At 39.5% G+C, this 57,671-nt stretch carries 44 protein-coding genes and 3 pseudogenes (1 of these 47 running past the window's edge); 35 read left to right on the top strand and 12 right to left on the bottom strand.

The window, feature by feature from the left end; all coding sequences use genetic code 11:
* The 3 genes and pseudogenes from EAL04_RS05450 to EAL04_RS05460 all read right to left on the bottom strand — a co-directional run.
* Positions 1-386 (bottom strand): annotated as a pseudogene (locus EAL04_RS05450) (glycosyltransferase family 10 domain-containing protein); the annotation flags it as partial.
* A 43-nt stretch (positions 387-429) separates the two neighbouring features.
* Positions 430-1,053 carry a phosphoserine phosphatase SerB gene (serB, locus tag EAL04_RS05455; protein WP_120973820.1) on the bottom strand — a complete coding sequence of 208 codons (624 nt, stop codon included), beginning with the start codon at positions 1,051-1,053 and terminating at the stop codon, positions 430-432.
* A 14-nt stretch (positions 1,054-1,067) separates the two neighbouring features.
* Complete coding sequence (locus EAL04_RS05460; protein WP_045005255.1) at positions 1,068-1,571, bottom strand: ferritin; 504 nt, start codon at positions 1,569-1,571, stop codon at positions 1,068-1,070.
* Positions 1,572-1,877: 306 nt separating this feature from the next.
* On the opposite strand from EAL04_RS05460, the gene mqnE reads away from it, so the two are divergent.
* The 19 genes and pseudogenes from mqnE to xerH all read left to right on the top strand — a co-directional run bounded on the left by mqnE (position 1,878) and on the right by xerH (position 29,105).
* Positions 1,878-2,960, top strand: coding sequence for an aminofutalosine synthase MqnE (mqnE, locus tag EAL04_RS05465; protein WP_120934364.1), 1,083 nt, complete (start codon positions 1,878-1,880; stop codon positions 2,958-2,960).
* Between the two features lie 37 nt (positions 2,961-2,997).
* Positions 2,998-5,793, top strand: coding sequence for an outer membrane protein assembly factor BamA (bamA, locus tag EAL04_RS05470; RefSeq protein ID WP_162982499.1), 2,796 nt, complete (start codon positions 2,998-3,000; stop codon positions 5,791-5,793).
* A 1-nt stretch (position 5,794) separates the two neighbouring features.
* The gene (locus EAL04_RS05475; RefSeq protein WP_001873862.1) at positions 5,795-6,856 is read left to right on the top strand and encodes a dehypoxanthine futalosine cyclase; all 1,062 of its coding nucleotides are present in this window, start codon (positions 5,795-5,797) and stop codon (positions 6,854-6,856) included.
* A gap of 5 nt (positions 6,857-6,861) precedes the next feature.
* Complete coding sequence (locus tag EAL04_RS05480) at positions 6,862-8,163, top strand: M16 family metallopeptidase (protein ID WP_120973822.1); 1,302 nt, start codon at positions 6,862-6,864, stop codon at positions 8,161-8,163.
* Entirely contained in the window at positions 8,163-9,587 is a 1,425-nt protein-coding gene (gatB, locus tag EAL04_RS05485; protein WP_162982500.1) for an Asp-tRNA(Asn)/Glu-tRNA(Gln) amidotransferase subunit GatB, read from the top strand. The genes EAL04_RS05480 and gatB overlap by 1 nt, the downstream gene beginning before the upstream one ends.
* Positions 9,587-10,843 carry a SurA N-terminal domain-containing protein gene (locus tag EAL04_RS05490; protein WP_120973827.1) on the top strand — a complete coding sequence of 419 codons (1,257 nt, stop codon included), beginning with the start codon at positions 9,587-9,589 and terminating at the stop codon, positions 10,841-10,843. Before gatB ends, EAL04_RS05490 begins: the two co-directional genes overlap by 1 nt.
* A gap of 10 nt (positions 10,844-10,853) precedes the next feature.
* Positions 10,854-11,864: a tetratricopeptide repeat protein gene (locus tag EAL04_RS05495; RefSeq protein ID WP_120973829.1), complete on the top strand. Its 1,011-nt coding sequence runs from the start codon at positions 10,854-10,856 to the stop codon at positions 11,862-11,864.
* A 1-nt stretch (position 11,865) separates the two neighbouring features.
* A complete protein-coding gene (rnhA, locus tag EAL04_RS05500; protein ID WP_120973831.1) occupies positions 11,866-12,297 on the top strand; it encodes a ribonuclease HI in 432 nt (143 codons plus the stop codon).
* Between the two features lie 10 nt (positions 12,298-12,307).
* Positions 12,308-13,027: a ribonuclease III gene (gene rnc / locus EAL04_RS05505; RefSeq protein ID WP_120973833.1), complete on the top strand. Its 720-nt coding sequence runs from the start codon at positions 12,308-12,310 to the stop codon at positions 13,025-13,027.
* Positions 13,024-14,121, top strand: a complete 1,098-nt coding sequence (aroC, locus tag EAL04_RS05510; RefSeq protein ID WP_120973835.1) for a chorismate synthase — start codon at positions 13,024-13,026, stop codon at positions 14,119-14,121. The genes rnc and aroC overlap by 4 nt, the downstream gene beginning before the upstream one ends.
* A gap of 36 nt (positions 14,122-14,157) precedes the next feature.
* Positions 14,158-14,673 carry a DUF2603 domain-containing protein gene (locus EAL04_RS05515; protein ID WP_120973837.1) on the top strand — a complete coding sequence of 172 codons (516 nt, stop codon included), beginning with the start codon at positions 14,158-14,160 and terminating at the stop codon, positions 14,671-14,673.
* Positions 14,673-16,046 carry an oxygen-independent coproporphyrinogen III oxidase gene (hemN, locus tag EAL04_RS05520; RefSeq protein ID WP_120973839.1) on the top strand — a complete coding sequence of 458 codons (1,374 nt, stop codon included), beginning with the start codon at positions 14,673-14,675 and terminating at the stop codon, positions 16,044-16,046. Before EAL04_RS05515 ends, hemN begins: the two co-directional genes overlap by 1 nt.
* The gene (locus EAL04_RS05525) at positions 16,043-17,344 is read left to right on the top strand and encodes a (Fe-S)-binding protein (RefSeq protein ID WP_120973841.1); all 1,302 of its coding nucleotides are present in this window, start codon (positions 16,043-16,045) and stop codon (positions 17,342-17,344) included. Before hemN ends, EAL04_RS05525 begins: the two co-directional genes overlap by 4 nt.
* Positions 17,345-17,594: 250 nt before the next feature.
* Positions 17,595-22,428, top strand: a pseudogene (locus tag EAL04_RS05530) (type ISP restriction/modification enzyme).
* A complete protein-coding gene (locus tag EAL04_RS05535; RefSeq protein ID WP_120973843.1) occupies positions 22,425-23,888 on the top strand; it encodes a P-loop NTPase family protein in 1,464 nt (487 codons plus the stop codon). The pseudogene EAL04_RS05530 and the gene EAL04_RS05535 overlap by 4 nt, the downstream one beginning before the upstream one ends.
* Before the next feature lie 221 nt (positions 23,889-24,109).
* The gene (locus EAL04_RS05540) at positions 24,110-24,922 is read left to right on the top strand and encodes an outer membrane protein (RefSeq protein ID WP_108348130.1); all 813 of its coding nucleotides are present in this window, start codon (positions 24,110-24,112) and stop codon (positions 24,920-24,922) included.
* A 158-nt stretch (positions 24,923-25,080) separates the two neighbouring features.
* Positions 25,081-26,253, top strand: coding sequence for a pyridoxal phosphate-dependent aminotransferase (locus EAL04_RS05545; RefSeq protein WP_120973846.1), 1,173 nt, complete (start codon positions 25,081-25,083; stop codon positions 26,251-26,253).
* A gap of 145 nt (positions 26,254-26,398) precedes the next feature.
* Positions 26,399-28,006: a hypothetical protein gene (locus EAL04_RS07930; protein ID WP_162982501.1), complete on the top strand. Its 1,608-nt coding sequence runs from the start codon at positions 26,399-26,401 to the stop codon at positions 28,004-28,006.
* A gap of 7 nt (positions 28,007-28,013) precedes the next feature.
* A complete protein-coding gene (gene xerH / locus EAL04_RS05560; protein WP_120973848.1) occupies positions 28,014-29,105 on the top strand; it encodes a tyrosine recombinase XerH in 1,092 nt (363 codons plus the stop codon).
* Between the two features lie 60 nt (positions 29,106-29,165).
* Here xerH and EAL04_RS05565 read toward each other — a convergent pair whose 3' ends face one another.
* From EAL04_RS05565 to glmU, 7 genes are all read right to left on the bottom strand, one after another.
* Entirely contained in the window at positions 29,166-29,672 is a 507-nt protein-coding gene (locus EAL04_RS05565; protein WP_120973906.1) for a methylated-DNA--[protein]-cysteine S-methyltransferase, read from the bottom strand.
* A gap of 3 nt (positions 29,673-29,675) precedes the next feature.
* Positions 29,676-30,443 carry a sulfite exporter TauE/SafE family protein gene (locus EAL04_RS05570; RefSeq protein WP_120973851.1) on the bottom strand — a complete coding sequence of 256 codons (768 nt, stop codon included), beginning with the start codon at positions 30,441-30,443 and terminating at the stop codon, positions 29,676-29,678.
* Positions 30,444-30,557: 114 nt separating this feature from the next.
* The gene (locus tag EAL04_RS05575) at positions 30,558-31,505 is read right to left on the bottom strand and encodes a Gfo/Idh/MocA family protein (protein ID WP_120973853.1); all 948 of its coding nucleotides are present in this window, start codon (positions 31,503-31,505) and stop codon (positions 30,558-30,560) included.
* Positions 31,506-31,566: 61 nt separating this feature from the next.
* Positions 31,567-33,933, bottom strand: coding sequence for a ribonucleoside-diphosphate reductase subunit alpha (locus tag EAL04_RS05580; protein ID WP_120973855.1), 2,367 nt, complete (start codon positions 33,931-33,933; stop codon positions 31,567-31,569).
* Positions 33,934-34,108: 175 nt separating this feature from the next.
* Positions 34,109-34,612 carry a hypothetical protein gene (locus tag EAL04_RS05585; protein WP_120973858.1) on the bottom strand — a complete coding sequence of 168 codons (504 nt, stop codon included), beginning with the start codon at positions 34,610-34,612 and terminating at the stop codon, positions 34,109-34,111.
* Positions 34,613-34,651: 39 nt separating this feature from the next.
* Entirely contained in the window at positions 34,652-34,972 is a 321-nt protein-coding gene (locus tag EAL04_RS05590; protein ID WP_162982502.1) for a pantothenate kinase, read from the bottom strand.
* 201 nt (positions 34,973-35,173) lie between these two features.
* Positions 35,174-36,475 carry a bifunctional UDP-N-acetylglucosamine diphosphorylase/glucosamine-1-phosphate N-acetyltransferase GlmU gene (gene glmU, locus EAL04_RS05595; protein ID WP_120973862.1) on the bottom strand — a complete coding sequence of 434 codons (1,302 nt, stop codon included), beginning with the start codon at positions 36,473-36,475 and terminating at the stop codon, positions 35,174-35,176.
* On the opposite strand from glmU, the pseudogene EAL04_RS08250 reads away from it, so the two are divergent.
* Together EAL04_RS08250 and fliP are read left to right on the top strand one after the other, a co-directional pair.
* Positions 36,432-36,527 (top strand): annotated as a pseudogene (locus EAL04_RS08250) (flagellar biosynthesis protein flip); the annotation flags it as partial. The gene glmU and the pseudogene EAL04_RS08250 sit on opposite strands and share 44 nt — an antisense overlap.
* A gap of 35 nt (positions 36,528-36,562) precedes the next feature.
* Positions 36,563-37,309 carry a flagellar type III secretion system pore protein FliP gene (gene fliP, locus EAL04_RS05605; protein WP_120973908.1) on the top strand — a complete coding sequence of 249 codons (747 nt, stop codon included), beginning with the start codon at positions 36,563-36,565 and terminating at the stop codon, positions 37,307-37,309.
* Positions 37,310-37,352: 43 nt separating this feature from the next.
* Here the strand turns inward: fliP and EAL04_RS05610 are convergent, their stop codons facing one another.
* Both EAL04_RS05610 and feoB read right to left on the bottom strand, forming a co-directional pair.
* Positions 37,353-39,656, bottom strand: coding sequence for a TonB-dependent receptor family protein (locus EAL04_RS05610; RefSeq protein WP_120973866.1), 2,304 nt, complete (start codon positions 39,654-39,656; stop codon positions 37,353-37,355).
* Between the two features lie 253 nt (positions 39,657-39,909).
* Positions 39,910-41,838 (bottom strand): ferrous iron transport protein B, encoded by a 1,929-nt coding sequence (gene feoB / locus EAL04_RS05615; protein ID WP_120973868.1) that lies wholly within the window; start codon positions 41,836-41,838, stop codon positions 39,910-39,912.
* A 142-nt stretch (positions 41,839-41,980) separates the two neighbouring features.
* On the opposite strand from feoB, the gene EAL04_RS05620 reads away from it, so the two are divergent.
* The 14 genes from EAL04_RS05620 to EAL04_RS05685 form a co-directional block, all read left to right on the top strand.
* A complete protein-coding gene (locus tag EAL04_RS05620; protein WP_120973870.1) occupies positions 41,981-42,793 on the top strand; it encodes a 3'-5' exonuclease in 813 nt (270 codons plus the stop codon).
* 283 nt (positions 42,794-43,076) lie between these two features.
* Entirely contained in the window at positions 43,077-44,252 is a 1,176-nt protein-coding gene (locus tag EAL04_RS05625; RefSeq protein ID WP_120973872.1) for an acetyl-CoA C-acetyltransferase, read from the top strand.
* A gap of 10 nt (positions 44,253-44,262) precedes the next feature.
* Positions 44,263-44,961, top strand: a complete 699-nt coding sequence (locus tag EAL04_RS05630; protein ID WP_097557330.1) for a CoA transferase subunit A — start codon at positions 44,263-44,265, stop codon at positions 44,959-44,961.
* Positions 44,958-45,581: a 3-oxoacid CoA-transferase subunit B gene (locus tag EAL04_RS05635; RefSeq protein ID WP_001206235.1), complete on the top strand. Its 624-nt coding sequence runs from the start codon at positions 44,958-44,960 to the stop codon at positions 45,579-45,581. The genes EAL04_RS05630 and EAL04_RS05635 overlap by 4 nt, the downstream gene beginning before the upstream one ends.
* A gap of 19 nt (positions 45,582-45,600) precedes the next feature.
* On the top strand, positions 45,601-46,965 hold the full coding sequence (locus tag EAL04_RS05640; RefSeq protein WP_120973874.1) for a TIGR00366 family protein: 1,365 nt from the start codon (positions 45,601-45,603) through the stop codon (positions 46,963-46,965).
* 125 nt (positions 46,966-47,090) lie between these two features.
* Positions 47,091-48,092: a lipid A deacylase LpxR family protein gene (locus EAL04_RS05645; RefSeq protein ID WP_000465187.1), complete on the top strand. Its 1,002-nt coding sequence runs from the start codon at positions 47,091-47,093 to the stop codon at positions 48,090-48,092.
* A 232-nt stretch (positions 48,093-48,324) separates the two neighbouring features.
* Positions 48,325-50,466, top strand: coding sequence for a hydantoinase/oxoprolinase family protein (locus EAL04_RS05650; protein WP_120973877.1), 2,142 nt, complete (start codon positions 48,325-48,327; stop codon positions 50,464-50,466).
* A gap of 11 nt (positions 50,467-50,477) precedes the next feature.
* Positions 50,478-52,775, top strand: coding sequence for a hydantoinase B/oxoprolinase family protein (locus tag EAL04_RS05655; RefSeq protein WP_001285085.1), 2,298 nt, complete (start codon positions 50,478-50,480; stop codon positions 52,773-52,775).
* A 16-nt stretch (positions 52,776-52,791) separates the two neighbouring features.
* Positions 52,792-53,292 (top strand): acetone carboxylase subunit gamma, encoded by a 501-nt coding sequence (locus EAL04_RS05660; RefSeq protein WP_162982503.1) that lies wholly within the window; start codon positions 52,792-52,794, stop codon positions 53,290-53,292.
* Positions 53,293-53,495: 203 nt separating this feature from the next.
* Complete coding sequence (locus EAL04_RS05665) at positions 53,496-53,687, top strand: DUF262 domain-containing protein (protein WP_120973881.1); 192 nt, start codon at positions 53,496-53,498, stop codon at positions 53,685-53,687.
* Between the two features lie 9 nt (positions 53,688-53,696).
* The gene (locus EAL04_RS05670) at positions 53,697-54,725 is read left to right on the top strand and encodes a hypothetical protein (protein WP_120973883.1); all 1,029 of its coding nucleotides are present in this window, start codon (positions 53,697-53,699) and stop codon (positions 54,723-54,725) included.
* On the top strand, positions 54,718-55,104 hold the full coding sequence (locus tag EAL04_RS05675; protein ID WP_120973885.1) for a diacylglycerol kinase: 387 nt from the start codon (positions 54,718-54,720) through the stop codon (positions 55,102-55,104). The genes EAL04_RS05670 and EAL04_RS05675 overlap by 8 nt, the downstream gene beginning before the upstream one ends.
* Positions 55,105-55,119: 15 nt before the next feature.
* Positions 55,120-57,603 carry a DNA topoisomerase (ATP-hydrolyzing) subunit A gene (gene gyrA, locus EAL04_RS05680; protein ID WP_120973887.1) on the top strand — a complete coding sequence of 828 codons (2,484 nt, stop codon included), beginning with the start codon at positions 55,120-55,122 and terminating at the stop codon, positions 57,601-57,603.
* Positions 57,603-57,671: the 5' end (the start) of a hypothetical protein gene (locus EAL04_RS05685; protein ID WP_162982504.1), read on the top strand. The gene runs 405 nt beyond the window's last position; the window shows 69 of its 474 coding nt (coding positions 1-69); its start codon is at positions 57,603-57,605; its stop codon lies beyond the right edge, outside the window. Before gyrA ends, EAL04_RS05685 begins: the two co-directional genes overlap by 1 nt.

A 57,671-nucleotide genomic window follows, 5' to 3' on the forward strand; every position in this document is an offset into this window, starting at 1 on the left:
AGCCTATCATAATACAAAGGCATTCTCAAATAACGATCTCTAAAGTCCAATTCATCAAAGCCTATGGCGTAATCAAAGAGGTTGAAATTAGGGACTTCGTTTTCACCGGTGTAAAACACTCTTTTAGCGTTTTGATAGGATAAGATTTTTCTAGCTGATCCAAGAGGATTGCTAAAAACTAGATCTGAGGGCTTGTTGGGGTTTTGGTGGAGGGTGATTTTGTAGCGTTGGCTTAGGATAAAATAAAGAATGTTCTTTTTAAATTCTTTAATTTCTTCATCTCCCCACCAATTCGCCACAGCGATTTTTAGGGGGGGGGGAGATTTAGAGGCCATTTTTTCAATGGAAGCACTTTCTACATAAGCGTCTAATAGGGGTTGGAACATGGTTATCCTTATGATTTAAAGGAGTATTTTACAAAAAAATTTTTTAAATCAAAGGCTTGATTAGGGCTAAATCAGGCTCATTGATGCAATGCGTGGCGTGCTGTTTTAAAACCTCTTTAGCGTTGAAAGCGATTTTGATATGGGCATGTTTGAACATGCTCAAGTCATTCGCTCCATCGCCCACGACTAGAGTGCGATCTTTACTGATATTTAATAAGCGTTGCAAGGCGAGAAGCATTTCACCTTTAGAATGCGAAAACATCATATGCCCCGTAACCAAGCCGTTTAGAGCGTTATTTTCCACGATCAGCGTGTTACTGAAAGCCGCATCTAAATGCAATAAATCCCTATAATGATTCGTCGCTAGATCAAAGCCCCCACTGAAGCAAACCACCTTGTAATTTTTCTCTTTTAAGGCGCTAACAAGCTCAAGCGCTCCTTCAAACAAAGGCAGACTTTCACAAACTTCTTTGGCTAGTTTTAAGGGCATGTTTTTGAGTTTAGACACCCTTAAAATAAGACTTTTATGAAAATCTGTCTCGCCATTCATAGCTTTCAAAGTGATCTCTCTCACTTCATCAAACACCCCCCACGCCCTCGCTAGAGACTCAATCGTCTCAGCATTGACTAGCGTGGAGTCAAAATCAAAAACGGCTAGTTTTTGCACCCAATACCCTAAAATTAAGATTTCCTGCTTTTAGCGATCCCTTTGACATACTGATCAGCCAAATACAAGCCATGGTTTTCATTACCAATCAACTCAATTTTATCCAAAATATCCTTGAAAAGCACTTCTTCTTCATGCTGTTCAGCCACATACCATTGCAAGAAATTGAAAGTCGCATGATCTTTGCTTTTTATGGCGTGATCGACGATATTATTAATAGACTCGCTGATGTGTTGCTCATGTTCATAGGCTTTTTGGAAAATTTGAGTCAAACTTTCAAACTTATGCTCAGGCGCGCTGATGCTGGTCAATTGCACAGGCACATTGTTTTCATTCAAGAAAACGATAAGCTTTTTAGCATGCTCGTATTCTTCAGCCGCATGGTCAAACAAGAAAAGCCCCGAGCCATCTAAGCTATGGGTATAGCACCAAGAACTCATGCTCATATACAAGTTGGAAGAGTTCATTTCCTTATTCACTTGTTCGTTTAGCAACTTAATGATGTCTTTTGATAACATAGTATCTCCTTTGTGTTGGTTTAAGTTGTCCCATAATTATAGCATAAATGATAATGAAAAAGTAAACAAGAGTATGAAAATTTTTAAAAATTTATAAAAATGAGAAAGAACACCAGCCAATGGCTTGATAAAGCTTAGATTTTATCATAAAAATGCTTTTAATGAGAATTAGGTCAAAAAAAGGGGTTGGTATTCAATAGGGGGGTTAAGGGGTTAAAAGGGAATATTTTTATACAATTAATAAAAAGCATTCTTCAATCTAAAAATGCTACAATGTTTATCTTTAAAATGAAAGGCGATTTAACCATGGACTTTTTAGAAAAAGTATTAGACAATCAAGTTACTGAAAGTAAAGAATTAGTGAAGCTTTATGATTATGATTTATACACGCTAGGGGAAGCAGCGGATCACATGCGCCAAAACATGCACCAAAAAATCGTGTATTTTAATGTCAATAGGCATTTAAACCCTAGCAATATTTGCGCGGACGCTTGCAAATTTTGTGCTTTTTCAGCCCACAGAAAAAACCCTAACCCTTATGAAATGAGCTTAGAAGAAATCCTAGAAAAGGTTAAAAACTCCTACAACAAGGGGATTAAAGAAGTCCATATCGTGAGCGCGCATAACCCTAATTACTCCTATGAATGGTATTTAAAGGTGTTTGAAACCATCAAACAAGAAATGCCTAATTTACACTTAAAAGCCATGACCGCCGCAGAAGTGCATTTTTTAAGCACCAAATTCAACAAACCTTTTGAATTGGTGTTAGAAGACATGCTCAAAGCCGGGGTGGATTCCATGCCGGGTGGGGGGGCAGAGATTTTTGATGAAGAAGTTAGGCGTAAAATCTGTAGTGGTAAGGTGGGTTCTTCTCGGTGGTTAGAAATCCATGCTTATTGGCACAAATTAGGCAAAATGAGTAACGCTACCATGCTTTTTGGGCATATTGAAGATAAAATCCATCGCATCGATCATATGCTGAGAATCAAAAAAATCCAAAGCCCTAAAAATAAAGTGGAAAATAAAGAAGGGGGCTTTAACGCTTTTATCCCTTTATTGTATCAAAAAGAAAACAATTATTTGAAAGTGGAAAAATCCCCTAGCGCGATAGAAATCTTAAAAACCATCGCTATATCTCGCATTCTTTTAAACAATATCCCCCACATTAAAGCCTATTGGGCGACTTTGGGCTTGAATTTGGCTTTAGTGGCTCAAGAATTTGGCGCTAACGATTTAGACGGCACGATAGAAATAGAGAGCATTCAAAGTGCGGCTGGCGCGAAGAGCCGGCATGGTTTAGAAAAAGAAGATTTGGTATTTAAAATCAAGGACGCTGGTTTTGTTGCGGTAGAAAGGGATAGTTTGTATAATTTTATACAAAAATTTTAATAATTTTTAGCGTTTTTAAGAATGATTAGTTATAATAATGCTACTAACAACACTCAAGCTAAAATCTATTAAGGAAATCAGTATTAAAAAATTTATTCTATCTTCTCTTGTTTTCGCATGTATCAATACCAGCGTTGAAGCTTTAGAAAATGGCGGCTCTAAACCAAACGATTTGACTTCTCCAAAAGAAGCCTCTCAAGAATCTCCAAAAAATGAGGCTCCAAAAAATGAGGCTCCAAAAAATGAAGCTCAAAACGAAACTTCTCAATCCAATCAAACGCCTAAAGAAATGAAAGTCAAGTCCATTTCGTATATCGGGCTTTCTTACATGTCTGACATGCTCGCTAATGAGATTGTAAAGATTCGTGTGGGCGATATTGTGGATTCTAAAAAAATAGACACCGCTGTTTTGGCTTTGTTCAATCAAGGGTATTTTAAAGACGTTTATGCCACTTTTGAAGGCGGTATATTAGAGTTTCATTTTGATGAAAAAGCCAGAATTGCCGGGGTAGAAATCAAGGGTTATGGGACTGAAAAGGAAAAAGACGGCTTAAAATCCCAAATGGGGATCAAAAAGGGCGACACCTTTGATGAGCAAAAATTAGAGCATGCTAAAACGGCTTTAAAAACGGCTTTAGAGGGTCAGGGCTATTATGGGAGCGTGGTAGAGGTGCGCACAGAAAAGGTCAGTGAGGGCGCGTTATTGATCGTGTTTGATGTGAATAGGGGGGATAGCATTTATATCAAACAATCCATTTATGAGGGAAGCGATAAATTAAAACGCCGTGTGATTGAATCTTTGAGCGCGAACAAGCAGCGCGATTTCATGGGCTGGATGTGGGGCTTGAATGATGGGAAATTGCGCTTAGATCAATTAGAATACGATTCTTTGCGTATCCAAGATGTGTATATGCGTAGGGGTTATTTGGACGCTCATATTTCTTCACCTTTTTTGAAAACGGATTTTTCTACCCATGACGCTAAGCTTCATTATAAAGTCAAAGAGGGGATCCAATACAGGATTTCAGACATTTTAATAGAGATTGACAACCCGGTAGTCCCCTTAAAAACCTTAGAAAAAGCCCTTAAAGTTAAAAGAAAGGATGTCTTTAATATTGAGCATTTAAGAGCGGATGCGCAAATTTTAAAAACCGAAATCGCTGATAAGGGCTATGCGTTTGCGGTGGTGAAGCCAGACTTGGATAAAGATGAAAAAAACGGGCTTGTGAAAGTCATTTATCGTATTGAAGTGGGCGATATGGTGTATATCAATGATGTCATCATTTCAGGGAACCAACGCACAAGCGATAGGATCATTAGGAGGGAATTGTTACTAGGGCCTAAGGATAAATACAACTTGACCAAACTGAGAAATTCCGAAAATTCTTTAAGGCGTTTAGGATTCTTCTCTAAAGTCAAAATTGAAGAAAAAAGGGTCAATAGCTCGCTTATGGATTTGTTAGTGAGCGTAGAAGAGGGACGCACCGGGCAGTTGCAATTTGGGTTAGGCTATGGCTCTTATGGAGGGCTTATGCTTAATGGGAGCGTGAGCGAAAGGAATCTTTTTGGGACCGGGCAAAGCATGAGCTTGTATGCTAACATCGCTACAGGGGGGGGCAGATCTTATCCGGGCATGCCAAGAGGGGCGGGGCGTATGTTTGCCGGGAATTTGAGCTTGACTAATCCAAGGATTTTTGACAGCTGGTATAGCTCTACGATCAATCTTTATGCGGATTACAGGATAAGCTACCAATACATCCAACAAGGCGGAGGCTTTGGGGTGAATGTCGGGCGCATGCTAGGTAACAGAACCCATGTGAGCTTGGGGTATAACTTGAATGTTACCAAACTCCTTGGTTTCAGCAGCCCTTTATACAACCGCTATTATTCCTCTGTTAATGAAGTGGTTTCTCCAAGACAATGTTCTACCCCCGCATCGGTGATTATCAACCGCTTATCAGGCGGTAGAACCCCCTTACAACCTGAAAGCTGTTCTAGTCCTGGAGCGATCACCACTTCACCAGAAATAAAAGGTATTTGGGATAGGGATTATCATACGCCTATCACCAGCTCTTTCACTCTTGATGTGAGCTATGACAACACCGACGATTATTATTTCCCTAGAAATGGGGTTATCTTTAGCTCCTATGCGACGATGTCTGGTTTGCCAAGCTCTGGCACGCTCAATTCTTGGAACGGGTTAGGTGGGAATGTCCGTAACACCAAAGTCTATGGTAAATTCGCCGCTTACCACCATTTGCAAAAATATTTATTGATAGATTTGATCGCTCGCTTTAAAACGCAAGGAGGCTATATCTTTAGGTATAACACCGATGATTACTTGCCCTTAAACTCCACTTTCTACATGGGGGGCGTAACCACGGTGAGAGGCTTTAGGAACGGATCGGTTACGCCTAAAGATGAGTTTGGCTTGTGGCTTGGAGGCGATGGGATTTTCACCGCTTCTACTGAATTGAGCTATGGGGTGTTAAAAGCGGCTAAAATGCGTTTAGCGTGGTTTTTTGACTTTGGTTTCTTAACCTTTAAAACCCCAACTAGGGGGAGTTTCTTCTATAACGCTCCCGTCACGACGGCGAATTTTAAAGATTATGGCGTTATAGGGGCTGGGTTTGAAAGAGCGACTTGGAGGGCTTCTACAGGCTTACAGATTGAATGGATTTCGCCCATGGGGCCTTTGGTGTTGATTTTCCCTATAGCGTTTTTCAACCAATGGGGCGATGGCAATGGCAAGAAATGTAAAGGGCTATGCTTTAACCCTAACATGGACGATTACACGCAACATTTTGAATTTTCTATGGGAACAAGGTTTTAAAATGCGCATCAACAGAGAAGAAATTTTGGATTTAATGAAAAACGCACCCTTGAAAGAATTAGGGCAAAGGGCTTTGAGGGTGAAGCAACGCTTGCACCCTGAAAACTTGACGACTTTTATTGTGGATAGGAATATCAATTACACCAATATTTGTTTTGTGGATTGCAAGTTTTGTGCATTCAAACGCACCTTAAAAGAAAAAGACGCCTATGTGTTGAGCTATGAAGAAATTGATCAAAAGATTGAAGAATTGCTCGCTATTGGCGGCACGCAGATCCTTTTTCAAGGGGGGGTGCACCCGCAGCTAAAGATTGATTATTATGAGAACCTAGTCAGCCATATCGCTCAAAAATTCCCCACCATCACCATTCATGGTTTTAGCGCGGTTGAAATTGATTACATTTCTAAAATCTCTAAATTGTCTTTAAAAGAAGTTTTAGAAAGGTTGAAAAACGCCGGGTTAAGCTCCATTCCAGGAGCGGGAGCAGAAATATTAAGCGATAGAGTGCGCGATGTCATTGCTCCTAAAAAATTGAGCAGTGATCGGTGGATTGAAGTGCATAGAATGGCACACCTTTGCGGGATTAAAAGCACGGCTACCATGATGTTTGGGAGCGTGGATAATGAAGAAGATGTAATAGAGCATCTACAAAGGGTGCGCGATTTGCAAGATGAAACCGGCGGCTTTAGGGCTTTTATTTTATGGAGCTTTCAGCCCAACAACACCCCCTTAAAAGAAGAAATCCCTAGCATTAAAAAAGCGAGTTCCAATCGGTATTTACGCTATTTGGCATGCAGTAGGATTTTTTTGGATAACATTCAAAACATACAAAGCTCATGGGTTACTCAAGGCTCTATGATAGGGCAGTTAGCCTTATTGTTTGGAGCGAATGATTTAGGGAGTGTGATGATGGAAGAAAATGTAGTGAAAGCGGCTGGGACGAGTTTTTGCATGAATGAAGCGGAAATGATAGAGCTTATTGAAGACATTGGGAGCGTGGCGGCTAAACGAAACACCGCTTATGAAATCTTAAAGCGTTATCCGGCTAAAGCAAAGGTATAAACAGCATGAAAAAAATTTTAATCACTTTATTATTAGGAGTTTTTATGGGGTTACAAGCGAGCGCTTTGACACACCAAGAAATCAATCAAGCTAAAGTCCCTGTGATTTATGAAGAAAACCATTTGTTGCCTATGGGGTTTATCCATTTAGCTTTTAGGGGGGGTGGGAGCTTAAGCGATAAAAACCAGTTGGGTTTAGCAAAACTATTCGCACAAGTTTTAAACGAAGGCACTAAAGAGCTTGGAGCGGTGGGGTTTGCGCAAGCTTTAGAGCAAAAAGCGATCAGTTTGAATGTGGATACCAGCACAGAAGATTTGCAAATCACTTTAGAATTTTTAAAAGAATACGAAGATGAAGCCATAACGCGCTTAAAAGAGCTTTTAAAATCCCCTAACTTCACGCAAAACGCTTTAGAAAAAGTCAAAACTAGAATGTTAGCCGCGCTTTTACAAAAAGAAAGCGATTTTGACTATTTGGCTAAATTGACTTTAAAGCAAGAACTTTTTGCTAACACCCCTTTAGCTAACGCAGCCTTAGGCACTAAAGAGAGCCTCCAAAAAATCAAGCTAGAGGATTTGAAACAGCAATTTTCTAAGGTCTTTGAACTCAATAAGCTCGTGGTGGTGCTTGGGGGCGATTTGAAAATCGATCAAACCCTTAAGCGTTTAGATAACGCTCTTAATTTCTTGCCGCAAGGTAAAGCGTATGAAGAGCCTTATTTTGAAGCGAGCGATCAAAAGAGCGAAAAAATCCTCTATAAAGACACTGAACAGGCTTTCGTGTATTTTGGCGCACCCTTTAAAATCAAGGATTTAAAACAGGATTTAGCGAAATCTAAAGTCATGATGTTTGTGCTTGGGGGAGGGTTTGGCTCTCGTTTGATGGAAAAAATCAGGGTTCAAGAGGGCTTAGCTTATAGCGTGTATATCCGCTCCAATTTTTCTAAGGTGGCGCATTTTGCTAGCGGGTATTTGCAAACCAAGCTCAGCACTCAAGCTAAAAGCGTTGCATTAGTTAAAAAAATAGTCAAAGAATTTATAGAAAAAGGCATGACGCAACAAGAATTAGACGACGCTAAAAAATTTTTACTAGGCTCTGAGCCTTTAAGGAATGAAACGATCTCTAGCCGCTTGAACACCACTTACAATTATTTTTATTTAGGTTTGCCTTTAAATTTCAACCAAACGCTACTCAATCAAATCCAAAAAATGAGTTTGAAAGAAATCAATGATTTCATTAAAGCACACACCGAAATCAACGACTTAACTTTTGCCATTGTGAGCAATAAAAAGAGTAAGGACAAATAATGCCATTTGAAGCTGTAATCGGGCTAGAAGTCCATGTCCAACTCAACACCAAAACCAAAATCTTTTGCTCTTGCTCTACAAGCTTTGGAGAAACCCCCAATTCTAACACATGCCCTGTGTGTTTGGGCTTGCCGGGAGCTTTACCGGTGTTGAATAAAGAAGTGGTTAAAAAAGCCATCCAATTAGGCACAGCCATTGAAGCCCATATCAACCAAAACTCCATTTTTGCGAGGAAAAATTATTTTTACCCTGATTTGCCTAAGGCTTATCAAATTTCGCAGTTTGAAGTCCCTATTGTGAGCGATGGGAAGTTAGAGATTGACACCAAAGAGGGCGCAAAAATCGTGCGTATTGAAAGAGCCCACATGGAAGAAGACGCCGGTAAAAATATCCATGAGGGCAGTTATTCTTTGGTGGATTTGAACCGCGCTTGCACCCCTTTATTAGAAATTGTCAGCAAGCCGGACATGAAAAATAGTGAAGAAGCCATAGCGTATTTGAAAAAGCTCCATGCTATCGTGCGTTTTATAGGGATTTCTGATGCGAACATGCAAGAGGGGAATTTCAGGTGCGATGCGAATGTGTCCATTAGGCCCAAAGGCGATGAAAGGCTTTACACGAGGGTGGAAATCAAAAACTTGAATAGCTTTAGATTCATCGCTAAAGCGATTGAATACGAAATAGAGCGCCAAAGCACGGCGTGGGAGAACGGGCGCTATAATGAAGAGGTGGTTCAAGAAACGCGCCTTTTTGACACTAATAAAGGGATCACCCTTTCTATGCGCAATAAAGAAGAATCAGCGGATTACCGCTATTTTAAAGATCCGGATTTGTATCCTGTTTTTATTGATGAAAAACTTTTAAAAGAAGCTCAAAAGATCAATGAATTGCCTAGCGCGAAAAAAACCCGCTACATGAAAGATTTTAACCTTAAAGAAGACGATGCGAATTTATTGGTGAGCGATCCTTTATTGGCGGAGTATTTTGAAAGCATGCTTAATCTTGGGGTTAAGGCTAAAACGAGCGTAACATGGCTTTGCGTGGAATTATTAGGGCGCTTGAAAGCTGAAGTTACTTTAGAAAATTGCGGAGTTAGCGCTCATGCGTTAGGCGCTTTAGCCAAACGCATTGATGAGGGCAAGATTTCAGGTAAGAGCGCTAAAGATGTGTTAGACAAGCTTTTAGAAGAGCAAGGGGGCGATGTGGATGCGCTCATTGAACAAATGGGCTTGTCTCAAGTCAATGACACGGAAGCGATTGTTAAAGTTATAGAAGAGGTGCTTAAAAACAACGCTGATAAGGTGCTTGAATACAAAAGCGGTAAGGACAAGCTTTTTGGGTTTTTTGTAGGCCAAGCGATGAAAAATTTAAAAGGCGCTAATCCTAGCGTGGTGAATGCTATTTTGAAAGAGAAATTGGGTTGATGAGGAAAATTTTTTCTTATGTTTTGAAGGCTTTGTTGTTTATTGGGATCGTTTATGCAGAGCCTGAATCTAAAGTAGAAGCCTTAGAAGGGAGGAAGCAAGAGTCTTCTTTGGATAAAAAAATCCGCCAAGAATTAAAGAATAAGGAATTGAAGAATAAGGATTTGAAAAATAAAGAATTGAAAAATAAAGAAGAAAAGAAAGAAACAAAAGCCAAAAGAAAGCCCAGAGCAGAAGTCCATCATGGGGATGCCAAAAATCCCACTCAAAAAATAACGCCTCCTAAAATCAAAGAGAGCGCTAAAGGGGTTCAAAATCAAGGCACGCAAAATCAAGGCGTTCAAAATAATACGCCAAAACTTGAAGAAAAAGAGGCAACCTCTCAAACTCTTGAAAAAAATAAAGGAGCAAGCCCTAGCTCTCAATTCAATTCTATTTTTGGTAATCCTAATGGCGCTGCCAACAACACCCTTGAAGATAAGGTTGTAGGGGGTATTTCTTTGCTTGTTAATGGCTCGCCTATCACGCTGTATCAAATCCAAGAAGAACAAGAAAAATCTAAAGTGAGTAAGGCTCAAGCCAGGGATCGTTTGATTGCGGAGCGCATTAAAAACCAAGAAATTGAGCGTTTAAAAATCCATGTAGATGATGACAAGCTAGACCAAGAAATGGCGATGATGGCGCAACAACAAGGCATGGATTTAGACCATTTCAAACAAATGCTTATGGCTGAGGGGCATTATAAACTCTATAGAGATCAGCTTAAAGAGCATTTAGAAATGCAAGAATTGTTGCGTAATATCTTACTCACCAATGTGGATACCAGCTCTGAAACCAAAATGCGCGAATATTACAACAAACACAAGGAGCAATTCAGTATCCCCACAGAAATAGAAACCGTGCGCTACACTTCCACCAATCAAGAAGATTTAGAAAGGGCTATGGCAGATCCTAATTTAGAAATTCCAGGGGTGAGTAAGGCCAATGAAAAAATAGAGATGAAAACCTTAAACCCTCAAATCGCCCAAGTCTTTATTTCGCATGAGCAAGGCTCTTTCACGCCCGTTATGAATGGAGGTGGGGGGCAGTTCATCACCTTTTATATCAAGGAAAAAAAGGGTAAAAATGAAGTGAGCTTCAGTCAAGCCAAGCAATTCATCGCCCAAAAATTAGTGGAAGAATCTAAAGATAAGATTTTAGAAGAGCATTTTGAAAAATTGCGCGTTAAGTCTAGGATTGTGATGATTAGAGAGTGATTTTTAGATTGTGCAACATTTCAATTTCCTCTATAAAGATTCTTTATTTTCTATCGCTTTATTCACTTTCATTATCGCTCTTGTGATTCTATTAGAACAGGCTAGAGCGTATTTCACCCGAAAGAGAAACAAAAAATTTTTACAAAAATTCGCCCAAAATCAAAACGCCTATGCGAGCAGTGAGAATTTAGACGAGCTTTTAAAGCATGCTAAAATTTCTAGTTTGATGTTTTTAGCCAGAGCGTATTCTAAAATCGCTGACATAGAAATGAGTATTGAAATCTTAAAAGGGCTTTTGAATCGCCCCCTAAAAGATGAAGAAAAAATCGCTGTTTTAGATTTATTAGCTGAAAATTATTTTAGTGTGGGGTATTTGCAAAAAACAAAAGACACCGTGAAAGAAATTTTGCGCTTTTCCCCAAGGAATGTGGAAGCGTTGTTAAAACTTTTGCATGCGTATGAATTAGAAAAAGATTATTCAAAGGCTTTAGAAACTTTGGAATGTTTGGAAGAATTAGAGGCTCCTGAAATTGAAACGATTAAAAATTACCTTTATCTCATGCATTTAATAGAGAATAAGGAAGATGCGGCTAAAATCTTGCATGTTTCAAAAGCGTCGTTAGATTTGAAAAAAATCGCTTTAAATTATTTAAAATCGCATGATGAAAAGCTTTTTTGGCAAGAAATTGATACAACCGAACGGCTAGAAAATGTGATCGATCTTTTATGGGATATGAATATCCCTGCTTTCATTTTAGAAAAACACGCCCTTTTGCAAGACATCGCGCGATCTCAAGGGTTGCTTTTGGATCACAAACCTTGCCAAGTTTTTGAATTAGAGGTTTTACGCGCTCTATTGCATAGCCCTATGAAAGCGCGTCTGACTTTTGAATACCGCTGCAAGCATTGCAAACAAATCTTTCCTTTTGAAAGCCATAGGTGTCCTGTGTGTTACCAGTTAGCGTTTATGGATATGGTGCTTAAAATTTCTAAAGAAACGCATGCTATGGGAGTGGATTAAGATGCAAGAAATTGAAATTTTTTGCGATGGCTCTTCTTTGGGTAATCCCGGGCCAGGCGGCTATGCGGCGATTTTACACTATAAAGATAAAGAAAAAATCATCAGTGGGGGCGAAAATTTCACCACGAATAACCGCATGGAATTAAGAGCGCTCAATGAAGCGTTAAAAATTTTGAAACGCCCATGCCATATCACGCTTTATAGCGATTCGCAATACGTGTGCCAAGCGATCAATGTGTGGCTGATTAACTGGCAAAAAAAGAATTTTTCTAAAGTTAAAAATGTGGATTTATGGAAAGAATTTTTAAAAGTCTCTAAAGGGCATTTGATTGTGGCTGTTTGGATCGAGGGGCATAACGGGCATGCCGAAAATGAACGATGCGATAGTCTCGCTAAATTAGAGGCGCAAAAACGGGTCAAAACGACCACTTAAAGGGAAAAAGATGAAAAACAAACGCTCTCAAAACAGCCCTTATGTAACGCCTAATAACCCTTATACAACGCTAGAAAAAGCTTTAGGGTATTCTTTTAAAGACAAGCGTTTATTGGAACAAGCCCTAACGCATAAATCATGCAAGCTCGCTTTAAACAACGAGCGCTTGGAATTTTTGGGCGATGCGGTGTTGGGCTTGGTGATAGGGGAGCTATTATACCATAAATTCTATCAATACGACGAGGGCAAACTCTCTAAATTAAGGGCTTCTATCGTGAGCGCACATGGTTTTACGAAATTAGCGAAAGCGATTGCTTTGCAAGATTATTTGCGCGTTTCTTCTTCTGAAGAAATTTCTAAGGGGAGGGAAAAACCCTCTATTCTGTCAAGCGCTTTTGAGGCTTTAATGGCTGGGGTGTATTTAGAAGCAGGGTTAGCTAAAGTGCGTAAAATCATACAAAATTTACTCAATCGCGCTTACAAGCGTTTGGATCTGGAGCATTTGTTTATGGACTATAAAACCGCTTTACAGGAATTGACCCAAGCACAATTTTGCGTGATCCCTTCGTACCAATTACTCCAAGAAAAAGGTCCCGATCACCATAAAGAATTTGAAATGGCTCTATACATTCAAGATAAAATGTATGCGACCGCTAAAGGCAAGAGTAAAAAAGAAGCTGAACAGCAATGCGCTTATCAAGCGCTTCAAAAACTTAAGGAAGCCAAATGAACACTTTGGGGCGTTTTTTAAGGCTAACGACCTTTGGGGAATCGCATGGGGATATGATAGGGGGGGTATTAGACGGCATGCCTAGCGGGATTAAAATAGACTATGACTTATTAGAAAAGGAAATGAAGCGCCGCCAAGGGGGGAGGAATGTTTTCATTACGCCACGAAAAGAAGACGATAAGGTGGAAATAACAAGCGGGGTTTTTGAAGGTTTTAGCACAGGGACGCCCATAGGGTTTTTAATCCACAACCAAAGGGCTAGGAGCAAGGATTACGATAGCATTAAAAACCTTTTTAGGCCTAGCCATGCGGATTTCACTTATTTTCATAAATACGGCATTAGGGATTTTAGAGGTGGAGGGAGGAGTTCGGCCAGAGAGAGCGCTATAAGAGTGGCTGCTGGGGCGTTTGCTAAAATGCTTTTAAGAGAAATTGGTATTGTTTGTGAAAGCGGGATTATTAAAATTGGGGGTATTGAAGCCAAAAATTACGATTTTAATCACGCCTTAAAAAGCGAGATTTTTGCCCTAGACAAAGAACAAGAAGAAGTGCAAAAAACAGCCATTCAAAACGCTATCAAAGACCATGACAGCATCGGGGGCGTGGCTTTGATTAGAGCGAGGAGCGTGAAAAGAAATCAAAAGCTCCCCATTGGTTTAGGTCAAGGGCTATACGCTAAATTAGACGCTAAAATCGCTGAAGCAATGATGGGGCTTAATGGGGTGAAAGCGGTTGAAATAGGCAAGGGGGTAGAAAGCTCTTTACTAAAAGGCTCAGAGTATAACGATTTAATGAATCAAAAAGGGTTTTTAAGCAATCATAGCGGAGGGGTTTTAGGGGGCATGAGCAATGGGGAAGAAATCATTGTTAGAGTGCATTTCAAACCCACGCCAAGCATTTTCCAACCTCAACAAACCATAGACATTAAGGGCAATGAATGCGAATGCTTGTTAAAGGGTAGGCATGATCCTTGCATTGCGATTAGAGGGAGTGTGGTGTGCGAGAGTTTGCTTTCATTGGTGTTAGCCGATATGGTATTACTCAATTTGACTTCAAAAATAGAGTATTTAAAAACGATTTATAATGAGAATTAAACGAAATTGGATACAATCAGCTTAAAAAGGATATAAATGGAAAAATTACCTAAAAAACGAGTTTCTAAAACCAAATCACAAAAACTTATCCATAGCCTAACCACCCAAAAAAACAGAGCCTTTCTCAAAAAAATCAGTGCTAATGAAATGCTTTTAGAGTTAGAAAAAGGGGCGTTTAAAAAAAATGAAGCCTATTTTATTTCTGATGAAGAAGATAAAAATTATGTTTTAGTGCCGGACAATGTGATTTCTCTTTTGGCAGAAAACGCCAGAAAGGCTTTTGAAGCCAGGCTTAGGGCGGAATTAGAAAGGGATATTATCACCCAAGCGCCGATTGATTTTGAAGACGTGCGCGAAGTTTCTCTGCAATTGTTAGAAAATTTACGCCAAAAAGACGGGGATTTGCCCAATATCAACACCTTAAATTTTGTCAAACAAATCAAAAAAGAACACCCTAATTTATTCTTTAATTTTGACAACATGTTCAAACAACCCCCTTTTAATGAGAATAATTTTGAAAATTTTGACAATAGCGATGAGGAAAATTTTTAATGCAAACCATTGATTTTGAAAAATTTTCACAATATTCAAAGCCTGGCCCACGATACACCAGCTACCCCACAGCGGTGGAGTTTAAAGAAAATTTTAATGAAGAGAGCTTGAAAACGGCGTTTTTTAACCATGACAACCTCAAAAACCCCATGCCTTTATCGCTTTATACGCATTTGCCCTTTTGCAGGAGCGCGTGTTATTTTTGCGCTTGTTCAGTCATTTACACCAGTTTAGAAGAGAAAAAAACCCGCTATATCAGCTACCTTAAAAAAGAACTCGCCCTTTTAAAAAACGCCATGAATACCAACAGAGAAGTGGCGCAATTCCACTATGGAGGCGGCACGCCGACCTTTTTTTCGCCCATTCAATTAGATGAAATCACCCAAAGCATTCAAGAAATTTTCCCTAATTTCAGCAAAGATATTGAAATGAGTTGTGAGATTGATCCTAGGCATTTCACTAAAGAACACATGCAAACCTTGTTTGATAGGGGGTTTAACCGCTTGAGTTTTGGGGTGCAGGATTTTGATTTGGAAGTCCAAAAAGCCATTCATAGGATCCAGCCTTTTGAAATGGTTCAAGAATCCGTGAAGCTCGCCAGAGATTACGGCATCAAATCCATTAATTTTGATTTGATTTATGGCTTGCCCAACCAGACTAAAGAGAGTTTTTTAAAAACTTTGGAATGGGTTTTGAAATTAGATCCGGACCGATTAGCGGTGTTCAATTACGCGCATGTGCCTTGGGTGAAAAAAACGATGCGTAAAATTGATGAAACCTTATTGCCAAGCCCTAGAGACAAGCTAGAGATTTTAGAAGCTCTTATCAGTTTTTTAGAAAAAGCCAACTACCAAATGATAGGCATGGATCATTTCGCTAAAAGCGATAATGAATTGTATTTGGCCCTTCAAAAGGCGGAATTGCGCCGTAACTTTCAAGGCTATACCACGAAAAAATTCACTCAAACCATTGGCATTGGCGTTACAAGCATTGGCGAAGGGAGCGATTATTACACGCAAAATTATAAGGATTTGCACCAGTATGAAAAAGCCCTTGATTTGGGGAATTTACCGGTAGAAAGGGGTGTAGCACTCAGTCAAGAAGATGTGTTGAGAAAGGAAGTTATCATGCACATGATGAGCAATTTAAAATTGGATTACTCTAAGATTGAAGAAAAATTTGCTATTGATTTTAAAGCGCATTTTAAAAAAGAATTAGAAAAATTAAAGCCTTATGAAGAAGCGGGCTTGCTTTCATTCAATTCTAAAGGCTTTGAGATGACAAGAACAGGGGGCATGCTCGTAAGAAACATGGCCATGGAGTTTGACGCGTATTTGCGTGGGGGCGAAAAACATTTCAGTAAAACGCTATGAATGAGAATGTTAATGGAAATATTTTTGAAGAAGTAGGGGACGCTTGCGTTAAATGCGCTAAGTGCGTGCCAGGTTGCACGATATACCGCATCCATAAAGACGAGGCGACTTCGCCTAGGGGCTTTTTAGATTTGATGCGCTTAAACGCTCAAAACAAGCTCCAATTAGACACGAATTTAAAACACCTTTTAGAAACTTGTTTTTTATGCACCGCTTGCGTAGAAACCTGCCCCTTTCATTTGCCCATAGACACTTTAATAGAAAAAGCCAGAGAAAAAATCGCTCAAAAGCATGGCATCGCTTGGTATAAAAAATCCTATTTTTCCCTTTTAAAAAACCGCAAAAAAATGGATAGGGTGTTTTCAACTGCGCATTTTTTAGCCCCTTGCGTTTTCAAGCAAGTAGGGGATAATTTAGAGCCTAGGGCGGTGTTTAAAGGCTTGTTCAAACGCTTCAAAAAAAGTGCTCTGCCTCCCTTAAATCAAAAAAGTTTTTTACAAAAGCATGCAGAGGTTAAGCCTTTAGAAAACCCCATTCAAAAAGTGGCGATTTTTATAGGGTGCTTGAGCAATTACCATTACCAGCAAGTGGGGGAAAGCTTGTTGTATATTTTAGAAAAGCTCAACGTTCAAGCGATCATCCCTAAGCAAGAATGCTGCTCAGCCCCTGCGTATTTTACCGGCGATAAAGACACCACGCTTTTTTTAGTGAAAAAAAACATAGAATGGTTTGAAAGCTATTTAGATGAAGTGGATGCAATCATCGTGCCTGAAGCCACATGCGCTAGTATGCTTATTAATGATTATTACAAGGTGTTTTTAGGCGAAACAGATAGGGATTTGTATGTGAAGCGCTTGGAAAAAATCACGCCCAAAATCTATCTGGCGAGCGTGTTTTTAGAGAAACACACCCCTTTAAAAAGTCTTTTAGAAAAAATCCCTAAGGGGAAAAAAGAGGCTATCACTTATCATAACCCTTGCCATGCCAAAAAAACCCTAAACGCTCACAAAGAAGTGCGAAACTTGCTCAATTCGCATTATGAAATTAAAGAAATGCCGGACAATTGCTGCGGTTTTGGGGGGATTACCATGCAAACCGAAAAGGCGGAGTTTTCTCTAAAAGTGGGGCTTCTTAGGGCTAAAGAAATCATAGACACTAAAGCTAGAATTTTGAGTGCAGAATGTGGGGCATGCCACATGCAATTAAACAACGCTTTAAAGTCTTTAGATGACCCCAACACCCCCTCTTTTTCACACCCTTTAGAACTCATCGCTAAAGCTTTAAAAAGCGCTGAATAGAGGTTAAAAAGCGCTTAAAGGCATTTTTAACAATTAAAATATCAAAGAGCTTGCGAAAAGCAAGCGATAGCTTATTGAAAAAAGCGGTCTTCTTGGGTTAGGGGGTTGTAGGGGGGGAATTATTTCAAAATACCCTCCTATCCCCTTAAGAGTTTTACAATAAAATAAAATCTAAAACGATAAAGCAAGTTAATTAAAATCCTATTTTTTTATATAATACAGAACTTTAACCCACTATAAGGAATGAAAAATGCAAGAAATCAGCGCCTACGAACTCATCAAAGAAAAATTGCACGCCATACCCAACCAACGCCATAAAGGGAGCTGGTTTGAAAAAATTTCTAAGCAATTTTTACAAGAGCATGACAGCGCTAACGAATACGAGTCTATTGATCTTTGGTATGATTGGGAATTAAGGGGGAAGGAGCGCGATAAGGGGATTGATATAGTCATTACGACCTCAAACAAAGAATACATCGCCGTGCAATGCAAATTCCATCAAAATAGCATCTCGTATAACGACATTTCACCTTTTTTAACCCAATTGCTAAGCGGGGTGGGGGAGGTCAGGTTTAAAAAAGGGATCATCATCTCCACTTCTAATTTAACCTCTGAAGCCCTTAAAGCAATCGAACAAATCAGAAGCGCAGGAAAGGATATTGATATTGACATTATCAGTGAAGAGGATTTTATTTATTCTCGCATTGATTGGGAAAAGTTTGATCCCACAAAAACCGAAGACGAAATCCCCTTATGCGATAAGAAAAAGCCGCGCACCCACCAACAAGAAGCCATAAACGCCACTAAAGAGTATTTTCTGACCCGAAAAACGCTAGAGGCAAGCTCATTATGGCATGCGGAACCGGCAAAACCTACACTTCTTTAAAGATTATGGAAGCTTTAGATCCCAAGATCACGCTTTTTCTAGCGCCAAGCATCGCTTTGCTTTCTCAAACTTTTAGAGAATACGCGCAAGAAAAAAGCGATCCCTTTTACGCTTCTATCGTGTGCAGCGATGATAAAGTCGGGAAAAGTAAGAACGAAGACAATGACGATATTAAATTTTCTGAGCTCCCTATAAAGGCCTCCACTCGCCTTGAAGACATTTTAAGCGTTTATGAAAAAGCGCAAAAAGAAAACAAGCGCTTCATTATCTTTTCAACTTATCAAAGCGCGTTGCGTATCAAAGAAGCACAAGAAGCGGGTTTAGGCGAAATCGATCTCATTATTTGCGATGAAGCGCACAGAACGGTAGGGGCTATGTATTCTACCAATGAAAGGGACGATAAAAACACTTTCACGCTTTGCCACAGCGATGGAAATATCAAAGCTAAAAAACGCCTGTATATGACCGCCACGCCTAAAGTGTATAGCGAAAGTTCTAAAGCTAAAGCCAAAGAGAGCGATAATATTATCTATTCTATGGATGATGCACAGACTTTTGGCGAAGAAATCTATACGCTCAATTTTGAAAGAGCGATCGCTTTAGATCTCTTAACCGATTACAAAGTCATCATTTTAGCGGTGCGTTCAGAAAATTTAAGCGGCGTTACTAACAGCGTGAATAAGAAGATCAGCCAGCTTGAAGCCAAAGGCACTAAATTGGATAAAAAGCTCATCAATAACGAATTTGTGTGCAAGATCGTTGGCACGCATAAAGGGTTAGCCAAGCAGGATGTGATCGCTTTAGACGATGAAAACAAAGAAGACAACGACTTGAAAAACAAAGCAGACACCTTTGTTTCTCAAAGAGCCATAAGCTTTTGTAAAAGCATACAAACGAGTAAAAATATCAAAGACTCCTTTGAAACAATCATGGAATGCTATGATGAAGAGCTGAAGAAAAAGAGTTTTAAAAACCTACAAATCGAAATCGATCATGTTGATGGCACCATGAATTGTAAGGAGAGGCTTGAAAAATTAGAAGAATTAAATAAATTCGAGCCTAACACTTGTAAGGTTTTGAGTAACGCCAGGTGTTTGAGCGAGGGGGTGGATGTCCCGGCGCTTGATAGCGTTATCTTTTTTGATGGTAGAAGCGCGATGGTGGATATTATCCAAGCGGTGGGTAGGGTGATGCGCAAAGCCAAACGCAAGAAAAGAGGCTATATCATTTTGCCTATCGCTTTAGAAGAGAGTGAAATTAAAAACCTGGATGAAGCCGTCAAAAACACCAATTTCCAAAACATTTGGAAAGTGCTAAAAGCCTTAAGAAGCCATGATTCAAGCCTCGTTGATGAAGCCACTTTCAAAGAAAAAATCAAAATCTTTGGAAGCAATGATGAAAGCAATCCAGACGATGAGGAAGAGTTACAAAAAGATAAAACCCAACATCAAAACGATCCCAAACAAGCCCAAAAAACCCTTTTTGACGCTATCTTGCTGCAAGATCTAGCGAACGCCGTGTATAACATCATGCCCACTAAATTAGGGGACAGGAATTATTGGGAAAATTTCGCCAAAAAAACGGGAAATATCGCAAGGACCTTGAATAACCGCTTGAAAGAGCTTTTTGGCAAAAACCCTGAAATTTTTGACAACTTTTTAACTTCGTTAAGAGGCAATATCCATCAAAGCATTAAAGAAGAGGAAGCCTTGGACATGATCACTTCCCACATCATCACTAAGCCCATTTTTGATGCGCTTTTTGGGGACAATATCCAAAACCCTATCGCTAAAGCCTTGGATAAAATGGTTCAAAAACTCGCCACTCTGGGCTTAGAAGGGGAAACTAAAGATCTTAAAAACCTCTATGAAAGCGTGAAAACCGAAGCAACACACGCCAAAAGCCAAAAAAGCCAGCAAGAACTCATTAAAAACCTCTACAACACTTTCTTTAAAGAAGCCTTCAGGAAGCAAAGCGAAAAACTAGGGATCGTTTATACGCCTATAGAGGTGGTGGATTTCATTTTAAGAGCCACTAACGGCATTTTGAAAAAGCATTTCAACACGGATTTTAACGATCAAAGCATTACGATTTTTGACCCATTCACGGGCACCGGGAGTTTTATCGCTCGTTTGCTTTCAAAAGAAAACGAACTCATTAGCGACGAAGCCTTGAAAGAGAAATTTCAAAAAAATTTGTTCGCTTTTGACATCGTGCTTTTATCTTATTATATCGCTTTAATCAATATCACCCAAGCCGCGCAAAATAGGGACAGCTCGTTAAAAAATTTCAAAAACATCGCGCTCACGGACAGCTTGGATTATTTAGAAGAAAAAAACGATAAGGGGGTATTCTCGCTCTTTTATGATTTGAAAGAAAACAAAGACATCAAAGACACTCTAGCCGGCCAAAACATCAGAGTCATCATCGGCAACCCTCCTTATTCAAGCGGCGCCAAAAGCGAAAACGATAACAACCAAAACCTTTCACACCCTAAGCTTGAAAAATGGGTTACTGAAACTTACGGCAAAAATTCCACCGCCAAAGTGGGAAAACCACACGAGACACGCTCATTCAGTCAATACGCATGGCGAGCGATCTTTTAAAAGATAAGGGGGTGGTAGGCTTTGTGGTGAACGGGAGTTTCATTGACTCTAAAAGCGCGGACGGGTTCAGAAAATGCGTGGCACAAGAATTTGCGCATCTTTATGTGCTGAATTTGAGGGGGAACGCTAGGACTTCAGGGGAAACTTTTAAAAAAGAGGGAGGGAAAATCTTTGATAGCGGATCCAGGGCGACGATAGCGGTTATCTTTTTTGTGAAAGATAAGGACGCCCCCAATCATACGATTTTTTACTATGAAGTGGAGGATTATTTGAAAAGAGAAGCCAAACTCAACCTGCTCGCGGGTTTTGAAAATTTGGAATCTGTGCCTTTTAAGGAAATCACCCCGAACGACAAAGGCGATTGGATCAACCAAAGGAATGACGATTTTGAAAAACTCATCCCTTTAAAAAGAGACAAAAAACTCCAAAACGACAGCATTTTTGACATCAATTCTAATGGGGTGACGAGCGGTCGTGATCCTTGGGTGTATAACTTTTCTCAAAAAACTTTAAAGCAATCGGTGCAAAACTGCATTGACGCTTATAACGCTGATTTGAAGCGCTTCAATGAGCGTTATAGGGAAGCCTTCAAACAACGCACGGCTAAAGATAAAGGTATCAAGCCAGCCGATCGCTACAAGCACCTTAATTCTCAAGAAATCACCACCGATAAAACGAAAATCGCTTGGACTCGTAGTTTGAAACAAGGATTTATTAAAAATGAAAATCTGCCGGAAAGCGGCATGGAGCGCGTAAGGTTAGCCCTGTACCGCCCTTTTAACAAACAATGGCTTTATTGGGATAAGGATTTAATACACAGACAAGGACGATTTTCAAAAATTTTCCCGGACAAAAGCGTGCGCAATGTGGTGATTAATACAAGTTCAATGGCTTCAAAAAATTTTTCCTGCTTGATTGCAAACGAGATTACTGATTTCCAAACAATGGCAAACAATCAAGCTTACCCCTTGTATTATTACGACGATCTGGGGAACCGCTATAACGCTATCAGCGGCTATGCGCTCAACCTCTTTAGGAGGCATTATAAAGATAATGCTATCGTTGAAGAAGAGATTTTTTACTACATTTATGCGGTTTTCCACCATAAAGGCTATTTGGAAAAATACAAAAATTCCCTCGCCAAAGAAGCGCTGCGAATCGCTTTGAGCGAAGATTTTAAAGAACTCTCTATTCTTGGCAAGGAATTGGCCGAATTGCACCTGAACTATGAGAGCGGGGAAATGCACACAAGCGTTAAACATAACTTATTAGAGAGCGCCGAAATAGAGGGCTATTATGATGTGGTTCAAATGAAAAAGGATAAAAAGGGGGATCGCATCCAATACAATCACCATATCACCATCACTCAAATCCCTACAAAAGCCTTTGACTATGTGGTGAATGGCAAGAGCGCGATTGACTGGGTGATCGAACGCTATCAAAAGACTATGGATAAAGAAAGCTTGATTGAAAACAACCCGAATCATTACGCCGGCGGCAAATACGTTTTTGAACTCCTTTGTAGGGTCATCAAACTCTCTGAAAAAAGCGTGGATTTGATAGAAAAAATTAGCGAGAAGAGGTTTGAGTGAGCGAAAATAGTATCATAGAAATTAAAGAGCGAGAGATCTTAAAAGAAAAGATTATTGAGCCTCTAAAAAAGAGCAAGGATCAAAATAAGCCTGTCGCTATTGCCATTAATGGGGAGTGGGGGATAGGAAAAACCTATTTATGGAAAAATGAATTAGCTCCACTCATTAGAGAAGAACTTAAAAAAAATCCCATTTACACCTCTGTTTTTGGAAAAAAAGATGAGCAAGCGATCATTGAAGATCTAGTCGCTCAATTTTTAAGCGCTGAAAAACAAAAAACTAATTCAATAAGAAACATCATTAATGGGATACTTTCATTTCTTAGTGTGCATTTTGGAGTAAAAATAAATGTTAATGTTGATTTTTTATTCAAAATGCTTAAAAAAGAGCATATGGAAAATACCATTGTGTGTATTGATGAGTTTGAAAGACTATCTGATAAGATCCCAGTGCAAGATATTTTGGGGTTGATTTCTGAACTCAAGGAACATAAGGGGTGTTGTGTTATTGTGATTTGCAATTACTTTTACTTTAAGCTCTTTACTGATGAGACACAGAAAATATTTAATGTTTATTGTGAAAAAGTTTTTGACAGAATGTTTAACTTTTCTCCTTGTGCAAAAGAACAAATTGAAGTAATGGGTGGTCATCCAATTGAAACTGATTTTGAAGCTTATCCCTATATGAAAGATACTTTCAATATTGATGATAACACAACCAATCTTAGAACATTTCAAAAATTAAATAATATATATGATGAATTGCAACTAAAAAAGTATCCAAATGATGATGAGTTTAAAAAAATATACAAATACTTACTATATTCAATAGTTTATGCATGTTATTTTGATTTATATGATAAATATTATACTTCATTTAATTCATTTCCCATAAAACTTCCTATAGAATTAAAAGGAAATACAATAGATCTTCTCTCTCCAAACTCTACAATCTTTAAAGAAGTGATGGAGCAACAAGCACCAACAATAAAAAATGGTATAGAGAGTATAAAAACAAACGCTTCTTATAATCCAAAAGAACTCCAAAATTGCCTTAAAAACATGACAAATAAAATCATTCAAGATACAAAATACCACAATGATTTTTTAAAAAAGTGTCAAACAAGCAAAGACTTTGAAGAGACATCAATTGAGTTTTTTCTTGAAAATAAAGACAATCTCAAAGCTTTCCCTTATATTTTTGGTTTTAGAATTCTTAATTATAACTCTCATTTTTTATTAAGGGCAGTTATGGAAAATCATAGAGATGAATGTTTGGAATTAATAGAAAAATGGTATAAAAGCGCATCCCAATACCGCAATGAAAATCAGCAAGATTTGGGGGAATATTTTTGGATCAACGATTACACTTTTAGTTTGCCACTCAAAGAAACACTTAAATTATTAAACATCAATCTTTCAAAAGATTTTCTTTTGTATTCATACAACCACCCACTTTAATTGATTTTCTCAAATTAAAAAACGCATTTTTCCAACTATCCTAAACGACTTATCCCAAAATCCCCCAAAAACAGAAAAAATCGCAGAGCCAAACCGCTAAAACCCCCTAGAAAATTTAAAATTTTAAGTTTTAGGGGTGTTTTTCTTAAGAATTTAGGTTTTTTATAGATTATTATGTTATTATTATACGAAATGTAGACTTTTAGAAGGAAAAATGTTGTATGAAAAAGTTTGTAGTGTTTAAAACGCTCTGTTTATCGGTAGTGTTAGGTCATAGTCTTGTGGCAGCAGAAGGTAGCACAGAAGTGCAAAAACAATTGGAAAAGCCAAAAGAGTATAAAGTAGTGAAAGGCGAGAAAAACGCTTGGTATTTGGGGATTAGCTATCAAGTCGGTCAGGCTTCACAAAGCGTTAAAAACCCCCCAAAGAGCAGCGAATTTAACTACCCTAAGTTTCCTGTGGGTAAAACCGACTATCTAGCCGTTATGCAAGGTTTAGGGCTTACTGTGGGTTATAAGCAGTTTTTCGGGGAGAAGAGATGGTTTGGTGTCCGTTATTACGGCTTTATGGATTATGGGCATGCCGTGTTTGGAGCGAACGCCTTGACATCAGATAATGGTGGGGTGTGCAAACTCAATGAGCCATGCGCGACCAAAGTAGGGACAATGGGCAATCTGTCTGACATGTTCACTTATGGTGTGGGTATTGACACTTTATACAATGTCATCAATAAAGAAGATGCGAGTTTTGGATTCTTTTTTGGGGCTCAAATTGCGGGTAACTCTTGGGGTAATACGACAGGGGCTTTTTTGGAAACTAAAAGCCCTTATAAGCACACTTCCTATAGCCTTGATCCGGCGATTTTCCAGTTCCTTTTTAATTTAGGGATCCGCACCCATATTGGCCGGCATCAAGAATTTGACTTTGGCGTGAAGATTCCCACTATCAATGTTTATTACTTTAACCATGGGAATTTGAGCTTCACTTACCGCCGTCAATACAGTCTTTATGTGGGGTATCGTTACAATTTCTGATTTAAAACGCTTGTTTTTCTCTGATTGGATTTTCAATTAGAGTTTTCTTGCATAAACCACCGCTTTCTTTTGAAACATTTTTAAAAGTTTTTTGAAAATTAGAATTAAAATCTTTTTGATCATGTTATGATAATCCAAAAATTTAATAAGGATTAAGCATGCTCTATTCTTCTAAAATCCAATCCCTTTCAGAATCCGCAACGATCGCTATCAGCACGCTCGCTAAAGAATTGAAATCGCAAGGAAAAGATATTTTAAGTTTTTCAGCGGGCGAGCCTGATTTTGACACCCCGCAAGCGATCAAAGAGGCGGCTATAAAAGCCCTAAATGACGGCTTTACAAAATACACTCCAGTGGCTGGTATCCCTGAATTGTTAAAAGCGATCGCTTTTAAATTGAAAAAAGAAAACAACTTGGATTATGAACCGAGTGAAATTCTGGTGAGTAATGGCGCTAAGCAAAGCCTGTTCAATGCGATTCAAGCCTTAATAGGGGAGGGCGATGAGGTGGTTATCCCTGTGCCTTTTTGGGTAACTTACCCTGAGCTTGTGAAATACAGCGGAGGGGTGAGTCAATTCATTCAAACCGATGAAAAAAGCCACTTTAAAATCACTCCCAAGCAGCTTAAAGACGCCTTAAGCCCCAAAACAAAAATGCTCATTCTCACCACCCCATCAAACCCTACCGGCATGCTTTATAGCAAGGCGGAATTAGAGGCTTTAAGCGAAGTTTTAAAAGACACCAAAGTTTGGGTGCTTAGCGATGAAATTTATGAAAAGCTTGTCTATAATGGGGAGTTTGTTTCTTGTGCGGCGGTGAGTGAAGAGATGAAAAAACGCACCATTACCATTAATGGCTTGAGCAAGTCAGTGGCGATGACAGGCTGGCGTATGGGCTATGCGGCGAGCAAGGATAAAAAATTAGTCAAATTGATGAATAACTTACAAGGCCAATGCACTTCCAATATCAATTCTATCACGCAAATGGCTTCTATTGTGGCGCTTGAGGGGTTGGTGGATAAAGAAATTGAAACGATGCGTCAGGCTTTTGAGAAGCGCTGTAATTTAGCCCACGCAAAAATCAATGCGATTGAAGGGCTGAACGCTTTAAAACCTGATGGGGCGTTTTATCTGTTTATTAATATTGGTAGCCTTTGTGGGGGGGATTCGATGCGATTTTGCCATGAGCTGTTAGAAAAAGAAGGCGTGGCGTTAGTGCCTGGAAAGGCTTTTGGATTGGAAGGCTATGTTCGTTTGTCTTTTGCATGTTCAGAAGAACAGATTGAAAAGGGGATTGAACGCATCGCTCGCTTTGTCAAATCAAAGGGATAAAAAAATTGGTATTTAAAAAAGGGGGGACTTTTAATCTTGTTTGGAATTTGATATTGTGGTTAGTGGCATAGCGTGGTATAATGGTTTGATTTAAAAGTTTGAAAAGTGCAGTTTTCATAACTAAAAGAGATTTTAAGGAATAATTATGGCAATAAGATTTGGAGTTATCTTTATCGTTGATTTTCTTAGAGCTATTTCTGTTGATGATAAAAACAAACAATTAAGATCAATTTTAGAGTGCAAGAAAAAGTGTAATTCTATAAAGTTTTATGAATTATATAGTAGCATTACTGAAATTACCGCATTTGTGGTATTTACAGACGAATCAGATGCAATATTCAATTTAAAAAACTACTTGCTAGTGTTATCCAAAAATTTCAATAATAGTAGAAATATTTGGTATTGTGAAAACTTTGTCCGCAATAAAGAGGGCACTTATAATATAGAAATAGAATTGGTGAGCAATGGAAATGATTTTGGAGAAGTGTTAGATATAGTCAAAGATACTTCCAATAAAGATGTTTTCAATCATAATGATTTACCGCATGATTTACCGCAATTTCTTACAAATTTAATGAATAAGCAAATTGAATCTTATTTCCATAAGAGAATTAATAACAACGGATTGCCTTTTGGGATTATATTCATCGCTAGCAACTCTGACGACCCTATTGATATTGATGATAAAACCAAAAAGTTAGAATCATGTTTTTGTAGTGATAAGAATAGTGATTTTTCTTACTTCCCAATTATAACTGAGGACTATTTAATTTTAGATAATCTAAAAAGCTGTTTTGTATTCCAATGCAAGCCAAACAAGAACGACAGACCATTCAATTTAAAGCAATACTTGTTAGGATTGAAAGCAAACTTAGGGTTTGAGCCAACGGGTATTTTCTATTGCGAAAACGCAAACACACATAAAATTGAATTGATTGGCAATAATTCTGATTTTAAAGGGGTATTGCTTGAATTTTTAGAGAATATACCACAAGCCCCCAATGAACTACCACAATTTCTTACAAACTTTAAAAATTCAAAAAGCCCCAATGAAAAAATTTCATTTAATTTTACAAGCAATAAGAATTCATCAATTTCTCCATATGCAGCATTTAACAGAAAAGTAAGAGATACCTTTGATTGCTATTGCTGGCATGGTTATTCTAAAATTCCACAAGAGAAAAGGATAGCCAAAATACAAGAGCAAGTGAATGAAGAAATTAAACTAGATCCTTCTTTTTGTAATCATAGAGTAAGCTCTGAACAAAACCGCAAAGTCAATAAAATTGCTGAGGATTTGAAAAGTGGTAAGATAGTTGGTGAAAAGATTATTGATAATGTATTTGATATTAATGCTAGGTATTGTTTTATCACTCCTGAAGATTTAAAGAATTTAAAGGAACGATTGTTTATACAGCAAGATATTGATATTACCCATGTTATTAATCAAAAAAAGGGAAAAGCGTTCGATCATATCTTAATAAATGACATTAAGTATAATTTGCTTGATAACACATTCCATTTTATCTTTGATGTGGATAATCCTTTATTAAAAGAGTCAAGTCAGTTAATTATTGAAGTGCCTAGAGAAGCGTTGGATCTAGAGAATATTGATCGGCTTATTAAAAATACGCTATCGTCCCATCGTGTTTGTTTTTGTAGCGAAATTCATAGTGTTTGTAGCGAAAATTCTTTAATATGTCATCTTAATCAAGGTTCCTATATCATTGATTTGCACTTGATAGGTGACTAAACCCTAAATGAAACACCCCCTAGAAGAATTAAAAAACCCTATAGAAAATCTTTTGCTATGGATTGGGCGCTTTTTGCGTTACAAATGCACAAGCCTGTCTAATTCCCAAGTGAAAGACCAAAACAAGGTTTTTGAATGCTTGAACGAATTCAATCAAGCGTTCATCAGCTCAAGCCAATTGGAAAAAGTTTGTAAAAAAGCCCGTAATGTTGGATTACTAGGTATCAATACCTACGCGCTGCCCCTACTCAAATTTCATGAATATTTTAGCAAAGCCAGACTGATAACCGAAAGGCTTGCTTTTAATTCGCTCAAAAATATAGACGAAGTCATGTTGGCTGAATTTTTGAGCGTTTATACCGGAGGTTTGAGTTTAGCCACTAAGAAAAATTACCGGATCGCCCTGCTAGGGCTTTTTAGCTATATAGACAAGCAAAATCAAGATGAAAATGAAAAATCTTATATCTATAATATCACGCTCAAAAACATCAGCGGAACCAATCAAAACGCGGGCAACAAGCTCCCTACTCATTTAAACAATGAAGAATTAGAAAAATTTTTAGAGAGCATTGATAAAATAGAAATGTCCTCTAAAGTGCGCGCACGAAACCGCCTGCTCATTAAAATCATCGTCTTTACAGGCATGCGTTCTAATGAAGCTTTGCAGCTTAAAATAAAGGATTTTACTTTAGAAAATGGCTGTTATACGATTTTGATTAAAGGCAAGGGCGATAAATACAGAGCGGTGATGCTCAAAGCTTTCCACATTGAGAGCCTTTTAAAAGAATGGCTCATAGAAAGGGAATTATATCCTGTTAAAAACGATTTATTGTTTTGCAACCAAAAAGGCAGTGCTTTAACGCAAGCGTATTTGTATAAGCAAGTGGAGCGCATCATCAATTTTGCAGGACTCAGGCGAGAGAAAAATGGGGCGCACATGTTAAGGCATTCTTTTGCGACCTTGCTTTATCAAAAACGCCATGATTTGATTTTAGTTCAAGAAGCTTTGGGGCATGCGAGCTTGAACACGAGCAGGATTTACACGCATTTTGACAAAGAGCGTTTAAAAGAAGCGGCGAGCATTTGGGAAGAAAATTAAAAAACACCCCCTACCCCTTAAAAAATGATTTTTACAATAAAACAACTAAAACCCCATTTTTTAAGAAATTAAAAAATTTTTAGCTCGCTCATTTAAAATTTTGCTTTCAAATTCTAACAGCCACTTTTTGACTTCTATGCCCCCATTATACCCCCCTAAAGCGCCATTTTTACGCACCACTCTATGACAAGGCACGATCAAAGAAATAGGGTTATTGCAATTAGCGTTGCCAATAGCTCTGCAAGATTTAGGGTTATTAATAAGCTTTGCGATTTCATCGTAACTTTTTGTCTTGCCATAAGGGATAGTCATTAACGCAGACCAAACTTGTTTTTGAAAAAAAGTCCCTATCAAATCCAAAGGCGCATCAAATTCAAAAAGTTGCCCCAAGAAATAACGCTCTAAGGCTTGAACGCTGAGTTTTAATGGGGTATTCATAGGGGTGTTATGAGAAAAATTGGTCGCATCAAAATCCAATCTCAATAAATGGCTCTCATTAGCGCACAAATGCAAATACTCTAAAGGGAAACTCTTAGGGGTCTTAAAATAGTAGTGGTATAAAACCATCAATTAAAAAAAGAGTTTGTATAAAATAATCAATAACGACAAACCATACACCCCTAAAATCAAAGCTTTATGCATTTTTTCATTCAAAAGCCCCATGATCCATTTAATCCCAATGCTCACGCCCATAACTGAGCCTAAGCCCACAATCGCCCCTGCTAAAAGCACTTCTTTATTGATGATGTGGTGATACATTAAAGAAAAAGCTCCTGAAATGGAAGAAAACAGAATAAAAAATAACCCCAACGCCACGCATTTTTTAGAATCATACCCTAAAAAATAATGCATCAAAGGCACCATGAGCATCCCCCCACCAATCCCCAAAGTGATGGCAAAAAACCCTGTGAACGCGCCAATTAAAAATAATTTTAAACCTTGCAAATGATAGCGTCTAGTATCCGCTATAAAATCTTTTTTTTTGGGTTTCAAAACAAATTGGATCATAGAATACACGACTAAAAGCGCGAAAATAACCATTAAAATTTTACTGGAAACGATTTTTAAAACAAATCCGCTAAAACTCGCCCCTATCAGCCCCCCTGCCCCTATCAACAAGCCTAAAGAAAAATCAAGCGATTTTTTTTTGAAATTCAAAACAGATCCCACAAACGATGAAAGCGCCATTTGCAAAATGGAAATCCCAATGGATTCTTCAAAAGAATGCCCGGTTGCGAGCATGATAGGGACAATGATCAACCCCCCACCAATGCCAAAAATCCCTGATAGAATGCCAGTAAAAAGCCCTATCGCTATGTATAACGCATAAATATCCATAAAAACCCTTAAAAAAGTAAAAACCCCCTCTTAAAAGAAAATTAAAAACAACCCTATTCTAATCAAACACCAATAACCAAACCCTCCTAAACAACGCTTTTAAAAGTGATGCCTTTACTGGTCTGTTTTGTTTTTGCAACACAAAACATGCGAATCTTCATTGGGTTCGCTGACTGAAAGGTTTCTTAATTCATAAGCCAGTTTGACAGACGCCATAGCGTCATCCAAGCCAAACCCCCCTTGAGCTAAAATCTGTTTGTAGCTTTCTATATACAGGTTATCAAAGCTCTGCGTGAGATTGACTTCTTCGCCCTCTAGGATCATTTTATGATAAACCTTTTCTTTAGCCACCCCCATGTGTTCTGGATTGATGGAAAAAAACCATCTTATTTTGGCATGCTCTAAAAAAAGTATCCCGCACACGCAATCAGGCTCTTCTCTGTTGATAACCTTGTCTTTAACGCCTCCAAACAAATACAATAAAGTGTCAAAAATATTCACTCCCATTTGAGTGGCTAACCCCCCACTCCTATTCACATCCGCTCGCCATGAAGAAAAATACCATTTCCCTTGAACGCTGATATAAGTGAGCGTGATGTCAAACACCTTTTCAGGGTTTTTGTCTAATTCGCTCTTAATTTTTTCTTTCAAAGCCAGCGTGTCGCAATGCAAGCACAAGGGCAAAAGACTGAACACCCTTTTTTGGTGTTTCACCTCTAAATCTTTCAATTCTTGTATTTCGCCAGGGTCTAAAACTAAGGGTTTTTCACAAATCACATGCATGCCGTTTCTTAACCCGAAACGAATATGATCAAAATGCGTGTGCGTGGGCGTGCAAACGCTCAAATAATTGATTTCTTTACCCATAGCCTTAGACTGCTCTAAATGCTTTTCAAAATCTTCAATATTGGTAAAAAACTCTGATTGCGGGAAATACTCATCTAAAACCCCCACGCTATCATGAACATCAAAAGAGCAATCCAAAAAATGCCCCGTATCTCTAATCGCTTGCAAGTGCTTGGGAGCGATAAACCCCCCTGAACCAATCATAGCAAAAAGCATTCAACTTCCTTAAATAATTTTAAATCTTATGTTAGCAAAGATTAGCTTATTTAAGCTTATATTATTGGCAATTAAAACACTCCACCGAGCGATCCAACACGCTTTTTTCATCTATGCTAGGGCTTTCGCTGCGCAAATAATAAGTGGATTTGAGTCCTAATTTCCAAGCGAGCGTGTAGATTTCATGCAAGGTTTTACCGCTAGCGTTTTCTATGCGTAAAAACACATTAAGGCTTTGGCCTTGATCGATCCATTTTTGGCGCACGGCCGCTGCTTTAATCAAATCTTTAGCGTCAATATCATAGGCTGATGTGTAAAAATTCCAGGTTTCTACGCTCAAATTAGGCACTACCACAGGAATTAGCCCGCTCAAATTTTCTTCAAACCATTTTTTCTTATAAATGGGTTCAATCGTTTGGGTTGTGCCTACTAAAATAGAAATGGAGCTTGTGGGAGCGATCGCCATTAAATAGCCATTACGCATGCCGTTGGCTTTGACTTTTTCCCTCAAACCTTGCCAATCGCAAGCGTGGTTGAAAAGCCCTTTTTCGGTGAGCTTTAAGGCTTCATTATTGGCTTTATCAATAGGGAAAATCCCCTTACTCCATTCTGAATTTTCAAAATCCTTATAAACCCCTTTTTCTTTCGCTAAATTCGCGCTCGTGTCAATCGCATGGTAGCTGATTTGCTCCATTAAAGCGTCAATTTTTTCTAAATGCTCTTTAGACCCCCAGGCGATTTTGTGTTCTGCGAGCATTTGCGCTTCACCCATAACCCCTAACCCTATGGCTCTATTTTGTAAATTGGTGGCTTTGACTTTGCGGTTAGGGTAGAAATTCAAATCAATCACATTATCCAAAAGCCTGACCATGATCGGCACAACCCTTTTAATGTCTTCTTCAGTGTTGATCTTGCTTAAATTGATGCTCGCTAGATTACATACCGCCGTTTGCCCGTCTTTAGCGACCTTAGTAGCGATATAGATTTTTTTGCCTTTAAGAATATCTGTGCTAGTGAGCTTGTTAGCGCATTTAGTGATATTACTATCTGTCGTTACCAACTCTTTTTCTTCAAAAAATTCTATGGTGCCATCGGTGTATTCTATTTGCATGTAGTAGTGGTTAGGCGCGGTATTTTGAAAAATCTCCGTGCATAAATTAGACGATCGAATGATTCCTGCATGAGCGTTTGGATTGCACCGATTGGCGTTATCTTTAAAGGCCAAGAAAGGCAAGCCGGCTTCAAAATAATTCATTAAGATTTTTTTCCATAAATCTTTAGCGTTAATGTATTCTTTAATGATTTTAGGATCTTTTTCATACTCTAAATAGCGTTTTTCAAAATCCTGCCCATAAAGCTCAGTCAAATCCTTACACTCATAAGGGTCAAACAAAGTCCACATCGCATCTTCTAAAACCCTTTTCATAAACAGATCACACACCCAAAGAGCCGGGAACAAATCATGCGCTCTTCGCCTTTCATCGCCGCTATTTTTCCTTAAATCAATGAACTCCATCACATCAATGTGCCAGATTTCCAAATACACCGCAATCGCGCCCTTTCGTGTGCCTAATTGATCAACCGCAATCGCCACATCATTAGCGATTTTTAAAAACGGGATCGTGCCAGCGCTCGCATTTTTATGCCCATCAATATAGCTCCCAATAGAGCGCACCAAAGAAAAATCCCAGCCAATCCCTCCGCCGTATTTGGACAATAGCGCCATTTCCTTATAGCTGTCAAAAATCCCCTCAATATTATCCGGCGTGCTGCCAATATAGCATGAGCTGAGCTGGTGTTTGGTGGTGCGCGCGTTCGCTAGAGTGGGGGTCGCGCACATCGCTTCAAACTTGCTTAAAACTTCATAAAATTCTAAAGCGATTTTGTTAGGTTCTTGTTCGTTTTGCGCTAAAAACATCGCAATGCTCATAAACATGTGTTGGGGCAATTCAATAGGGTGATTGTTAGCGTCTTTTAACAAATAGCGATCATACAAGGTTTTAATCCCCAAATAATTGAATTGGAAATCCCTTTCAGGTTTGATCTGGCTATTTAAAAACTCTAGATCAAATTTTTCCTTAAAGCCCTTAAGGATGCGGCCCTTTTCTTCAGCGTTTTCAAAATACTCTTTCAAATGCCTATACCCTGTAAAACCACTCACTTTATGGTATAAATCATACAAAAAAAGCCTTGAGGCGACAAAGCTCCAATTAGGCGTGTCAATATCTATCTTATCCACAGCGGTTTTAATCAAAGTTTGTTGGATTTCTTCAGTAGTGATCTTGTCTCTAAATTGCAATCTCGCATCCACTTCCAGCTCACTTTGGCTCACGCCCTCTAAATTGTCCGTAGCGTCCTTAGTGTATTTTTGGATTTTGGTAATGTCCAAAGGCTCAATGCGCCCGTTTCGTTTAACCACCGTAATCAAAATTTTTCCTTTAAATCAAATCATTTTCTTTTAAATTTGGCATTGTATCAATAAAAAACTTAAGAGTTAAGAAAGAGAAAAGTTCAAGTTGGATTTGTTCTACTAATGAGCATGGGTTTTAAAGTTTCTTTAATGTTTTTATTCCCCCCTCCCATTTAATGCTGTTTGAGTTAAATCACCACCCTAATTTAGCGCAAAGCTTAAGAAAACCTTGAAACCCCAAAATGACCAAACCCTCTACAAGAAAGTTGCTAGGATGCCCACAATACGCCGAAATTTCATGCATAGCGATACCAAAAGGTATCGTTAAAAGCACCATATAGAAATCCCTTAGTCTTGCTCCTAACACAGCGTCATAAAACGCGCCAAAAAACCTAGCCTTAAAAATGGCTTTAAAAAACTTGGGGAATCCTTGCCAAGTTTCAATAATGAAATAACCTACCGACCTGCCTTTCGGGTTGAACAAGAGGTTAGACAACAAAGCCGCTATTAGAGTCGTTAGCCACACATAGTAACTATCTTTAGGGTTGAAAATCGGATCACCAACATCTGAGCGATAAAGAGCTGTTCTAAAAACTATGGAGTAACAAATTATAATAACCAAAACCGTTGCCACACTGTATTCAGTATGATTCAAACGCTCTTTTGAGCCATTCAAATTCTCTTTTGTAGTATCCATGCTATTTCCTTCCCCCCCATCACCTTGGCTCATTTAAGATCACCAAGCATGCCCAAAACTATAGCCGTAATCATAAAAATCACGGATAGGTTCTCTTGGGGTTTGCGGTTCTTTAGTTTGCGGTTCTCTATCAACGCCACGGATATAATCTTCTACCCTATCGCCTACTTCAGACCCAATATATCCTCCTATTGCACTACCAACAAATCCGCCCATTTTATCACCAACAAAACCCCCAACACCACCCCCTATAAATTTGCCTAATTCACCCCTTGCCTCTATTTTAGGACTAGCTATAGCCACATTAGCCATTGCACCGCATAAAACCACTACACAACTAAATGTTCTTAATCCACTCATAACAAATCCTTTCATAAATTGAGATTCAAGGCATGTTTGGCACACCTTGATAAGAATATTTATACCATAACCCTATTTAAAATCATTGTTACAGATTAGCAAAATATCACAAAAACCTCAATAAGCGTTTTGTTTATTCACAAATTACAGGATTAAAGTAAATGATTATAATATTTTAGGATTTTTCATTATTCAAACAAATTAAGGCTTCTTAAAAAACTTAAAATACCCGTTTTCAATGTTAGTTTGAGGGGCGCGTGAAAGGCTTAACGAACCGCTAGGAATGTCTTTAGTGATGGTGGTGCCGCTGCCGATTAAGACATTAGAGCCGATAGTTATGGGGGCGACTAGCTGGCTATCGCTCCCTATAAAAACATTTTCACCGATGATCGTTTGGTGTTTCTTTTTGCCATCGTAATTGCAAGTGATCACGCCAGCCCCTACATTTGTGTTTTTCCCTATCTCACAATCCCCTAAATAGCTCAAATGCCCTGCTTTAGCGCCTTGAAGTTTGGCGTTTTTCGTCTCTACAAAATTCCCCACATGGCTATCACAGATCACGCTTTTAGGGCGCGCATGGGCAAACGGCCCCACACTGCTATTAATAATTTGACTCTCTTCTATCACGCTATAAGCCTTAATGCGTGCGTTTTCTATCAAGCAATTCCCACTCAAACGCACCCCTTGCTCTAAAACACACTCCCCCTTAAAACTCACGCCTTTTTCTAAATAAATACTACTAGGTAATTGCATCACTACTCCTAAGTCCATGGCGTTTTTTCGCAGTCTTTCTAGCATGATTTCTTCAGCCTTCGCCCTTTCTGTTTGGCTATTCACCCCTAAAAAACACTCTTCTTCTAAAAAAATAGCGTCAATTTTTTCATTTTCATTGATCCCTAGAGCGATCAAATCCGTGAGGTAGTATTCTTTTTGGGCATTTTGGTCATGGAGCTTGGGCAAGTATTTTTCTAAAAACTTTCTTTCAAAAAAATACACGCCAGCATTCACGCTTTTAATGGTTTTTTCTTCATCATTAGCGTCCTTTTCTTCTACAATCTTTTTAACCTGATGGTTTTCTAAAACAACGCGCCCATAACCTTTAGGGTCAGCTAAATGCAGTAAGCCTATGGCGTTATTCTGGCTTTCTAATAAGGGAGTGAGAGCGTCTTTAGTGATTAAGGGCATGTCCGCATTCAAAATCAAAACCCGCTCATGTTGAGTGAGGATAGGCGTTTTATTTTCTTGCATGATAGCCCCACCTGTCCCTGAATATTTTTCCACGATTTGAGTGTGAAAAATCACACCCTTAAAACGCTCCAACACCGCTTCTTTAATGCGTTCTTGCTGGTGGTGTAAGACAAGATGCACATCATTACTGATTGAAAAAGCCGCTTCTAAAATGTAAAACAGCATAGGCTCCCCGCAAAGGGTGTGCAAAGTTTTAGGCAGACTAGAATGCATGCGAGTGCCTTTACCAGCGGCTAGTATGATTACAGAAAGCATTGAAATCCTTAAACTTATTTTAGGGAATTTTAACATGCCTTATCTTATAATTTGACTTTGTTTCATCAAAGATTTAAGGCTAGAATTGTGCGTTTTTTCATTTTTTTCATTCTCGTTTGCCCTTTAATATGCCCTTTAATGAGTGCGGATAGCGCACTGCCTAGCGTTAATCTCTCTTTAAACGCTCCTAATGATCCCAAACAGCTTGTAACCACCCTTAATGTCATCGCCCTGCTCACGCTTTTAGTTTTAGCCCCATCGTTGATTTTAGTGATGACGAGTTTCACCCGTTTGATCGTGGTGTTTTCTTTTTTAAGGACCGCTTTAGGCACGCAACAAACCCCCCCCACTCAAATTTTAGTCTCGCTCTCTTTGATATTGACTTTTTTCATCATGGAACCTAGTTTGAAAAAGGCTTATGATACAGGAATTAAACCTTATATGGATAAAAAGATTTCTTACACCGAAGCGTTTGAAAAAAGCGCTCTGCCTTTTAAGGAATTCATGCTTAAAAACACACGAGAAAAGGATCTAGCGCTTTTTTTTAGGATTAGGAATTTGCCTAACCCTAAAACCCCTGATGATGTGAGCTTGAGCGTTTTAATCCCGGCGTTTATGATAAGCGAGTTGAAAACAGCGTTTCAAATTGGCTTTTTACTCTACTTGCCTTTTTTGGTAATTGATATGGTTATCAGCTCTATTTTAATGGCGATGGGTATGATGATGCTCCCGCCTGTAATGATTTCTCTGCCTTTTAAAATTTTAGTGTTTATTCTGGTGGATGGGTTTAATTTATTGACCGAAAATTTAGTAGCGAGTTTCAAAATGGTTTGATATTAAAAACATTCAAGCTATAAAAGGATAGCTTGAAATTAATTTAAAACTCATAATTCAAATACGCTGTAATGGAGCGTCCTGGCGCGGGCTCTCTCCCTGTAGGGCTTGTGCCAATCCCCCTAAAATAATACTTCATGTTAAAAAGGTTATTGATTTGCAAACTCCCGGTGATTTTATGCCTACCGCTTTGCCATAAAACTGAGCTTACTTGGACATTCAACACAAAATACAAGGGCAATAACCCCACTGAATTACAACCATACTCTAACCCCCCTGTGTATTCTGGGTTTAAGGGCAGGCACACGGTTTGATCTTTGGCTTGATTGAGCATGGAACTATAAGCGCGGCTATAAAAATAACTGCTGATTCCAAAAGTCGTGTGCTTGTAAGTATACATCATGTCAAATATGAATTGGTTAGGACTCACATAGGGCAAGCGCTTCCCTTTAATGTCAAAGGGTTTATTGACAATGCCTGTAAAATAATAAGCAATATCATCAGCGTTAGAAGTGATGCGCGCATCAATATAAGTGTAAGCCACATGGAATTGCAAACCCCTAATCGGCGCGTAATACAATTCTAATTCCACCCCTTGACTTCTGGCATCCACAGGCTGTGGGCTATAGCCTCCCGCATAGTAACGCTTGGCAAAAATCACAAAATAATTGGTATTAAAGCTCAATAGATTTTTATAACTATAGCGTTGCCCCACTTCAATTTCATTAAAAATTTGGTTGTAATTAGTCCTAGTAATGCCTACCATTGTGTGTTGTGGGGGGATAAAACTGCGGCGGTAGTTCGCATACCATATCCAATTTTCCATAGGTTTATAGCCAATATTAAGGGCAGGACTCCATTCGTTTTGACGCTGTTTTTTACTGGTCCATACGGAAAAATCATGCTTTTCTGGCTCTTTGTTGTTGTAGTTCAAAAAGGTGTATCTAATCCCTGGAGTTATCACCAATTTAGAATCAAAAAGCTCTATTTTATCGCTCAACCATACCGCTGTATAGTTATTAAACATTTCTTGATTATTGTTAGGCGTTTTAGAAAGGACATAAGGAGACATGTGGCACACCCCATTGATAATATCTGTTTTTTCGCATGTGCTTTGATCGGATCTAATGAACATGTCCATCGTCATAAAACGCATGCCCACATTAAAAGTTTGCTTAACTTTATTGGTATTGACAACTAAGTTCAAATTAGGCTCAAAAGCGTTCATCACATAACGCCTTAAATGATCAAAAATAAAAAATCCTAGATAATTTTGATTGGTATAAACAGGGCCTAATTTAGGATTGGTATTGACATTTAAATAGTTAGAATCAAATTTAAAATCCCTTGACATGTCATGCCCATAGTAACTGAAAGTGAAATCCCCACCGACTCTATCCGTGTCCCCAAAAAAGTTTTGATACACAGCTCCCCATCGCTTCGCTCTCCCGCTTTTATCATTGTTAGGGCGGTTATTTTGAAAACGATTTTGATTGTAAGCGGCTATACCTAAAGACCCAGGGTCTGTTAAAAAATAGCTGTAATATTGAAAAAAAGCAGTGATCTTATTGCTATCATTGATTTGATACAACGAATCTAGCAAGTAGTTTTGAATGTTGGTAGGGCTGTTGTATCTAAACCCTTGCCCTTTGAGCCAATTGACTTGAGCTTGGATTCCAAAATGCTTATTCATCATACCCCCCGTTCTTAAATAGGTGTTAAAAAGCATGTTATTAACTAAGCTTTTATCAATGTTTTTAGAATTTTGATTGAAAAAGCCCCCATTTTCAGACTTGCCCCAAAAAGTGGTCCTCTCGCTCACCTGACTTTCCCACTTGGTAGGAATGCCTTTGGTGATAATGTTGATCACACCGCCAAAAGCGTTAGGGCCATAACGCACGCTCTCCCCACCTTTAGTTACACTGATTCTATCCACAGATTGAAAGGTTACAGGAAAAATAACCGTGCCAATTTCAACATAGGGCGCGACATAAATAGGAATCCCATTGACTAGAATCATTCCCGTATTAGAGTGTCCTGGGCCTCCTGCACCAAACCCCCTAATGGAAATGCTAGGCACAGCTCCAATACCTGTAGAGTTTCTAATATGCACGCCCGGCACATTTTGCAAAGCTTCTTCAATGCTCTGATTGGCGCTTTTAGTGAGTTGCTTGTTAGAAATCACCGTGCGAGAACCCATATAATTTCTAACTTCCTTGCTCCTCCAGCTTAAAGGCGCTTCTTTATCGTTAGCCACCCCTGAAGCTTCTACCCTTTCCAAATTGTGGGTTTTTACAGCATGCGCACTATGACTCAAAACAGCCAAAGAGACTAAAATTCTTTTCATTTACCACCTTTTATGAAAAATGTTCATTTTTACAACAAGGTGAAATTTATAATAACTATTATTAGTTTTAGCTTAAATTTTTAAAAAATTATTATTTAGATAATATTAATGACTTTTTTATCAAAAATGCCGATTAATGCGAATGTTTATAGAAAGGATTGGGATATAAAGAAAAATAAAAATTTTTTAATATTTCTAATGGGGGGAATTTTAAACAAATAAAGGGTTTTTAAACCCTTTATGGCTAGCCTTTTTAAACCAAAATTTGAGTCGCATAAAAAGCTATCAAGGAAAACGCATACGCTACAACGGTTGTGAAGATGAATAAATACGCTACAAACTTTATCCCTCCAGCTTCCCTACCAAAAGTAATGGTCGCTGCAAAACAAGGGATATAAAACATCACAAACACAATAAAAGCGATCCCACTAGGCACGCTGACTTCTTTTCTTAAAATCCCTCTAAAAGCGTCAGATTTTTCATTTTGATCCCCTAAAGAAAACAACACCCCCAAAGTAGAAACCACCACCTCTTTAGCCATAAACCCAGTTACAAGCGACACGCTCAAACGCCAATCAAAATCCATAGGGCTAAAGACTTTTTCTAAATACGCCCCACCTCTCCCTACAATGCTATTTTTTAAATTCTTTTTATCCAATTCGGTTTTTAATTCTTTTAATTTTTCTTCTTTGGCTTCGCTTGAAAGAATGGTATCTTTATTCACTAACAAGCTTTCTTGTTTATAAGTCTTCATAGCCGCATCATTTTTAGGGTATTGGGACATAAACCAGATTAAAATCGCTCCCACTAAAATATAAGTCCCGGCTTTTTTAAGGTAAGAAAGCGATTTGGTATAGATACTAAAGTAAATCATTCTAGAACTTGGCAAGCGGTATTTGGGCATTTCCATAATAAAAGATTCACTCTGTCCTTTAAACACGCTTAATTTGAGTAATTTGGCCATCACTAACGCCACAACCGCCCCCAAAATATAAATGCAAAACAGCACAAACCCCGCGCTAGAAGAAGGGAAAAACGAGCCTACAAACAGCACATAAATAGGCAACCTTGCCGAGCAACTCATAAAGCCGATCACAAAAAGCGTGATCAGTCGTTCGTTATAGTTTTGTAAGGTTCTTGTCGCCATGTAAGCGGGAACTGAGCAGCCAAAACCGGTGATTAAAGGGATAAAGCTCTTCCCATGCAAGCCAAACTTATGCAAGATCCCATCTAGTAAAAACGCCACCCTACTCATATAACCTGTCGTCTCTAGTAAAGAAATCCCAAAATACAACACCACAATTAAAGGCAAGAATGAAACCGTCGCTCCCACTCCCCCAATAATGCCATCGCCCACCAAAGACGCTAAATCTTCATTAGCCACATTTTCTTTAATACTATCGCTCAAAAACTTGAACCCTGTTTCAAGCGCTTTTTGCACTCCCCCCCCTATTAAAAAGCTCAAGGAAAAAATGATAAACATAAACCCTAAAAAAATGAAAATCCCGTAACGCGGGTGCATTAAAATCTTATCAATCTTATAAGTGTGTTCAAAACTCGCGTTTTGTTGGTTTTCACTGATCACTAATTGAGCGATTTTTTGAGCGCTCTGGCTGTATTTTAAAGACTCTTTGAAGCTTTGAGATGGGACTTTGATGCTTTCATTGTTTGCAGTGTTTTGAGAATAAAGCCTGACAATTTCGTCTAACAAAAGCTCTGTATTCAAGCGATCTTCTTTGGATCTTGCGCTTGTTGGCACGCACACAACCCCTAATTCTTGAGAAAGCTTTTCTGTATTGATTTTAATGCCCTCTTTTTGCGCCTCATCCCACATGTTGAGCGCAAGAAGCATTTTTTTATTCGTGTCTAATAACTGCGCGCTTAAGGCTAAATTACGCTCTAAATTGGTGGAATCCACCACATTGAGAATGAGATCGTATTGCCCTTTTTCTAAAAAATCTTTAGTAACCTTTTCTTCAGTGGTGAAGTCATTGAGCGCGTAAGTGCCTGGTAAATCAATGATAGTGATTTGATGCTCTTTATGGATCAAGCCCACTTCCATCTTATCCACGGTAACCCCGGCAAAATTCCCCACTTTCAAATGGGCGTTACTCAAAGCGTTGATGAGGGATGATTTCCCCACATTAGGCTGGCCCACAAGGGCGATAGTGATTTCTTTCATTGGGTTTGAATGCTCCACATTAAAGTTTTTTAATTTTTAGTTATATCGTTTTTAGATTAAAAGTCAGCACTATAGCGCTATAAGACTAATTGTTATATAATAAAAGCGAGACAAGAATGTTAAAATGCGAAAGGGGCGTGTGATGTTGTGCGTGTTTGATATAGAAACCATTCCTAGCGTTAGCTTGTGTAAAGAGCATTTCCAATTAGAAGAAAATGATGCGCTAAAAATCTGTGAACGGAGTTTTGAAAAGCAAAAAGAAAAAAGCGGGAGCGAGTTTTTGCCTCTTTATTTGCATGAAATTATCTCTATTGCAGCGGTCATTGGCGATGATTACGGGCAGTTTGTCAAAGTGGGGAATTTTGGTCAAAAACACGAGAATAAAGAGAGCTTTACAAGCGAAAAAGAGCTTTTAGAAGACTTTTTTAGATACTTTAACGAAAAGCAACCGCGCTTAATAAGCTTCAATGGCAGAGGTTTTGATATGCCCCTACTCACGCTCAAAGCCCTTAAATACAATTTAACCTTAGACGCTTTTTACAGCCAAGAAAACAAATGGGAGAATTACCGCACGCGTTATAGCGAGCAGTTTCATTTGGATCTAATGGATAGCTTGAGCCATTATGGATCCGTTAGGGGGTTGAATTTGAATGGCATTTGCTCTATGACGAATATTCCTGGTAAATTTGATGTGAGCGGGGATTTAGTGCATGCGATTTATTACGACCCTAAGAGAAGCCAAAAGGAGAAAAAGGAGATTATTGATAGCTATTGCCAAAGCGATGTGCTTAACACTTACTGGCTTTTTTTAAAATACGAAGTGTTAAAAGGGGCTTTAAATAAAGAGCAATACCTTGGGCTATTGAATGATTTTTTAGCCAAATTCCCTAAGGAAAAATCCTATTCAAGCGTTTTTACTAACGCTTTAGAGAAAGAGATTAGGGAGTTTATTTAAAACCCTATTAAAACCCTGAAACTAGGTAAAGACTGCTTAGAAAGAAAATTTTTTTAAAGCGTTAGAGAAACATGAGCCTAAAGCGCGTATCTGCTTGATTTTGGATCCCCACTTGAAGCTGTATTGTGCAATAATCATTGAACGATAAGAATAATATTTTTGAGAAAAAAATAAACGGATCGCCCTCAATCCAAAACAAAACCTAAAACAAAATCAAACCTGTTAGGGTGTCAATCACCTAAAAGTGATACTATGATGAGTAAATCAACTTAAAGGCAAAGACATGAATGAAGTGGTTATAGTGGCAGCAAAACGTAGTGCTGTAGGGAGTTTTTTAGGCTCTCTAAAGAGCGTTGGTGCTAGAGAAATGGGTGTTTGCGTGCTTAAAGACGCTTTGAATGCGAGCGGCCTTAAGCCTAGCGATGTGGATTCTGTCATTTTAGGCAATGTTTTAGGCGCTGGTTTGGGTCAAAATATCGCCAGGCAGATCCAACTGGACGCCGGTATCCCTAATGACAGAAACGCTTTCAGCGTCAATATGGTTTGCGGATCGTCTATGAAAGCTATCCAGTTAGCGCATGACAGCATCGTGCTTTGGCGCGATGAGGTGGTGGTGTGCGGTGGCGTGGAAAACATGAGCGCAGCGCCCTATCTGTCGTTTGACATGCGAGATGGGAAAAGAATGGGGAATGCGAACATGATAGATTCCATGATACATGATGGGCTATGGGATGCGTTCAATGATTACCACATGGGGATCACCGCTGATAATGTCGCTCAAGCATACCACATAAGCCGAGAAGATCAAGATAATTTCGCGCTCCAGTCGCAACTCAAAGCAAGAGCCGCCATTAATGCAAAGAAATTCCAAGAAGAAATCACGCCTATTGAAATAGCGAATAAAAAAGGCGTGGTGGTTTTTAAAGAAGACGAATACCCTAGAGACACGACGCTAGAATCCCTTGCAAAGCTCAAACCCGCTTTCAAAAAAGACGGATCGGTAACGGCAGGAAATTCATCAGGGATCAATGATGGCGCGAGTATTATCATTTTATGCAACGCTAAAAAAGCGCAAACATTGGGGTTAAAAGCCATGGCCACTATCAAGGGGTTTGGTTTGGGTGGTTGCAGTCCGGATATAATGGGTATATGCCCTAGCATCGCTATTAAAAACAACCTTAAAAATGTCAAAATGAATCTCAACGACATCAATCTTTTTGAACTCAATGAAGCTTTCGCCGCGCAAAGTCTAGCCGTGTTAAAAGAGCTTGAATTAAACCCCAATATCGTGAATGTGAATGGAGGCGCGATAGCGATTGGCCACCCTATTGGCGCGAGCGGCGCTAGAATTTTAGTGACTTTATTGCATGAAATGAAAAGAAGCGGGCATGGCGTGGGTTGTGCGTCGTTGTGCGTGGGTGGCGGTCAAGGGCTATCAGTGGTAGTTGAACAAAAATAAGGAGAATGAGATGAATAAGGTTATAACCGATTTAGACAAAGCGTTGAGCGCATTAAAAGACGGAGATACTATTTTAGTGGGCGGTTTTGGGCTGTGCGGGATACCCGAATACGCCATTGATTACATTTATAAGAAAGGCATCAAGGATTTGATTGTCGTGAGCAATAATTGCGGCGTTGATGACTTTGGGTTGGGCATTCTTTTAGAAAAAAAGCAGATCAAAAAGATTATCGCTTCGTATGTGGGGGAGAATAAGATTTTTGAATCGCAAATGTTGAATGGAGAAATTGAAGTCGTTTTGACACCGCAAGGCACGCTAGCTGAAAACTTGCGCGCTGGAGGGGCTGGGATACCCGCTTATTACACCCCAACAGGGGTTGGGACTTTGATCGCTCAAGGCAAGGAATCAAGGGAGTTTAACGGCAAAGAGTATATTTTAGAAAGAGCGATAACGGGCGATTATGGGCTTATCAAAGCCTATAAAAGCGACACTCTTGGGAATTTGGTGTTTAGAAAAACGGCTAGAAATTTCAACCCCTTGTGTGCGATGGCGTCAAAAATATGCGTCGCTGAAGTGGAAGAGATTGTCCCGGCCGGGGAATTAGACCCAGATGAAATACATTTGCCAGGAATCTATGTGCAGCACATCTATAAGGGCGAGAAATTTGAAAAACGGATAGAAAAAACCACCACAAGGAGCGCGAAATGAGAGAGGCTATCATTAAAAGAGCGGCAAAGGAATTAAAAGAGGGCATGTATGTGAATTTAGGGATAGGCTTGCCCACGCTGGTGGCTAATGAAGTGAGCGGGATGAATATCGTTTTCCAAAGCGAGAACGGGCTATTAGGGATTGGCGCTTACCCTTTAGAGGGGGGCGTTGATGCGGATCTTATCAATGCAGGAAAGGAAACCATAACCGTGGTGCCGGGCGCTTCGTTTTTCAATAGCGCGGATTCGTTTGCGATGATTCGTGGGGGGCATATTGATTTAGCGATTTTAGGGGGGATGGAAGTCTCACAAAATGGGGATTTGGCTAATTGGATGATCCCTAAAAAACTCATAAAGGGCATGGGAGGGGCTATGGATTTGGTGCATGGTGCTAAAAAAGTGATTGTCATCATGGAGCATTGCAACAAATACGGGGAGTCTAAAGTGAAAAAAGAATGCTCATTGCCCTTAACGGGAAAAGGCGTGGTGCATCAATTGATAACGGATTTAGCGGTGTTTGAGTTTTCCAATAACGCCATGAAATTAGTGGAATTGCAAGAGGGGGTCAGCCTTGATCAAGTGAAAGAAAAGACAGAAGCTGAATTTGAAGTGCATCTATAGCTTATAAAAGGGGGTGTTTATGTTTTTATTAAGGCATTTGACTTCAGCGTGCGTGTTTTTGGCGTCTAAATGTTTGCCGGACTCCTTTGTCTTGGTCGCTCTTTTATCGTTTGTCGTGTTTGTCCTTGTTTATTGCTTGACAGGGCAAGACGCTTCGTCTGTCATTTCTAGTTGGGGGAATGGTGCTTGGACGCTTTTAGGTTTTTCTATGCAAATGGCCCTTATTTTGGTGCTAGGTCAGGCTCTAGCTAGCGCTAAATTAGTCCAAAAACTTTTAAAATACTTGGCGTCTTTACCTAAGGGGTATTATACCGCTTTATGGTTGGTTACTTTTTTATCGTTAATCGCTAATTGGATCAACTGGGGTTTTGGCTTAGTGATTAGCGCGATTTTTGCAAAAGAGATCGCCAAAAATGTTAAAGGGGTGGATTACAGGTTGCTTATCGCTAGCGCTTATTCGGGTTTTGTCATCTGGCATGGGGGGTTATCCGGCTCTATCCCTTTAAGCGTTGCTACCCAAAATGAAAATCTGTCCAAAATGAGTGCTGGGGTGATTGAAAAAGCCATTCCTATCAGTCAGACGATTTTTTCTGCCTATAATTTAATCATTATAGGGATCATTCTTATAGGGTTACCCTTTTTAATGGCAATGATCCACCCTAAAAAAGAAGAAATCGTTGAGATTGATTCAAAGCTTTTAAAAGACGAATACAAAGAGATTGAACTCATTGATCACCAACAAGACAAAACGATCGCGCATTTTTTGGAAAACAGTGCTTTGCTTTCTTATCTTTTGGTTTTTTTGAGTTTTGGGTATTTGGGTATTTATTTTTTTAAAGGGGGAGGGATTAGTTTAAACATTGTCAATACGATTTTCCTTTTTTTAGGGATTTTGCTCCATAAAACCCCTTTAGCTTATGTGAAAGCGATCAATCATTCCGCTAGGAGCGTGGCTGGGATTTTACTCCAATTCCCTTTTTACGCTGGGATTATGGGGATGATGGCAAGCCATAGCGTGGGGGGGCATTCTTTAGCGCAAATGCTTTCTTTAGCCTTCACGCACATCGCTAATGAAAAAACTTTCGCGCTCATGACTTTTTTGAGCGCTGGGATTGTCAATATTTTCATCCCATCTGGTGGGGGGCAATGGGCGATTCAAGCTCCTATCATGCTCCCTGCTGGGCAGAGCTTGGGGGTGGATCCGGGCGTGGTTTCTATGGCTATCGCTTGGGGAGACGCTTGGACGAACATGATACAGCCTTTTTGGGCTTTGCCTGCGTTAGCCATTGCGGGTTTGGGCGCTAAGGATATTATGGGCTATTGCGTTTTGACTTTAATTTTTGTAGGCTTAGTGGTGTGCGGGGTGTTTTATTTTTTGGTGTGAGTTTTTCTTATGCCTAAAACCACGCTCTTTTCAATGGGTAAAGTTTTCTCTTTTTACCCTTTAAACGCTCTTGTAATTAAGACTTATTTCGTTACAATAACCGCATAATAACCTAAGGAAGTGTTTTGTTTTTCAAATTTATTTTATGTTTATTATTAGGGATGTTTGCATGGGCAAAAGAGGATATTCCTACCCCATTAACGCCCTCTAAACGCTATTCTATCAATTTGATGACTGAAAATGATGGTTATATCAACCCTTACATTGATGAGTATTACACGGCAGGCAATCAAATAGGCTTTTCTACTAAAGAATTTGACTTTTCTAAAAATAAAGCGATGAAATGGTCTTCGTATTTAGGGTTTTTCAATAAAAGCCCTAGGGTTACTCGTTTTGGTATTTCTCTCGCCCAAGACATGTATACCCCTTCGCTTAAAAACAGAAAACTGGTGCATTTGCATGACAACCACCCTTATGGGGGGTATTTACGGGTGAATTTGAATGTGTATAACCGCCATCAAACTTTTATGGAATTATTCACGCTTTCTTTAGGCACGACAGGGCAAGATTCTTTGGCCGCTCAAACGCAACGTCTCATTCATAAATGGGGTCATGACCCCCAATTTTATGGCTGGAACACGCAGCTCAAAAACGAATTTATCTTTGAATTGCACTACCAATTGCTAAAAAAAGTCCCCCTTTTAAAGACTCGTTTTTTTTCTATGGAGTTAATGCCCGGGTTTAATGTGGAATTGGGTAATGCGAGGGATTATTTCCAACTCGGCTCGCTCTTTAGGGCTGGGTATAACTTGGACGCTGATTATGGTGTCAATAAGGTCAATACCGCTTTTGATGGGGGCATGCCTTATAGCGATAAGTTTTCCATCTATTTTTTTGTAGGGGCTTTTGGGCGCTTCCAACCTCTTAATATCTTCATTCAAGGCAATAGCCCTGAAACTAGGGGCATTGCTAATTTGGAATACTTTGTTTATGCCAGTGAAATAGGAGCGGCTATGATGTGGCGTAGCCTCAGGGTGGCTTTTACGATCACTGATATTAGTAAAACCTTTCAATCCCAACCTAAGCACCACCAGATCGGCACATTAGAATTGAATTTCGCCTTTTGATTTAATATCAGTTTATATTTTTCTTCCTATATGATATTTATATGATATTTTTGGGCAATTTAAGATGAATATCGGTAGCGTTTTGAATGAACTTGTTACTACTTTTCACTTTATTACACCAAATTTTCCCTTATTACAAACAACTTTGAAATAAACGATTTCCATTTAAAAATCAGCCCTACAATTCGAATAGGTTACCTCGAGCAACACTTTAATACAAGGAGTCTAAAAAATGAAAGACGCAAGAGTTCAGGTGATGGGTATTGATGCCGGTGGCACCATGACGGACACATTTTTTGTGAAAGAAAATGGCAGTTTCGTAGTCGGTAAAGCCCAAAGCAACCCAGAAGATGAGAGTTTAGCTATTTATAATAGCTCGCAAGACGCTTTATCGCACTGGCAATCGGATGTGAGTAAGGTTTATCCAGAGTTGGTCACTTGCGTGTATTCAGGCACGGCGATGCTCAATCGGGTCGTCCAAAGGCGCGGGATGGAAGTGGGCCTGATTTGCAATAAGGGTTTTGAGCAAATGCATTCTATGGGTAGGGCGTTGCAATCCTACTTGGGGTATGCGCTAGAAGAAAGATTGCATATCAACACGCACAAGTATGATGATCCGCTGATTCCTTTAAAAAGGATTAGAGGCGTTACAGAAAGAACCGATGTCAAGGGGCAAGTGGTTATCCCAGTGCGCCAAGAAGAGGTTAAAGTTGCTATTAAGGAACTTTTAGAAGCAGGCGCGAAAGCCATTGTGATTTGCTTGTTGCAATCTCATAAAAACGCTGAAAGCGAGCGGATTGTTAGAGATATAGCGTTAAAAGAGCTGGAAAAATTGGGTAAAAATATTCCTGTATTCGCTTCTGTGGATTACTACCCTCAAAGAAAAGAAAGCCACAGAATGAACACCACCATCTTAGAAGCTTATGCGGCTGAGCCAAGCAGGCAAACTCTCTCTAAAGTCAGTAACCGCTTCAAAGAGCATGGCGCTAAATTCGATCTTCGTGTGATGGCAACGCATGGAGGCACCATTAGTTGGAAAGCTAAAGAGCTCGCTAGGACTATTGTGAGCGGCCCTATTGGAGGCGTGATTGGATCTAAATTGCTAGGCGAAACGCTTGGTTATGACAATATTGCATGCAGCGATATTGGCGGCACGAGCTTTGATATGGCGCTTATCGTTAAGAGCAATTTCAATATCGCTTCTGACCCTGATATGGCGCGTCTTGTTTTATCTCTACCGCTTGTGGCTATGGATTCCGTTGGTGCGGGCGCTGGGAGTTTTGTGCGCATTGATCCGCACAGCCGATCGGTCAAACTAGGGCCTGACAGCGCGGGGTATAGAGTTGGCACTTGTTGGAAAGACAGCGGTTTAGACACGGTTTCGGTAACCGATTGCCATATTGTTTTAGGCTATTTGAACCCGGATAATTTCTTGGGCGGCCTAATCAAATTAGATGTGGATAGGGCTAAAAAACACATTAAAGAGCAAATCGCTGATCCGCTAGGCATTAGCGTAGAAGATGCGGCTGCGGGTGTGATTGAGTTGCTTGATTTGGAGCTTAAAGAATACTTGCGATCCAATATTAGCGCTAAAGGGTATAGCCCATCTGACTTTGCGTGCTTTTCGTATGGTGGTGCGGGACCTGTTCACACTTATGGCTATACAGAAGGCTTAGGGTTTAAAGATGTGGTAGTGCCTGCATGGGCGGCTGGGTTTAGTGCTTTTGGTTGCGCTTGCGCTGATTTTGAATACAGATACGACAAGAGCGTTGATATAGCTATTCCGCAGTATTCTTCAGACGAGTCCAAAATAGAGGCATGCAAGATCATTCAAGACGCATGGGATGAATTGACTCTCAAAGTGATTGAAGAGTTTAAGATCAATGGATTCTCTGAAAAAGATGTGATCTTAAGACCTGGATACAGGATGCAGTATATGGGGCAATTGAATGACTTAGAGATCACTTCTCCTGTGTCAAAAGCTGCAAGCGTGGCTGATTGGGAAGAGATTGTCAAAGAATATGAAAAAACCTACGCTCGCGTTTATTCTGAATCAGCGTGTTCTCCAGAGCTTGGCTTTAGCGTGACCGGCGTGATCATGCGTGGTGTTGTGGCTACGCAAAAACCAGTGATTCCGGTTGAAAAAGAGCATGGTGCTACGCCCCCAAAAGAGGCCAAAGTAGGCGTTAGAAAATTCTATCGTCATAAGCAATGGGTGGATGCGGATGTGTGGCACATGGAAAAGTTACTGCCTGGAAATGAAGTCATAGGGCCTGCGATCGTGGAAGCGGATTCAACCACCTTTGTGATACCCAAAGGCTTTGCGACAAGACTAGACAAACACCGATTGTTCCACTTAAAAGAAATTAAATAAAGGAGTTCAAAATGGCAAATTTATTGAAAAACGGCAAAACTTTAAAACAAGCTAGAGATGAAATCCTAGCCAGGACAGAAAAAACAGGGCATTACAATGGTCTCAAAAAACTAGAGTTTAAAGAAAGAGATCCGATTGGTTATGAGAAGATGTTCTCTAAATTAAGAGGCGGTATCGTGCATGCCAGAGAAACAGCTAAAAGGATTGCTGCAAGCCCTATTGTTGAGCAAGAGGGGGAATTGTGCTTCACGCTTTATAACGCTGTGGGTGATAGCGTGCTGACTTCTACGGGCATCATTATCCATGTAGGCACTATGGGATCGGCTATTAAATACATGGTAGAGAATAATTGGGAAGATAACCCTGGTATCAACGATAAGGATATTTTCACCAATAACGACTGTGCGATTGGGAATGTGCACCCATGCGATATCATGACTCTTGTGCCTATCTTTCACGATGAAAAATTGATTGGGTGGGTAGGTGGCGTTACGCATGTGATTGATACGGGATCAGTTACTCCAGGATCGATGAGCACCGGGCAGGTTCAAAGATTTGGGGATGGATACATGATCACTTGCCGTAAAACAGGGGCGAATGATGAGAGCTTTAAGGATTGGTTGCATGAATCTCAAAGATCGGTAAGAACGCCTAAATATTGGATTTTGGATGAAAGGACTAGGATTGCAGGATGCCATATGATTAGGGATTTAGTGATGGAAGTCATTAAAGAAGACGGCATTGATTCTTACATGCGATTTATTGATGAGGTGATTGAAGAAGGGAGGAGAGGCCTTATCTCTAGGATCAAATCCATGACCATACCCGGCAAGTATAGAAAGGTAGCGTTTGTGGATGTGCCTTATGCGCATAAGGATATTGGCGTGTGCTCTGAATTTGCTAAGCTAGACACGATCATGCACTCTCCTGTGGAAATCACTATCAATAAGGACGCTACATGGAAATTGGATTTTGATGGCGCGTCTAGGTGGGGATGGCACTCTTTCAATTGCAACCAAGTGTCTTTTACTAGCGGTATTTGGGTGATGATGACTCAAACATTGATCCCCACTTCTCGCATCAATGATGGCGCTTATTTTGCGACTCAATTCAGACTCAAAAAAGGGACTTGGATGAATCCAGATGACAGGCGTACCGGGCATGCTTATGCGTGGCATTTCTTGGTATCAGGTTGGAGCGCTTTGTGGAGAGGCTTGTCTCAAGCGTATTACAGCCGAGGGTATTTAGAAGAGGTCAATTCCGGAAACGCTAACACTTCCAATTGGCTGCAAGGCGGTGGTATCAACCAGGATGGAGAAATCCATGCGGTGAATAGCTTTGAGACGAGTTCTTGTGGGACTGGAGCTTGCGCGATAAAAGACGGCTTAAATCACGCAGCGGCTATTTGGAACCCAGAAGGCGATATGGGTGATGTTGAAATTTGGGAAATGGCAGAGCCTCTTCTTTATTTAGGCAGGAATGTCAAAGCCAATACCGGTGGGTATGGGAAATATCGAGGCGGTAACGGGTTTGAAACCTTAAGAATGGTGTGGGGCGCGCATGATTGGACCATGTTCTTTATGGGTAATGGCTATATGAATAGCGATTGGGGTATGATGGGAGGCTATCCAGCGGCTAGTGGTTATAGGTTTGAAGCGCACAACACCGATTTAAAAAACAGGATTAAAAATAACGCCAGCTTGCCTTTGGGAGGCGATTTTAACCCAACTGATCGAGATTATGAAAAGCACATTTCTCATGCGTCTCAAGTCAAAAGGGATAAGCAATGCATCACCACCGAGAACTGCTTTGATAATTATGACTTGTATTTGAACTACATCAAAGGCGGTCCTGGATTTGGCGATCCTATTGAAAGGGATTTGAACGCGATTTTAGAAGATCTAAACAGCAAACAGCTATTGCCAGAATACGCTTACAAGGTTTATGGCGCGGTGGTGAGTCAAAATAAAGACGGCGTGTGGGTCGGCGATGAAGCCAAAACGAAAGCCAGAAGAAAAGAAATTCTTGAAAACAGAAAGGCTAGATCCATACCGGTAAAACAATGGATGGAGCAAGAAAGAAACGCTATTCTTGAAAAAGAGGCTTCCAAACAAGTTAAGCACATGTATGCGACTAGCTTTGATCTCTCGCCTAAGTTTTTGAATGATTTTAAAACATTCTGGAACTTGCCAAAGAGCTGGAGCGTGAAAGAAGATGAGCTTGGCGTATTCACCTATGGATCTAAATACAGGATGGATTTGAGCAAATTGCCTGATGTGCGCACAGTTCTGTTGGTTGATGAGAAATAAAGAAAGGAGAATGGTCATGTCAAAATACACACAAGAACAAATTAAAAATTTGGTAGAGGGGAACTTGGATTGGAACACTGTCTTAAAAATGCTGAGCATGCCTAAAGATCATGAAAGGTTTCAAATGTATTTGAAGGTGTTGCAAGATAAGGTAGATTTTGATGACAAAATCGTCTTACCCTTGGGACCGCATTTGTTTGTGGTGCAAGATCCTCAAAAGAAGTGGGTCATTAAGTGTTCATGCGGCCATGCGTTTTGCGCTCCAGAGGAGAATTGGAAATTGCATGCAAACATCTATGTGCGCGATACAGCAGAAAAAATGGAAGAGGTGTATCCTAAACTCTTAGCCAGTGATACCAACTGGCAAGTGTATCGGGAGTATATTTGCCCGGATTGCGGCATCCTTTTAGATGTTGAAGCCCCAACTCCTTGGTATCCTGTGATCCATGATTTTGAGCCTAATATAGAGGTGTTTTATAAAGATTGGCTAGGCATACAGCCCCCAGAAAGACGCTAAAATCGCTCAATCCTTTTTATGAAGAGGCTTTATGCCTCTTTGACACACTTATAAAAAGCTTGGGTTAATTCAACTCAAGCAAATTTTTATTCAATACCAACAAATTCAGCCACAAATTAGGACTTTTTCAAAATTTTAAGCTCTTTTTCTTTTTTTTTGATTTAATACTCGGTATAATTTTAATCCACCTAAAAGGAAAAGCTATGAAAGTAACACAAGGCATTGCTAACGACTTTTTTGCCCTAACAAACACGATATTTTCTACTCTTATACACCAGCGAAACTACACTTGGGAAGAAAAAAATTGTGGAAAATTACTGCAAGATATTGTCAATATCTCTAAAAATAAGAAAATGTATTTTATGAGTTCTATCACTATACTTTCAATAAAATAAAGGGTTTTTTTGACTAAAAAATTCATGTCTTGGATGGTGGTTATTGGGGCTTTAATTTGCGTGCTTTTAGGGGTGTTTATCTTCTTTACTAGCATGTCGGTTAAAAAATCTTTAACCGCTTATCTTAACGCTTATTTGGATCAACGCCCCCATATTAAGGGCATGGGGATTGTAGGCGCTCCTTTTGAATGCGAAGGGTTTTTTAAAATCGCATGCGTTTCTAAAGAGCTCAGTTTTTTAGACTCTCAAAACTCCCCTATTATGGATTTTAAAAATTTAAATATCAAGCTCCATTCTTTAGATAAAAGCTCTCTTACCCTTTCTGTCCATTCTCAAATCAAATCCCCTATTTTAGAACAAGATATTCAGCAAAAAATCCATCAAATCCCCCTAAAAGACTTGAATACCTTATTAGAAAAAATGAAACCCACGCACTTGAATTGCTCTTTAAAATTCAACGCTTTAGATGAAAAAACCTTAAACGATAATTTAAAATGCGATTTGACTAATGCGGAAAATATCCTTGCTTACACTTTTTTTCAAGAGGGTTTAATGGAGACTCAAGAAAATCTCTCCCTTAAAAATATTTTTAAAACCTTGAGTTCTAAAGACGCTAAAGCCATAGAAGAGTTGCAAGACAAACTGCGTTTTTCAGCGCCAAAGTTGGGCGTTTCTATCCAAGCACACCATCTTAAAAACCTTTTGGAAGCCTTTTATCACCAAAATAAAGAGAGTTTGGGCTTTTTTTCCCCTTATTTTAGTTTGCGATCTCAAACCCCTAGCGTCTCTTATGAAAGCGCGTTAGCTTCTTTAGAAAACTATTTTATAGCCTTGTTCCAATCCCGTTTTAAAGACAATACAGCACTCCAACAAAATTTTAAAGGATTGTTGCAAGCCTTTGTTTCTATGGCTAAAGACAAACGATCCCAAATCGCTCTTAACGCCCAAGCTAAAGACAACGCCAAGCTGACTTTTAACGATTTGTTAGAAAGCCTTAGCGTGAATTTCTTTCAATCTTACAAAATAAGCCATGAGTGATTTCAAAGTCCCCCCCAAAGCTAAAGGGTTTAAACGCCTTTTTAAAGCCCTTTTTTATTCTAAAGATGGGCTTAAATGCGCATGGGCTGAAGAGAGCGCGTTCAAGCAAATTGTCATCTTGGCTCTTTTTTGCATCGTTCTAGCGAGCTATTTAACCAAAGATTTTTTAGAATGGGGGCTATTGATCTTGCCTTGCTTTTTATCGGTGGTGATTGAACTCATCAATAGCTCCATTGAAAAGGCTGTGGATTTTACTGGCACTGAGTTCCACCCTTTAGCTAAAAAGGCTAAAGACATGGCCAGTTCGGCCCAACTGATAGGGCTTATTTTTTGGGCTTTTGTTTGGGGGCGTTACCTTTTAACGCTTTATTTTAATTAAATTTTAGGGAGACACATGCAAGATCATTTAGTCAATGAAACAAAAAATATTGTAGAAGTGGGGATTGATTCTTCTATTGAAGAGAGCTATTTAGCCTATTCCATGAGCGTGATCATAGGGCGCGCCTTACCGGACGCTAGAGACGGCTTAAAGCCTGTGCATAGGCGTATTTTGTATGCGATGCATGAATTAGGCCTTACTTCCAAAGTCGCTTATAAAAAAAGCGCTAGGATCGTGGGTGATGTGATTGGTAAATACCACCCCCATGGCGATAACGCGGTTTATGATGCGTTGGTGAGAATGGCGCAAGATTTTTCTATGCGCTTGGAATTAGTGGATGGGCAGGGTAACTTTGGCTCTATTGATGGCGATAACGCTGCAGCGATGCGTTACACTGAAGCCAGAATGACTAAGGCGAGTGAAGAAATTTTAAGGGATATTGATAAGGACACCATTGATTTTGTGCCTAATTATGATGACACCTTAAAAGAGCCAGATATTTTACCAAGCCGTCTGCCTAACCTTTTAGTCAATGGGGCTAATGGGATCGCTGTGGGGATGGCGACTTCTATCCCCCCCCACAGGATGGATGAAATCATAGACGCTTTAGCGCATGTCTTAGAAAACCCTAACGCTGCATTAGATGAAATTTTGGAATTTGTTAAAGGGCCTGACTTTCCCACTGGTGGGATCATTTATGGCAAGGCGGGTATTGTTGAAGCCTATAAAACGGGGCGAGGGCGCGTGAAAGTGCGGGCCAAAGTGCATGTGGAAAAGACGAAAAACAAAGAAATCATCGTTTTAGATGAAATGCCTTTCCAAACCAATAAAGCCAAATTAGTGGAACAAATCAGCGATTTAGCGCGAGAAAAACAAATTGAAGGCATTAGCGAAGTGCGCGATGAGAGCGATAGAGAGGGCATTAGAGTGGTGATTGAATTAAAAAGAGACGCGATGAGTGAAATTGTCTTAAACCATCTCTACAAACTCACCACCATGGAGACCACTTTTAGCATCATTCTACTGGCTATTTATAATAAAGAGCCTAAGATTTTCACGCTTTTAGAATTGTTGCGCCTTTTTTTAAACCACAGAAAAACCATTATTATAAGACGCACGATTTTTGAATTAGAAAAGGCTAAGGCTAGAGTGCATATTTTAGAGGGCTATTTGATCGCCTTGGACAATATTGATGAAATCGTGCAGCTCATTAAATCAAGCCCAAGCCCAGAAGCAGCCAAAAACGCCTTAATGGAGCGTTTTACTTTGAGCGAGATCCAAAGCAAAGCCATTTTAGAAATGCGTTTGCAACGCTTAACAGGCCTTGAAAGGGATAAGATCAAAGAAGAATACCAAAACCTGCTAGAGCTTATTGATGATCTCAATGGCATTTTAAAGAGCGAAGATCGCTTGAATGAGGTCGTCAAAACAGAGCTTTTAGAAGTCAAAGAGCAGTTTTCTTCTCCAAGGCGCACTGAAATTCAAGAATCTTATGAAAGCATTGACACAGAAGATTTGATCGCTAATGAGCCTATGGTAGTGAGCATGAGCCATAAAGGCTATGTGAAAAGAGTGGATTTAAAAGCTTATGAAAAGCAAAATCGTGGCGGTAAAGGCAAGCTTTCAGGCAGCACTTATGAAGACGATTTCATTGAAAACTTTTTTGTGGCTAACACGCATGATATTTTGCTCTTTATCACCAATAAGGGGCAATTGTATCATCTAAAAGTCTATAAAATCCCAGAAGCGAGCCGGATCGCTATGGGTAAAGCCGTTGTGAATTTAATCTCGCTCGCTCCGGATGAAAAGATCATGGCAACTCTAAGCACTAAAGATTTTAGCGATGAGCGTTCTTTAGCTTTCTTCACAAAAAATGGCGTGGTGAAGCGCACCAATTTGAGCGAATTTGAAAGCAACAGGAGTTGTGGTATCAGAGCGATTGTTTTAGATGAAGGCGATGAATTAGTGGGCGCAAAAGTTGTGGATAAAAACGCTAAGCATTTGCTCATCGCATCGCATTTGGGCATTTTCATTAAATTCCCTTTAGAAGATGTGCGCGAGATCGGAAGAACGACTCGTGGGGTTATAGGGATTAGGCTGAATGAAAATGATTTTGTTGTCGGTGCGGTCGTCATTAGCGATGATAGCAACAAGCTTTTGAGCGTGAGCGAGAACGGGCTTGGCAAGCAAACTCTAGCCGAAGCGTATAGGGAGCAATCTCGTGGAGGTAAGGGGGTCATTGGCATGAAGCTCACTCAAAAAACCGGCAATCTAGTGGGCGTTATCAGCGTGGATGATGAGAACCTAGATTTGATGATCCTTACTGCGAGCGCGAAAATGATTAGAGTTTCCATTAAAGACATTAGAGAAACCGGAAGAAACGCCAGTGGGGTAAAACTCATAAACACCGCTGATAAAGTCGTGTATGTCAATTCTTGCCCTAAAGAAGAAGAGCCAGAAAATTTAGAAACCTCACGTGCGCAAAATTTGTTTGAGTGATGCGTTTCTTTTCATTCTGTTATTTTTTATTTTATTTTTTAGGGGTTTCTTTGCATGCCCTAAGCCCC

The organism is Helicobacter pylori (assembly GCF_003638305.1).
GTDB classification, from domain to species: domain Bacteria; phylum Campylobacterota; class Campylobacteria; order Campylobacterales; family Helicobacteraceae; genus Helicobacter; species Helicobacter pylori_DJ.

Excerpts from the sequence above, each read along its gene's own strand:
- EAL04_RS05460 (WP_045005255.1), bottom strand. The coding sequence starts at position 1,571 with ATGTTATCAAAAGACATCATTAAGTTGCTAAACGAACAAGTGAATAAG.
- mqnE (WP_120934364.1), top strand. The coding sequence starts at position 1,878 with ATGGACTTTTTAGAAAAAGTATTAGACAATCAAGTTACTGAAAGTAAA.
- bamA (WP_162982499.1), top strand. The coding sequence starts at position 2,998 with ATGCTACTAACAACACTCAAGCTAAAATCTATTAAGGAAATCAGTATT.
- EAL04_RS05475 (WP_001873862.1), top strand. The coding sequence starts at position 5,795 with ATGCGCATCAACAGAGAAGAAATTTTGGATTTAATGAAAAACGCACCC.
- EAL04_RS05480 (WP_120973822.1), top strand. The coding sequence starts at position 6,862 with ATGAAAAAAATTTTAATCACTTTATTATTAGGAGTTTTTATGGGGTTA.
- gatB (WP_162982500.1), top strand. The coding sequence starts at position 8,163 with ATGCCATTTGAAGCTGTAATCGGGCTAGAAGTCCATGTCCAACTCAAC.
- EAL04_RS05490 (WP_120973827.1), top strand. The coding sequence starts at position 9,587 with ATGAGGAAAATTTTTTCTTATGTTTTGAAGGCTTTGTTGTTTATTGGG.
- rnhA (WP_120973831.1), top strand. The coding sequence starts at position 11,866 with ATGCAAGAAATTGAAATTTTTTGCGATGGCTCTTCTTTGGGTAATCCC.
- rnc (WP_120973833.1), top strand. The coding sequence starts at position 12,308 with ATGAAAAACAAACGCTCTCAAAACAGCCCTTATGTAACGCCTAATAAC.
- aroC (WP_120973835.1), top strand. The coding sequence starts at position 13,024 with ATGAACACTTTGGGGCGTTTTTTAAGGCTAACGACCTTTGGGGAATCG.
- EAL04_RS05515 (WP_120973837.1), top strand. The coding sequence starts at position 14,158 with ATGGAAAAATTACCTAAAAAACGAGTTTCTAAAACCAAATCACAAAAA.
- hemN (WP_120973839.1), top strand. The coding sequence starts at position 14,673 with ATGCAAACCATTGATTTTGAAAAATTTTCACAATATTCAAAGCCTGGC.
- EAL04_RS05525 (WP_120973841.1), top strand. The coding sequence starts at position 16,043 with ATGAATGAGAATGTTAATGGAAATATTTTTGAAGAAGTAGGGGACGCT.
- EAL04_RS05540 (WP_108348130.1), top strand. The coding sequence starts at position 24,110 with ATGAAAAAGTTTGTAGTGTTTAAAACGCTCTGTTTATCGGTAGTGTTA.
- EAL04_RS05545 (WP_120973846.1), top strand. The coding sequence starts at position 25,081 with ATGCTCTATTCTTCTAAAATCCAATCCCTTTCAGAATCCGCAACGATC.
- EAL04_RS07930 (WP_162982501.1), top strand. The coding sequence starts at position 26,399 with ATGGCAATAAGATTTGGAGTTATCTTTATCGTTGATTTTCTTAGAGCT.
- xerH (WP_120973848.1), top strand. The coding sequence starts at position 28,014 with ATGAAACACCCCCTAGAAGAATTAAAAAACCCTATAGAAAATCTTTTG.
- EAL04_RS05565 (WP_120973906.1), bottom strand. The coding sequence starts at position 29,672 with ATGGTTTTATACCACTACTATTTTAAGACCCCTAAGAGTTTCCCTTTA.
- EAL04_RS05570 (WP_120973851.1), bottom strand. The coding sequence starts at position 30,443 with ATGGATATTTATGCGTTATACATAGCGATAGGGCTTTTTACTGGCATT.
- EAL04_RS05575 (WP_120973853.1), bottom strand. The coding sequence starts at position 31,505 with ATGCTTTTTGCTATGATTGGTTCAGGGGGGTTTATCGCTCCCAAGCAC.
- EAL04_RS05585 (WP_120973858.1), bottom strand. The coding sequence starts at position 34,612 with ATGGATACTACAAAAGAGAATTTGAATGGCTCAAAAGAGCGTTTGAAT.
- EAL04_RS05590 (WP_162982502.1), bottom strand. The coding sequence starts at position 34,972 with ATGAGTGGATTAAGAACATTTAGTTGTGTAGTGGTTTTATGCGGTGCA.
- glmU (WP_120973862.1), bottom strand. The coding sequence starts at position 36,475 with ATGCTTTCTGTAATCATACTAGCCGCTGGTAAAGGCACTCGCATGCAT.
- EAL04_RS05610 (WP_120973866.1), bottom strand. The coding sequence starts at position 39,656 with ATGAAAAGAATTTTAGTCTCTTTGGCTGTTTTGAGTCATAGTGCGCAT.
- feoB (WP_120973868.1), bottom strand. The coding sequence starts at position 41,838 with ATGAAAGAAATCACTATCGCCCTTGTGGGCCAGCCTAATGTGGGGAAA.
- EAL04_RS05620 (WP_120973870.1), top strand. The coding sequence starts at position 41,981 with ATGTTGTGCGTGTTTGATATAGAAACCATTCCTAGCGTTAGCTTGTGT.
- EAL04_RS05625 (WP_120973872.1), top strand. The coding sequence starts at position 43,077 with ATGAATGAAGTGGTTATAGTGGCAGCAAAACGTAGTGCTGTAGGGAGT.
- EAL04_RS05630 (WP_097557330.1), top strand. The coding sequence starts at position 44,263 with ATGAATAAGGTTATAACCGATTTAGACAAAGCGTTGAGCGCATTAAAA.
- EAL04_RS05635 (WP_001206235.1), top strand. The coding sequence starts at position 44,958 with ATGAGAGAGGCTATCATTAAAAGAGCGGCAAAGGAATTAAAAGAGGGC.
- EAL04_RS05640 (WP_120973874.1), top strand. The coding sequence starts at position 45,601 with ATGTTTTTATTAAGGCATTTGACTTCAGCGTGCGTGTTTTTGGCGTCT.
- EAL04_RS05650 (WP_120973877.1), top strand. The coding sequence starts at position 48,325 with ATGAAAGACGCAAGAGTTCAGGTGATGGGTATTGATGCCGGTGGCACC.
- EAL04_RS05655 (WP_001285085.1), top strand. The coding sequence starts at position 50,478 with ATGGCAAATTTATTGAAAAACGGCAAAACTTTAAAACAAGCTAGAGAT.
- EAL04_RS05660 (WP_162982503.1), top strand. The coding sequence starts at position 52,792 with ATGTCAAAATACACACAAGAACAAATTAAAAATTTGGTAGAGGGGAAC.
- EAL04_RS05665 (WP_120973881.1), top strand. The coding sequence starts at position 53,496 with ATGAAAGTAACACAAGGCATTGCTAACGACTTTTTTGCCCTAACAAAC.
- EAL04_RS05675 (WP_120973885.1), top strand. The coding sequence starts at position 54,718 with ATGAGTGATTTCAAAGTCCCCCCCAAAGCTAAAGGGTTTAAACGCCTT.
- gyrA (WP_120973887.1), top strand. The coding sequence starts at position 55,120 with ATGCAAGATCATTTAGTCAATGAAACAAAAAATATTGTAGAAGTGGGG.